Genomic DNA, 57,671 nt, shown 5'->3' on the forward strand with positions numbered 1-57,671 from the left:
GAGGAGCACCTGCCATGAGCGAGGAACTGCACAGCGCAAACCCGGGCAAGGAGCTGATCCGCACCGTCGACGGCGTGGACTATCAGCGCATTCCCGTGAAGACCCACCTGATCACCAACAAAGACGACTATGCCGACGTGGTGGTGAAATACGCCAAGGACAAGATGCAGGACGGGGACATCCTGTTCTGCTCGGAGAAATCGGTGGCCTGCACCCAGAACCGGGCCATCCCCATGGAGGACATCAAGCCCCGCAAGCTGGCCGTCACACTCAGCCGCTATGTGACCAAGACCCCCGCCGGAATCGGCCTGGGCATTCCCGAGACCATGGAGATGGCCCTGCAGGAGTGCGGCACCCCCCGCATCCTGTTCGCCGCCTTCTGCAGCGTGGTGGGCAAGATCCTGGGCAAGAAGGGCTGGTTCTACACCGTGGCCGGCCCCAAGGCCCGGGGCATCGACGGCCCCACCGAGGGGACCATCCCCCCCTATGACCACTATGTGGTCCTCACCCCCGACGACCCCATGGGCACCGCCAAGCGTCTGGCCCGTGCCCTGGGCCACCCCGTGGCCATTGTGGACATCAACGACCTGGGGGCCAACATCCTGGGCTTCTCCCAGCAGCAGCCCACCCTGGACCAGCTGGCCAAGATCCTGGGGGACAACCCCCTGGGCCAGTCCAGCGAGTGTACCCCCATGGGCATCATCCGCAAGGCGTAAATTCAAGCGCACGCCGGGCCGCCGCAGTGATATTCTGCGGCGGCCTGTTTTTGTCCCCGGCCCGCTTGCACCGGGGATAGTTTTGTGCTATGGTATAGCGAGAAAAATCCGGGAGGTCGTTTTTATGCGTCATCACAAGCATCGCGGGCAGATGTCCGAGGCCCTGCTGACGGCGGCGTTTTTGTCCCTGTCCGGCGGATTGCAGGACGCCTACACCTATATCGCCCGGGGCGAGGTGTTCGCCAACGCCCAGACGGGTAACATCGTCCTGCTCAGCCAGAATCTGTTCACCGGGAACTGGGCGAAAGTGCCCCACTATCTGGTGCCGCTGGTCTTCTTCGCCCTGGGCATCGCCGCCTCCGAGGGGATGCGCTATCGCTTTCAGCAGGCCCGGCGCATCCACTGGCGGCAGCTGGTGCTGCTGGAGGAGATCGTCACCCTGTTCGCCGTGGGCCTGATGCCCGCGTCCCTGAATATGCTGGCCAACGCCATCGTCTCCTTCTCCTGCGCCATGCAGGTGCAGGCCTTTCGAAAGGTCAACGGCTATGCCTTTGCCAGCACCATGTGCATCGGCAACCTGCGCAGCGGTATGGACTCCCTGTGCGCCTTTTTCCGCACCCGCAACCGCGAGCCCCTGCGCAAGGCAGGACACTATTTCGCCATCATCCTGTTTTTCGCCCTGGGCGCTGGCCTGGGCGGCTGGGGCATCACCCAGTTCGGTATGGGCACTATCTGGCTCTCCTGCGCCCTGCTGGTCGTTGGCTTCCTGCTCATGTTCCTGAAAGAGGACGTGGAGGAGATTGAAGAGGAGATCGAAGCGCTGGAACAGCGGAAATAATCAAAAGATGGTCGTCTGCCAGCCTGCGGGGCGTGTTTCTATGATTCAACGGTCAAACGCCCGGATACTATCGTTGGCGAATGAAGAGGAATAAAGGATGGCTCTATATTGACAGTATGACCATATCGGGATAAAACAATAGCCAAACTGTGATACCATGTGACTGTTTGCGAAGCACCGGAAAAATCATTTTGTTGGGCATGTATGCGTGAACCGTGACGGTATCAGAAAATTGATCTGGCATCATAGAAAGACACAGGACGGCGTATGGAAAAAAATAATTCGGAAAAACATCTCTTCAGCAACCATGATTTATGGATGCTTCTGGTTCCTCTTGTGGTGGAACAACTCTTGAATTCGCTGATGGGAACAGCGGATAGCATTATGGTCAGCAATGTGGGATCGGCAGCAATCTCGGCTGTATCGCTGGTGGACTCCATCAATATCTTGGTGATACAGGCATTTTATGCGTTGGCAGCAGGCGGCACCATCGTCTGCTCCCAGTATATCGGGCAGAGGGATAAGAAAAATGCAGAAGAATCGGCCAGGCAGCTGGTATTCGTAGTAGCAAGTATCTCGACGGCGGTGATGGCGGTATGCCTGCTGACGAGGGGACCGTTGCTCCGGTTGATTTTCGGCAGCGTGGAAGCGGATGTTATGGAGGCGGCACGGATTTATTTCTTTTACACGGCGCTTTCATTTCCTTTTATAGCTCTTTATGATGCCGGCTCATCGATTTATCGGGCGCAGGGGAATACACGTCTTCCGATGACCATCGCGGTTGTCTCTAACGGACTTAATATTGCCGGAAATGCGGTGTTGATCTGGGGATTTCATCTGGGAGTGGCTGGAGCGGCTATTGCCACGCTCGGTTCCAGGGTGATCTCAGCGGTGGTTGTCCTGGCTTTTTTAAGGAATCCAAAGCAGGAGATCGCTGTCTATGGATATGGGAGAATCCGTCCAGATGGACAGCGGATCAGAAGAATTCTGTCTCTTGGAATTCCCAATGGAATCGAAAATGCAATGTTCCAGTTTGGAAAATTGGCCATTCAGTCAACGGTATCAACCCTTGGAACCATCGCCATTGCGGCTCAGGCCATGACCAACATTCTGGAGAATTTAAACGGTATTGCGGCCATCGGCATCGGCATCGGCATGATGACGGTGGTGGGCCAGTGCCTGGGCGCCGGACGCCAGGATGAGGCCATCTATTACATCAAAAAGTTATCGGTAATAGCGGAAGCTGTGATTATCGGCTGCTGTGCCCTGGTGTACATTCTGACAAGACCGGTTACGATGTTAGGCGGCATGGAACCGGAGAGTGCAAAGATGTGCTTTTACATGATAGGATGGATCACAGTCGTAAAACCCATTGTATGGACACTTGCTTTTGTTCCGGCCTACGGCATGCGGGCAGCAGGAGATGTGCGCTTTTCCATGATCCTCTCCTGCATCAGCATGTGGCTGTTCCGGGTAACACTCTGTATTTACCTTTGCCGCGTCCATGGATTTGGCCCGATTGCCGTGTGGATCGGTATGTTTACAGATTGGACCGTTCGTGGAATTGTATTTACGATACGGTTTAAGAGCCGCCGATGGCTGGCCCATGAGGTAGTGTAGTAACAGATAACAGTTACTGTTCGCAGTAACGCAATTTTGCTTGCGATCTATAAATCTCGATAGTATAATCCCATTTTTTACAATTTAAGAAGAATAAAACCGCTACAATCCTTGTAGTTACAAGGATTGTAGCGGTTTTTACGTCTGTTTTTTGAGTTTACATAAACTAAAAAATCATGAACAATAACAATATGCGGAGTTTTTCCTGGAATTTCAAGGATTTTCTGTATTGTTCATGATGTTTGATTTTGAACGAATGGACAATATTATCAGAAGTCTATTTGTTCGGGTTTTGGTGTTGGGAATGTTATGGGATTGAGGGGATATTGTTCAGGGTTGATGGTGATAGCGTATTGGGGATTGGTTAACATTGGGTGGCAGCGGGACTGTGCTTTGTAGTTACTCTGATGAACACACATTATTCCAAAAAAATTTAATGTGTCTTCATCGTCGTTTCGATTGATAATCACACATTATTTGTGTATAATATAATGTGTATTTGTAAAAGCAAGGGTGAAAATCATGAGCGACAAAAAGAAAATCGAGGAACTACTGGAATCATCGGAGGACGGCACAATCACCGCAGCACAGGTGACCAAAGCCGGACTGCATCGAAGCGTTTTACAGGAGCTTGTCATGCGCGGTGAAATATACCGTTTCGGGCGCGGCTTGTATGTGCAGAGCAGCGCATGGGAGGACGATTTTTACCTCTTGCAGCGCAAGTATGGGCGCGGGATTTACTCCCACGATACCGCCCTGTATCTGCTGGGCTATTCCGACCGTACCCCGGCAAAATATACGATGACCTTTCCAAAGGGCTACAATGCCCCGTCCTTGAAGCAGGAGAACCTAATCATTAAGCGCGTTGTGCCGGAAAACTACGAGTTCGGCAGAATTGAAATTAAATCCCCCTCCGGCAATCCGATTCGTGTTTACGATTTGGAACGGACGCTGTGTGACATTCTGCGCGGCAGCGGCAGCGATATTCAAATCGTTGGTGAAGCCATGAAACGCTATGCGGCATCCAAAGATAAGAACATTCACAAACTGATGCAGTACGCGGAGCAGCTTCGTGTGAAGCCCAAGGTACTGCGCTACATGGAGGTTTTGCTATGATTACAAAAAATCCAATGCAACTGAAAGCCTTTATCAAAAACAAAGCGGCAGAGAAGCATATTTCGGCACAGCTCGTCATGCAGAACTATATGCTAGAACGGTTGCTGGAACGAATTTCGCTCTCGCCCTATAAGAACAATTTCATTCTCAAAGGCGGATTCCTGATTTCCGCCATTGTGGGACTGGATACGCGGACGACAATGGATCTGGACACGACAATCAAGGGCTTCACCCTGACGCATGAAGCAATCCTCAAAATCTTCACGGAGATTTGCGCTGTCCAGATTGCCGACGACGTGCAATTTGAGGTTGTCGGCATTTCTGACATTCGGGAAACGGATGATTACCCCGGCATCCGGGTCGCACTGAAAGCGAATTATCCGCCAATCAGCGTACCGCTGACGGTGGATGTCACCACGGGCGACATGATAACGCCCCGTGAGGTGGAATACACATTCTCGCTCTTGTTCGATGACCGCACGATCAGTATTCTTGCCTACAATCTTGAAACGGTGCTGGCGGAAAAGCTGGAAACGGTTCTGTCCCGCAACATTGCAAATACCCGTCCAAGAGATTATTACGATGTACATATTCTGTATGCACTGCGCGGCGCGGAGTGTAACAAAGCAACGCTGCGTCGGGCGCTGGAACGGACGACTCAGAAACGCGGCAGCGGCATGATCCTGACGGACCACCCGGAGATTATGAAAGAGATCCGCGAAAGCGATACGCTCCGCAAACGGTGGGAGAAATACAGCCGCGAGTATGAGTATGCAAAGGATATTTCCTTTGATGATACCTGCAATAGCATTCAGAAGATGATGAACGAAATCATGGCATGATTCCCTGCAATGACTTCGTGTAAGAAAATCATGCAACTGATTTTGAGAAATGAGTATGAACCATACTGCTAAGTGTTTATGAGAATTATCCTAGGATGCTCTCGCGTTTTATTGGAATTTTGAGGGAATCACATATTACATCCAAATGAAATCCCACAAGCACATCTTGAAAAACCTGTCACAATTTGCTATAATGTTTCGAGGATGCCTAGTAAATATATGACTATTTTGTCGTATTGTGCCTTGTGTCAAACAGGGCCAGTTAGATTGTCAGGATTGCAAGCAGTTGCTGTGGCACGCTTGTAATCCTCATTACAAGCGCACCACACCAACTGCTTTGGATGTAGGCATCTCACAGGCTCAATGAGTAGGTGATATATTTGGATAGAAACATATATTCTGATATGTGTATTGCCAGCATTCGCAAGCATCTCAATAATAATGATCACCAATATATCACCTACCCTAAATTTATCTTCTTATGCGGAAAAGGTTTCAATAGCACAGAAGAGTATAAACTATCCAACCGCGGTATCATCGACAGCTTCATCAAGAAACTTCTTCCTGATACACATATTGTTCTGTCTGAGCAAATGTGGGAAGATAGGTTTGATAATAGTATAGACTTACTAATTTTTGAGGAATTTTTGGCTGAAGTAAGCGATTCCATTATTTTATTTGTAGAAAGCCCAGGGTCCTTTTGTGAATTAGGAGCCTTTGCCTACGCCGATACATTGTTCAGTGACAAACTCATCATTATAATGGACAAAAAATATCGTGGCAGCAAGTCTTTTATTACTACTGGCCCTGCCCTGAAAGCGAAAAAAGATGGCTCAAAAATTGTCTATGCGGAAATTGAGAACAGAGCTGTACTTTCCAGTTCTGAACTTAGAACGGAAATTCTGGACATGGCACAAACATTCAAGTCCAAACGATCAGGGTTGAACAAAAGAGTCGTTAATTCAGATCAGGATCATGTGTATATAAGTTCTTTTCTAGTTGAAATTTTAGAAATTATTAGATTAGTTCAGCCAATTTCAGACCAAGATTTACTTCAGCTATACAAGGAAATAAAGCAATTCGATGGATTTACACTCGTGAAGCGCGATGGGAATAGGTTTAAACGTGAAATAGAGTTCAGTTACATATTAAAGCTACTGCAGACAGCAAAAATAATAGAGATTGATTCTTCAATTATAAAATTTCCAGACTATGAAAAGGCTCAGCACCTGATGTTTAAATACTCAGGAAGAGGAATCGAACGAGAGCGCAATAAAATTATTTGTAGAAAGTACAAGTATGGTGGATATATATGAGTTCAATCATCGACCGCATTGCTCATGATTTGTCATTAGATCAATCCTATGTATCATCAATTATACGTGGAAGCAACTTTTATTACAAGAAATTTGAAATTCCAAAGCGGAACGGGGGTACTCGGCTAATTTACCAAGCGAGTCCGGAGCTAAAGTCACTACAATATTGGGTTAGAGAAAATATATTAAGGTATCTTCCCGTTTCAGCTGCCTCTTTTGCATACAAAAGCGGTGACTCCATCAAAAAGCACGCGGCTTTTCATCAAAACGCACATTTCATCTTTCACACAGACATTGAAAGTTACTTTCCTAGTATATATTCCAAGATGCTTACAGACATATTGGTAAAGAATAGCGATGAATTAAATAGAAGAGGCGTATGGTTCGATGATAGCTGTGCTACTATTTCCAAGATATGTTTTCTAAATAATCGATTATCTATTGGAACTGTTAGTTCTCCAATAATATCCAATATAGTAGCATATGATTTTGATGAATGCATTTCCTCTTATTGTGAACAGAACGGTTACAAATATTCTCGTTACGCAGATGATATTTACATCTCAAGTAACACATACATCCCAGGAGATACAAAGAATCTCGTAAAGGACTGCTTGTTCAGTCATGGTTTTAGAATGAACGAATCCAAAACCTGGTTCAGGTCCTCAAAGAGTCGTCGTAAAATAACTGGACTCGTTATTACAGATACAGGTCGGGTTTCAGTAGGCACAGAGACCCGTAGAAAAATCAAGCACATGATATATAATCGTTTGGTCAACGGTGATGGAGAACCCGATAAAATACTTGGGTATTTGGCATATCTCAAAGATATTGAGCCCCAGGTCTACAACCGATATATTATTAAGTATTCTGCCTATTGTGATGGTGATATAATTAACGCCATCCGTCGTGGTCCGCAAAAGACACTCTTGAAAGAGGACCATTCAGGCATCGAATAAAAATAGTATTTTTCTTTTGGCCCCAACGTTCTCGGGTCCTTTTCTAATTTACGAGGAAATTCATTAAAAATCAGTGGAGGAATCGCACTTCAAATGGCTTTTCCCCATCGCGAGCTGTCAATACCAAAGCGCTTGCGCTATAATAGTGACACTCAGGATACAAAATCAACTGCGTATCTCCATCAAGATTCCACGTTTGTCCATGCAATCAGCTTCCAAATGACAGAAAAAATCCATTTATATGACCGAAATCGGTGATTGAAGTGACCCCGAAAAGTTAGACAATATTTTGAAGTAAAAATTGTTCAAGCAGCCGAAAGGGCTTGCTGTCTGTGAATTGCAGGCGGCAAGCCCTTTAGCTTTGCCTTGATCCTGCGGTTGTTGTAGTAATCCAGATATGCAACGAGTTCCGGTGCCGTCAAGATTTATGCGCAAAATTGTTTGCAGGCTCCGGCCGAGTGAAGTCAGCCGGCAATAGAGGCGTCGTCCATGACCGCCTCCAAGTGCTTCATGTTCATGTATTTTTTGCAGCCCCACTGGGTGCCCGCCACATGGCGGAGCCGGGCACAGACCAGCATCAGGGCAGAGTTGCCATCGGGGAATGTCCCCACCACCCGCGTCCGTCGGCGGATCTCCCGGTTCAGCCGCTCGATCACGTTGTTGGTACGGATGCGGGTCCAATGCTCGCTGGGAAAATCGCAGTAGGTCAGCGTCTCCTCAATGCCGTCCTCGACCTTTTTGGCGGCCTCCTTCAGCTTCATGGCGCGCAGCTCGGCGACCACAGCCTTCGCCTTCTCGCGGGACGCCTTCTTACTCTCCTGGGCGTGGATCGCCTTGAGCACTTTCGCCACAATTTTGACCTTGGATTTGGGCACAACAGAGAAAACATTGCGGTAGAAATGCACCGTGCAGCGCTGATATTTGGTGTCTGGAAACACCTCGCCCACGGCCTCCAGCATCCCCATGCACTTGTCGCCGACGATGAGCTTCACGCCGTCCAGTCCGCGTCCACGGAGCCATTGGAAGAAACTGACCCAGCTGGCCTTGTCCTCTTTCATGCCCTCGGCGGCTCCCAAAACCTCACGAAAACCGTCCTCATTCACGGCGATCGCTACCAAAATAGAAACATTTTCATACTCTCCGCCCCAGTTGCGGCGCAGGTAGATGCCGTCCACGTAGACATACGGATAGCGCCTGCCCTGCAAGGGGCGGTTGCGCCAGTCCTCGATGTGGACGTAGGCTTTCTTGTTCGGCTCGCTGATGGTGGCGGGCGAGACCTTGCTGCCCCACAGTGCCTCCGTGATGTCCTCCACCCGGCGCACGGAAACGCCTGCCAGGTACATCTCGATGAGGGCCTCCTCCACGCTGCTCTCCCGGCGGCGATACCGCTCGATGATGGCGGTTTCGAAAGATACGCCCTTAAGCCGCGGCATGTGGAGCGTGACGTCGCCGGAGGTGGTGGTGAGATTCCGGTCGTAGTGGCCGCTGCGGTAGCCCTGACGGGCCTCGCTGCGCTCGTAGCGGGCCGCCTGCGTCAGCGACTCCGCCTCCTTTTCCAGCAGTTCGTTCAGGGTTTCTTCCACGCTGCCGCGAACCAATTCCTTGATTTGGCCCTTGATAATTTCCTCATTCAGCTGTACAATTTTTTCGGACATAGTTTGCTTGCTCCTTTCGAATGTTTGTGTGGTAACTTCATTCTACCAGAGCCTGCAAGCTATGTCTTCTTTTATGCTTTTTTCAATTTGCGCAACTTATTGTACATTATCTATCGCGGTCCCGTCAAGATTTATGCGCAAAATTGTTTGCAGGCTCCGGCTGAGTGAAGTCAGCCGGCAATAGAGGCGTCATCCAGAGCCGCCTCCAGGTGCTTCATATTCATGTATTTCTTGCAGCCCCACTGGGTACCTGCCACATGGCGAAGGCGGGCACAGACCAGCATCAGGGCGGAGTTGCCGTCAGGGAACGTCCCCACCACGCGGGTTCGGCGGCGGATCTCACGGTTCAGCCGCTCGATCACGTTGTTGGTACGGATGCGCGTCCAATGCTCGCTGGGAAAGTCACAATAGGTCAGCGTTTCCTCAATGCCGTCCTCGACTTTCTTGGCGGCCTCCTTCAGCTTCATGGCGCGCAGCTCGGCGACCACGGCTTTTGCCTTCTCGCGGGAGGCCTTTTTGCTCTCCTGGGCGTGGATCGCCTTGAGCATTTTCGCTACAATTTTGACCTTGGATTTGGGCACAACAGAGAAAACATTGCGGTAGAAATGCACCGTGCAGCGTTGATATTTGGCGTCCGGGAACACCTCGCCCACGGCCTCTAACATACCCAGACACTTGTCCCCGACGATGAGCTTCACGCCGTCCAGTCCGCGTCCACGAAGCCACTGGAAGAAACTGACCCAACTGGCCTTGTCCTCTTTCATGCCCTCGGCAGCGCCTAAAACCTCACGAAAACCGTCCTCATTCACGGCGATCGCCACCAAAACAGCAACATTTTCGTACTCTCCGCCCCAGTTGCGGCGCAGGTAGATGCCGTCCACGTAGACGTATGGATAGTGGCCGCCCCGCAAGGGGCGGTTGCGCCAGTCCTCGATGTGAACGTAGGCTTTCTTGTTCAGTTCGCTGATGGTGGCGGGCGAGACCTTGCTGCCCCACAGTGCCTCCGTGATGTCCTCCACACGGCGCACGGAGACGCCTGCCAGGTACATCTCGATGAGGGCCTCCTCCACGCTGCTCTCCCGGCGGCGATACCGCTCGATGATGGCAGTCTCAAAGGATACGCCCTTGAGCCGGGGTACGTGGAGCGTGACATCGCCAGAAGTGGTGGTAAGATTACGGTCATAGTGGCCGCTGCGGTAGCCCTGACGGGCCTCGCTGCGCTCATAGCGGGCCGCCTGCGTCAGGGACTCCGCCTCCTTTTCCAGCAGCTCGTTCAGGGTTTCCTCCACGCTGCCGCGAACCAATTCCTTGATTTGGCCCTTGATTACTTCCTCGTTTAGCTGTACAATTTTCTCGGACATAGTTTGCTGTCTCCTTTCGAATGTTTGTGTGGTAACTTCATTCTACCAGAGCCTGCAAGCTATGTCTTCTTTTATGCTTTTTCCAATTTGCGCAAGTTATTGTACATTATCCATATCGCAACTGGTTCCGCGAGATTTTGAACTCTATGGATGTACCCTGGTCAAACGGCTTCATCGAAGGCTGCAACAACAAAACGAAAGTCCTGAAACGTGTATGCTTCGGCATGCGTAATTTCCATAATTTCAGAAGACGTATCCTGTTTTGCCACACATAAAAGCAGTGCCGAGAGTACTCCCGGCACCGCTTGAGACGATTTCCTTTTTCTCTACCCCAACTATTGACGTAGAACCATTATATAGGAGCTCACTTAGAAGAACTAAGCAAGTAACTTTGAAACGCTGTTAATGGGGAAAGCGATTGGATTGCTTTCCCCATTCTATTTGAGACAAGATTTGCAAACCGTCTACAACATTGTTGCCCCGATAATGTACAATAAGTTGCGCAAATTGAAAAAAGCATAAAAGAAGACATAGCTTGCAGGCTCTGGTAGAATGAAGTTACCACACAAACATTCGAAAGGAGCAAGCAAACTATGTCCGAGAAAACTATACAGCTAAACGAAGGCGTACTTTCTTTTTTAATAACCTATCATTCTGCGCCACAGCCGATACCCTGCGTAAATAGCAAGATACAGATTCCGCTTCAAGAATCCCGGCTTTGGAAATCTGCTTGCTGCTGCGAATTCTTCCGTTGTAATCGAAACTCCGCATTGAATCGCAGTATTATTTTTACGCCAGATATTTCTCCATGAAATTGCAGCTCCAAACCAGCGTCCCCATTGCTTTGTTTTCGCATTTTTCTGATATGCATATGCCATCAAAAGGTCATCTGCACGGATAAAGTCCAGCAATGTCTGCTTATTTAGCGTTGCATTTTCGTCCCAACGATACCCGCCGATTATACAGTCTGCTGTAACCACATCATAGTTTCTCATGATTTGATAGCACAGTACCGCATCCGCAGACGGCCCAAAATCGTAATTGATCCCACCCGCTTTTATGTACGCTTCCTTTAGAATCGTTGTACCGCAGGTCGGCGCACCTGCACCAGTATGGCCGCAAATCAGTACGCCGAAGCGGGTCAATACTTCCTGAGACTGTCGCGGAAACTCCGTAGAGAGTCGTAACCCAAACTTGTTCTGAAACTCTACTTTGCGCGCACTGAGATAACCCAGTTTTCGCTTCGAATTTCGTTTTGTATTCAGCAATCTTCCAATCTGCTGCAATGCATCGCGACAAAGCACATCGTCATCATGCAGAAAGCACACCCATTCGCCTCGGGCCAGTTCTACACCGCGATTCCAGTTATATCCAGAACCGAGATTTTTTCTGTTGTGGTACAGTTTGACATTCTTTGCAGCCAATTCTTTTATGACAGACAGTGCCGGTGTATTACCACTTTCATCTAAGGGGGTATTATCTACCACAATAATCTCCCAAGGATATGGAACATTCTCCTGAGACAACACACTTTGCAGCGTTTGGTAAAAAAGTTCTTTTCGATTATAGGTAGGAATTACAACGGTCATCCAAGGACTATTCTTTTCTTGATTTATGCCGTAAATCAATTCACTGGAAACATCCGCAATTTTTGCAAAATTGTCCACCTTTTCATCAATGTGAAAAAAGGCGTCTGGGCGCATAGACGCAATATCAGTTCTCTTCGTCAAGGTCCTCTATCTCCCACGAATCAACTCATGCTTACAGAGATGCCCCGCCATCTACAGGTAACACCACACCAGTCAAATATCTCGCCGCATCAGATGCAAGGAAAGCCACAACCTCCGCAACCTCCTCTGGTGGTGCAACATAGCCCAGCGGAATACGCTCCGCATAAATCTTTCGGTCTCTGTCACCCAAAATTGGTGTGTCAATAATACCGGGACAAATACAGTTGACACGGATATGTTCTTCACCATAATTCTTTGCCATCTGGTGGGAAAACTGAATCACCGCTGCCTTCGATGCACTATACGCATAGGAACGTCCCGCCGCATAGTGTTGGAGTCCTGCAATTGATGCGTTGTTGATAATCGTTCCGTGGGACTCTAACAGATATGGTTTGATACTCCGCGTTACATAGAAAATTCCGTTTATATTGATATTAAAAGTCTCCTGCCAGGTTTCTACCGGCATTCGTTCGATTTCCATAGACGGCAGCATAACGCCAGCATTGTTAAATAGGACATCTACTCGTCCAAATGATTTACCGACCTGTGCCGCCATCGTTTCGACTTGTTTGAAATCAGAAACATCACAAGCAATAAATGAGGCGTTTACACTATACTGTTTCAGTTCATTTTCAAGCTGAACTCCGCGCTGCTGATTTCGGCCTATCAATACCACATTTGCACCCAATTTTGCAAATTTTTTGGCTGTCGCCGCTCCAATGCCAGAAGTAGCGCCTGTTACAACCACAACTCTTCCGTTAAAATCTCCCATTGTTGATTCTCCCTTTTATAACAAGCTGTTCAGCTTTTTGGCAATCATCTCCGCCGTTAATCCATAGTGCTCCATCTTCTCGTCGTAGCTTCCGTAGTTTCGGAAAATCTCTCTAGGGAAGGCGACCTGCTCTATTTGTAGTGCGCGGCCTGGGAGTGCTCGCTGAACGTCATACAGCAGAGTCCCTTCATACTCCGGTTCAACGATTAGTATCTTATTGGCAGGGCAATTGTCCGCCAGGTTTTTATGATCAAAGGGTTCCAACGTCGTGTAATACAAAACCGTGACATCCTTGTCTTTGCAGACCTCCATGACCTCGTCCAACATCACGGAAACTGCAATGACTGTTGCCTTGGAACCGCGCTGGATCACATTTGCTTTTCCAAAAACAACGTCTGGGTCATAGTTCTTATTGGGATGGTCACTGACCCGGAAAAAGGTCGGGTGTCCGTTCCGATATGACTGGTCAAACAGCTGGATAAACTGCTTCGCTGTGCCCGGGGCAACAAACTCACACCCCGGAATCATTTTGATCAGCTGGGCATCCTCGGCACAATAGTGAGAATATCCATACTTAGGATAGTCCACAGCAGCACCCGTTCCGACCACATTGACACCTAATTTCTGATAGGCCAGATCCATTTTGATTTGTTCCAAGGTGCGCTCGATCAGATACGGCTGGATGCCAAAAATCGTAGGTACAAGACCTCGTCTGGACATACCGGCGGCAATGCTGAACATTGCATCCTCATAAATACCGACATTGGTGCAGCGTTCTGGGAAATCCCGCAGCACATCGCGAATGGCCCACATACCAATATCCACAGTAAAAAACGTTGTATCCGGCTCATTGCGGATCATATCTGCGACCCGGCTCAAAAAGGCACGTCTCAAAATGCATCCACCTCCCTACAAAGCAGTTCCAGTTCCTCTGCGTTGGGAGCCTTGTGGAACCAAACGTCATGATCTGTCAGCGTCTTGCTTCCGTAGCCGCGCACAGTATGGGCAACAACAGCCTTGGGGCGACCATTTTTCAGCAAACCTATTTCACGGAAGGTCTGCTCCGCTTCCGTCATATCATGTCCATTGATCTCCACAACATCAAAGCCGAAAGCAGACAGCTTGTCCTGAAAACTGCCCATGTCCACCATTGCTCCCACGGAGTCATTATCGTCGATGATGACACAGAGGTTGTCCAGCTTCTTGGCGGAGGCAAAGATACAGGACTCCCACATGGTTCCCTCGCAGAACTCTCCGTCCCCGCACAGAACGTAGACCCGGGACGGTAAATTCTTAATTTTGTTGGCATGTGCGATCCCAACTGCAAAAGGAAGACCGTGCCCCAGAGAACCGGCATTATTTTCAATACCGCCCTCCGGGAATTTCGTCAGGTCGGTCTGAATGCAGTAGCGGCTGTGAAATTGACCGATCCCAGACGCGATCGCTTCCCGGTCAAACATCCCTTTCTGGATGAGCACGGGATACAGCGCCAGTGTGGCCTGTCCCTTACTGATGATGAAGAAATCACGGTCATCTGCTGTTGCGGTTTCTGGACTCCAATTCATGATTTTGTCGTATAGTGTCCAGACGACATCCAGACAAGAAAAAACGCTTTGTAAGTTTCCATCCTGACATTTATGGGATAGGTAGAGGGCGTCTTTTCGTAAAATTTTCGAAATATCTGTCATATAGTTCCTTTCCTATTTTTACTCATGTTGCATCGTCAAAATCTTTTAAGTCCATTTTGCTTCGTCTTTGAGCAGTGTGCGAAATTTTCCTCAGAAGGCGAATAAATATTCTCCTTAACGGATTTGGTACATATACAATCAGTTCATTGCACGTATCCTTTGCTCTGACTGGGTCAAAATTAGAAAATGCTTCTTCTGAAAACTTTGTATGTTCCATCTGAAGAGATTTCTTAAGAATTTTACTCCACCAGTGCTGATTATACATATAGTCTCGCAGTTTATAGTGTCCTTCAATAATTTTATCTAATTTTTTTGCGGTTGTCCCACTTCCCCAACGGTAATCACCAAACGGTGTTAAACTCATATATGCACCGTACTTTTTTGTCACCATACAAGCTAAGTACGCATCATCTACCAATCCAAATCGTTGTTCATTATGACCGTCGAATTCTAAATATGCTTCACGCAAGTATGTACATCCACATGTCGGTACATTAAAAGAATTTTCTCCTGTTACAATATAGTTATCAAATACACGAAACACTTGATAGCGATCTGTTCTCGTTGTGTTGTAGTAACTATTCCAATAGAATTGCAGTTTTCCAACCTCATCCTCAGCAAAGTTATTATAGTAAACTATGTTTTGGTGTCCAAAAATTAAGCCTACACGTCTATCTGAAAGGCCCCTTATCAGTACACCTATTCGTTTTAAAAAATCAGGATATAGTAAATCGTCATCATGCAAAAAAGAAATCCACTTTCCTCGTGCCAGTGTAGCGCCTCGATTCATATTTCCATCTGCACTAAGGTTTCTCTGATTACGATAATAACGAATTTTAGAACAGTTTGTATGTTCTACTACTTTCTGCGAAACATTCTTTTTCCCATCATAGGGTTCGTTATCGACAACTATACACTCCCACTCAAATGGCACTTCTTCTTGCATCACAACGGAATTTAATGCATCTTCCAAATATTCTTCGCGTTGATACGTAGTAACAATTATCGAAATCAACGGTTTTTGATTTACACATTCTTCGCCGTATAATAAATAACTTTTATATTGCTGATTTTGATCAATACAACTTGGAATTCTAGAAATGTCTATCGTAAACTCTTTTTCCTCTTTTCTCACGAAAGGAGCTCTTATGCTATTAAATACTGCCTTAACAATTTTTGATACCCGCTTCAATAAATGCACCGCAGGTCGCGCCGCTCTAATTAGCAAAGAATTTCTATTATCTAAATAGTACGCCACGACATTCGCAGGAATCATCGACATACAAATGAGCATAGGAATTCTTTGCGGAGCACACCTCTTAAGCTCACTTCTGTATTTAACTATATTCTTTAGACTAACATCATGGGCAGCTCGTGCAGCCATAACTAGTGCTTTACTGAAAGGTGGAATTCCCCACCCCTCAAATTGACGAACACACTCTTTTACGTCATTATAGACTTCAGGTAATTCGTCAATCATTTCATTCCATCTTTCTGCAAATAGCCAGAGTAATGTTGAGTTTTTTATCCAAAAAGAGCCTGAATACGGAAGAAAATTAAATGTTCCATCACTAAAAAAGTAAGCTTGAAATGGCCTATATGCTATACAATGAAACAGCGCCATCGGCAACCAAAGTCCATAGTTCGTACTATCCACCGGATAATCGCTCACTAATTCTTCCAATATTTCTCTAGAGAAAATGATTGAACCCAATGACGTCATTTCTCCGCACCAATCTTTGAGCAATTTTCTACAGTCAGTATATAGAGAATTTCCATAGAACTTGGTTTCAATAAAATGCGGATATACTACAGCAAAATCATTTTTATTCTTTGCAATCGATTCAATATGATGCCAGATAGTTGATAAGTTAGGAATACTTCGGTCTCGAATCATCCAAATATATCTATATTCATCAAGTTTCAACGCCATTATTGATGCCGCGTAAATTTTGTTACATAGTACACCCTGCACTTTCTCGCTGCTGTCTACTATTCTAATGTTTGGGAGACTTTCCTTTCTTAGAAAAGTTTTAAAATCACTCTTATGTCTTTCGTCGCTCCCATCATAAAAAACTATATCGCATCCCAATCTATACGCATCTTTCCCTAATACATGGATCCAATGCTTTACCACTTCAATTCGATTGCACGTTGGTACAACAATTGCCAATCCTATTTCTTTTTTTCTAATATCATAGATTGCCTTATCCACTCGTTCAGCGGAAAAAATAACTTTATCTTCAATTGGTAAATACGCCAAGATTTCTTCTGCATAATCATCAATTCCTAGTTTCTTTATGTATCTAGCGTAATTTGGATTACAGTTATATTTTGCAGTTAAGAAAAATAGCTCGGAATATCCCCATTCTTCTTTTCTAAATATATCTTGTATATATTTGCTGTTCACCTTTTCCGCGCAAAGAAGATCATACTTCTTCCCATACTGCTCATTCAAATACTTCGCAATGATCTCCAAATTTAAATTTCCGGCGCCGCGGCCGATTCCGTACACACTGGCATCAATGATCACGTCACGGCTAAAGTTCTCTTTGAGCATCGCCTGGGACACGCCCAACGCCTGCATCATGTTATTGTGTCCGTGGTAGCCCAGTGCAATCTCAGCCGGCATGTTTTCATCAGCCAAATGCATGTAATGCAGCAAACCTTCTGCGTTTTCCGTGCCCCAACTGTCCACCACATAAATGGCCATCGGAGACAGCTTGGAGAACTGCTTTACCATCGACACAAATTCATCGTCAGAGTACTGGCTGACACGGGCCGGCTGAACGCAGAGCCGATACCCCTTTTCGACGATTCCCTTGCAGTATTCATACCCTTCCTGCAGGGCATCCACTTCGATGCCGTCCGCATTATGCTTGGTTTTCCAGACGATCACCCGAATGATGTCCGCACTATCTTCGTTTGCCGGTGCCAGCATGTCCAGAGGGAGAGGATTCACGACCTCGCACATAACTGCATACGCAATACCAGGCTTCTTCTCCGGGATCAACGCCTTTACCTGCTCCATGGAGTTGAACACCGTCCTGTCCTTCTGGTAAGGCTCATTTTTCAAAAAGCCAAGCTCTAAAATGTCGACCTTGGTCTGCTCCAGCTTTTCGATCATCTCGGGAATTTCATCTTCCCCAAAGCGCCAATCGTTGATATAGCCTCCATCCCGCAGGGTACAATCTAACAGCTTTATGTTTCCCATTGATTTACTCCATTATTGTTTAATCTTCAGTGCAGCGTGGACCTGCTCCACAATATCCTCCGCTCTCAAGTGGTACTGTTCCCGCAGAAATGCCTCGGGACCGACCTGACCAAATTGGTCACGCACTCCGATTCGCAGCACCGGCACTGGGTGCCGCTCGGCCAGCAATTCCGCCACAGCACCACCCAAGCCGCCATGGATGCTATGATTTTCCGCCGTCACGATTGCACCAGTCTCCTGGGCACATTGAATCACTAATTCCTCGTCCAGCGGTTTGACGGTGACCGGATCCACCACTCGAACATGAATGCCCTGTTCTGCAAGCTGCTGTGCAGCATCCAAGGCTGTGGCAACCATTACGCCGGAAGCAATGACCGTCACGTCATCACCCTCTGTTAATACGAAGCCCTTTCCAATGGAAAAATGCGTATCGCGTTCGTAGACATCAGGCACATTACGCCTGGCAGTGCGAAAATAGGTGACGCCGTCCCAATCTTTCGTCGTTTCCAACATATTGGTAAGCATCGTGCCATCGGTGACATCCACTATGCAGGCATTCGGGATCGTCCGCATCATCGCAATGTCTTCAAAGCACATATGTGTACCGCCATTGTCCGTTGCCATAATGCCGGCGTCTGAGCCAATTAAATGGACTCGCTTATGCCCATATCCCACGCTTAAAAATACTTGGTCGAATACGCGTCGGGTAATAAATGGGGCAAAACTATGAATATAGGGCTTATACCCGGCCAAATACAGGCCCGCGGCAACACCGACCATATTTGCTTCTTGAATACCGCAATTAAATACCCGGCTCGGATACTTCTCCCAAAGTTCTTGTGTTTTCAGGGAACCCATCAGGTCTGCATCCAGATAGACGACTTTATCATCCGACAAAAAAAGCTTCTCCATCGCCGGGCTAAACAGTTGTGTGATCTCCGCCTCGGGAGTTCCACCGCGATACCGCAATTTCATCTTGCGTCCTCCATTTCCAGCCGTTTCTCCTGCTCATCCAGCTCTTTCAGCGCTTGTTCAGCCAGTTGGTGTGGCAAACCAATACAATGGTTATTGGGAAGGGAGGAGATACAGGAAATATTAGCTCCCTTCACCGTATCCAAGACGATCATGTGGGGTTTTTCTGTGTCCTCCTTGGCCTGCTTGATCGCATGATCGATCGCAATCACATCACTTCCATCTACCACAACTGCATTCCAGCCAAAAGATGAGAACTTTGCCACTGCATCTCCCAATTTCATGACTTTGTCATTAGAACCGTCAATCTGCATCTTGTTCCAATCCAAGAAGGCAATCAAATTTCCCAACTGATAGTGGGCCGCAAATTGAGCGGCTTCCCAATTCTGCCCCTCCGCCAGCTCACCATCACCTAAAATGCAGTAAGTTCTTTGATCGCTGCCGGATAATTTTGCTCCCAGTGAAAGGCCACAGCTGATAGACAGGCCCTGACCCAGACTTCCCGTTGTTGCGTCCACTCCCGGAACTTTCGTCCGGTCACAGTGCCCCGGAAGCGTCGTCCCGCCGCGATTCAGCGTGTTCAGCCGTTCATAAGGAAAGAATCCCTTCAACGCCAGAGCCGTATAAATTGCGGGACCTGCGTGCCCTTTGGAGCACACCAGATAATCCCGTCCGTCCCAATCAGGTTCCTCGGGACGTACTCGAAGTTCTTCATTGTAAAGAACGGCCAGCAACTCTGCCAGGTCTAAAGAACCGCCGATATGCCCGCCGCCCTTGTGCTCAATGGCCTCTACAATTCCACGCCGAATGCGAAGCGCAAACTCGTTCAATTCTTTTTCTGTATGTCTCATAACGTCCCCTCGTTGACTGCGTCCTTAATAACGCTAGCCATATGGTCGATCATCTCATCTGTCATGCCCGGATACACGCCGACCCAGAAAGTATTGTTCATAATAAAATCCGTGTTCGTGAGTTCACCGCAGATGCGATATCCTTCTCCGCCTCGCATCTGGTCAAAGCACGGATGCTTGATCAAATTTCCGCTAAACAGCAATCTGGTCTGAATATTGTGTGCCTCAATGTATTTTGTGACCTGATTCCGGTCTAAGCCGCTGTCTGCCCGGACAGAGATCAAAAAACCGAACCAAGAAGGACGGCTATTCTCTGCTGCCTCCGGCAAAATAACTCGGTCAGAAATGCTTTTCAACGCTTTGTGCAGTCGATCCCAGTTATGTCGTCTCCGCTCAATAAACTGAGGGAATTTTTTCAGCTGCTCACAACCAATTGCCGCCTGCATATCGGTTACCTTCAGGTTATATCCGAAGTGACTGTATACATATTTGTGGTCGTAACCAGCAGGGAGCTGACCATACTGTCCGTCAAAACGATGGCCACAGAAATTATCCTGCCCGGAAGGGCACACGCAATCGCGCCCCCAATCACGATAGCTTTTAATCAGCCGATTTAGCAAAGGACTATTGGTGTAGACACAACCACCTTCACCCATTGTCATATGATGCGGCGGATAAAAACTGGAGGTACCAATATCGCCCCAGGTCCCAGTAAAACGAGTCTCCCCATCAATGGTGTACTGGCTTCCCAGAGCATCACAGTTGTCCTCTACCAGCCACAGTTGATACTTATCACAAAATGCTTTGACGGCAGACAAGTCAAAGGGATTCCCCAGCGTGTGTGCGATCATGACTGCCTTCGTTCTCTCGCTGCGGGCTTCCTCCAATTTAGACACATCGATGTTGTACTGAGGTACCGTTACATCTACAAATACCGGTTTCGCGCCGTACTGAATAACCGGAGCCACCGTAGTCGGAAATCCACAGGCTACCGTAATCACCTCATCGCCGGGCAAAATCTGACGTTCACCAAGTTCCGGCGCAGTCAAAGCCATAAATGCGATCAAGTTCGCGGAGGAGCCGCTATTCACCAAGTTGGCAAAACGAACACCGATCCATGCCGCAAATTCCCGCTCAAACTCGTCTGCAAACCGTCCCGTGGTCAGCCAAAAATCCAGACATGCATCTGTCAACGCACACATTTCTTTCTCGTCAAATACACGAGACGCATAGCTGATTCGATCTCCAGGCGTAAACTTATTCTTATTTTCCTTGAAATCGTGGTAGTATTCTGCAACCAGAGCCTTGATTCGCTCCCGTGCCTCTGCTTCATTCTTCCAGATAGCCATAACTATTTTTCCCTTCTCCATGGACGTAATATATCATCATAGACGGATTGAATTTTCATAAAGTCATGTGGCAGTTCATCGAACCACTGTAAATACCCGTTCTCGTCACTTGTCTTATCTCCGTTGTCGATGCAATACCCATCTGGCAAATGGCAACGGTAAAGAATCGCAACATTATGTCCCCGTTCTTTAGGGTGAGTCTGCAAGTTATTATCACCACGCAGCACATTGCGTACCGCCAGGGGTTCAACATCAAACTCAACTTCACAACCTAACTCACGTTTCGCCGTTTCTTGTACTCTCACTGTCAGTTCCTCGCCATATCGCAGACAGCCACCAGGAATATGCCAGCTTTTCTCAAAAAAGTCATCGTTGCGTCGGGACAACAGCAGTTGCCCCTTTTCGTTCATAATCAAAAGGTCCACATTTGGAATGGGCACTAAGGCTGAAATCATCCAAAATAATTCCTCCGTCATGCCGTTCCTCGCATCCAGTTCGGCGTTTCGAAGCAATTCCACCGCATCCTCTAGCTCTTTTGACAATTTCATCTGCCGCACTCCAGATAGGCCTTGATCTGGTAGGACATCTCTTCTGGGATATTGCCGTTCTCAAAATAAACCTTCGTCCACTCCACTGTCTTTTCAATTGCCTCTTGAATATGCCAATGTGGCTGCCAATTCAGTGTTTTTTTGATTTTAGAACAGTCCAGCTTCAGAAAATTTGCTTCGTGGGGACCATCGACCCATCGATTTTCCCAAGCAGCTCCATTACCCCAGATATTACAAAACAGGTCGGTCAATTTGCCGGTAGTCACACAATCACATTCATCTGGCCCAACATTATACCAATCCGCCACAGACGAATCTTCATACTGTCGCTGTGCAATCATCAGATAAGCAAATAGGGGTTCCAATACATGTTGATAGGGTCTGGTCGAATACGGATTCCGCACCACAATTGGTTTCTTCTGCTTCGCAGCTCGAACACAATCCGGGATGATCCGGTCACGCGCAAAGTCTCCGCCTCCAATGACGTTGCCAGCTCGCGCCGTAGAAATTGCTACTGAATTATCTGCGAAGAAGCTATTTTTGTAGCTGTGTGTAACTAATTCAGAGCAGGATTTAGAGTTGGAATATGGGTCAAAACCATCCAAGGGTTCATTCTCACGATAGCCCCATTCCCATTCATTATTGTGATAGACCTTATCTGTCGTAACATTTAGGAAACTCTTCACACAAGAACTCCGCCGTACACATTCAAGGATATTAACTGTACCCATCACATTTGTTTCGTAAGTATAAGCAGGTTCCTCATAACTGGTACGGACAATAGGTTGCGCCGCCAAATGAAACACGATTTCTGGTTGTGCTTGGTCAAAAGTTTTTTTCATGGTCTGAAAATCTCGTATATCTCCAATTACTGAAGTCATTGTGTTTTCTATATCTGCCAGAGAAAATAAATTAGGTGTCGTCGGCGGAGCCAGCGAATATCCGGTCACCATTGCCCCGGCATCAATCAATATCTTACACAGCCAGCTCCCTTTAAATCCTGTGTGCCCAGTTACAAAAACACGCTTGTTTTCGTAAAATTTCAAATTTTCCATCAGTCCCACACTTTCCACGGTGCCGTTCCATTAGCCCACAGTGTTTCTAACAATTCCTTTTCCCGCGCGGTATCCATGCACTGCCAAAACCCAGTATGGCGATAGCTCATGAGTTCGCCTTTCTCCACCAGTTTCTGCAGAGGTGTAGTTTCAAATACAGTTTGGTCACCTTCTAAGTAGTCAAACACTGCAGGCTGCAAGACCATAAATCCAGCATTGATTGCCGTGCCATCACTGCCCTGCTTCTCGCGGAAGCTTTTTACGCTTCCCTGTTCGGTAATGTCCAAAACGCCCTTCTGCTGTTTTTGAATAACTGCTGTCAGTGTTGCCAGCTTCCCGTGCTTTTTATGAAATTGAACCAAATCAGAAATGTTGACATCGCACACAGCGTCGCCATAAGTGAGCATAAACGGCTCATTTCCGATATACGGTTGGATTCTCTTAATTCTGCCGCCCGTCATTGTGTTGAGACCAGTGTCTACAACGGTTACCTTCCAGCGCTCTGAATTATTGCGATGAACGATCATTTCGTTCGTACCCTTGGAAAAATCAAATGTAATATCTGATGTATGCAAAAAATACTCTGCAAAATACTCCTTGATGATATGCTGCTTATACCCAGCACAAATTACAAATTCGTTGAACCCATAATGCGAATACAGCTTCATAATATGAAGCAAAATTGGGATACCTCCAATTTCAATCATAGGCTTTGGCTTAAACTGGCTCTCCTCAGAAATTCGTGTTCCAAAGCCACCGGCAAGTAACACCACTTTCATTTTGTATCCTCCTTACATCATCTCAATGCTTAAATTTTCGCGTTACTATTTCGCTATAGACTCTTGCCGGTAACATTCCAACTACAATCGGTTTCAAAACATAAGGAATACCAGCTGGCATTAACCCAAGTCTGCAATATCCTTGGAAACGAACTCTCGCTTCGTCTAGGCGATCATTCATTGGTCGATACTTTTTTCGCCAATCATTTACGACACGATATTGATATAACTCCGTTTGAAGGTTCTCGCCGCGAAAACCCTCGGCGTACATTCGCATAAAAAGATCGTAGTCCTCACACCTGCGTGTCTCGCTGGACTCTCGATACCCATTGAATCGTTTTAAGGCTTCCGTGTGCGCGACAACCGTTGGATGTGCAAATGGATTTGTCCATAAAAAGCTCCGTTTGGTCGGCTTGGCCTCGCACAAATATCTCCCCTGTGCTTGTCCCTGTGCATCAATGACTGTTGCACACGTTCCAAGGAAATCACAAGAGGGGTGTTTCTCCAAATAATCCATTTGTTTCTGAAATCTAGTCGGTTCTGAAATATCGTCATCGTCTTGTCGAGCGATAAATTCTCCCTTTGCCATCAAAAGGCATCGATTTAATGATGCCGCTAATCCGCAGTTCTGATGGTTTTCAATCAGTCGAATTCGTGGGTCGCTCTGTGCAAGCTCATCCAGCCACTTCTGTGTCTCATTGGTCGACCCATCATTGCAGATCAAGAATTCCCAATCACGAAATGTCTGTTGGCAAATGGAACGTACGCTCTGGTATAACCATTCCTTATTCGCACAGTTATACGTCCCCATGATTACGGATAATTTTGGCATCTGACTCACCGTAGTCCTTCCTGCAGTTGGAGATTGTCTCATTTTGGGTGGAACTAACAATCGTATTGTCAGCAACAATCCCATTTACCACACACCCAGCCCCAATCACACAGTGGTCTCCAATCCTTGCCCGCCGCAGAATCACTACATTGCTGCCAATCCAGCAGTGGCTTCCAATCTGCACAGGGCTTGTGACATAGCCTTGCTCCTTGATCGGCGTAGTTGCATCCGAAAAGCGGTGGTTGTGGTCATAGATTCGGACACCTTCTCCGCAAATCGTACCCGTGCCAATTTCGACTTGGTCTAAGCAGTTGATCGAGCAGTCATGGTTAAAAAAACAGTGGTCTCCGATGCGTACTTGCCCTTGCCCCTCTATCATGAGGTGAAAGCCACTGCGAAAGGTCGTTCCAGCTCCCCATGAAATTCGTTTCCCGTATAAAAGACGGTATCCAAACTGCTTTAATATGGCGATGATGTGGTATTTTAACTTTAAAATCAGCACATCCTCACCTTCCTAAATCAACTCTTTTCATACTGATCACAAATTTCTTTTGTCTCTCCCACCATCTGCACCTCCCCATGCTCCAGCCACACGACCCTGTCGCACATCTCCCGGATCTGCTGCAAGCTATGGGACACAAACAGCACCGTCGTGCCGCCGCTCATCAGTTCCAACATCCGCTTGCGGCTTTTTTCCTGAAAGTCCGCATCGCCCACAGACAAAATCTCGTCCACGATCAGAATTTCGGGATTCACCACCGTGGCGATGGAGAAGGCCAGCCGGGCCAGCATACCGGAGGAGTAGTTCCGAATGGGCACCTCGATGAACTGCCCTAGCTCGGAGAAGGCCACGATCTCGTCGTACTTGGACTGCAAAAATTCCTCGCTGTACCCCAGAATGGCACCGTTGAGGAAAATGTTCTCGTGCCCCGTCAGGTCCATATCAAAGCCGGAGCCCAGCTCCAGCATGGGGACGATGTTGCCGTGGCTGGTCACGCTGCCCTCGGTGGGCTTTAAAATGCCGGAAATTACCTTCAAAATGGTGCTTTTCCCGGCCCCGTTGTGGCCGATGATGCCCATGACCTCGCCCTTGTACACGTCAAAGCTGGCGTGCTTCAGCGCCCAGAACTCGTTGGTTTTCAGCTTGCCGCTGAGCTTGCGGGTGACGAACTCCTTTAGGGACAGAATCTTGTCGTCCGTCAGGCGGAAGCGCATGGACACGTCCCGCACCTCGATCATTTTCTTTCGCTGGCGCTCGGCATCCCGGGCCTGCCGCTCCCGCAGTTCTTTTTTCGTTTCTTTCCTCATGCTCGCCACCTGTTACAGATAGAGGACAAACTTGTCCTGGGATTTTTTGAAGACAACTGCGCCGATCACCAGCGTCACCAGCGCAATGACCGCGCACTGAGCGTACATCACCGGTTCCGGGGAGATGCCGTCGATGATGCAGCTGCGGACGAAGGTCACATAGAGGTACAGCGGGTTCAGCTTCACCACAGCCTGCACCCCCTCCGGCAGGGCACTCACAGGATAGAAGATGGGGGTCAAGTACATCCAGATGGTGGTCAGCACGCCCCACAAGAACTGAATGTCCCGGAAGAACACCATGGCCGCCGCCAGCAGCATCCCCAGTCCCAGGCAGAACAGCGCCAGCAGGAGCAACGGAATGGGCAGCAGCAGATACGCCTTGGTGGGGACCAGCCCGGAGATCAGCGCCACGGCAAACAACGGGATCAAGGAAATCAGCAGGTTTACCATGGAGGACATGATGCGGGTCAGAGGGTAAATGTACTTGGGCACATAGACCTTAGTGATCAGCCCCGCATTGCCCACGATGGAGGTCAGCGCCATGCCGCAGGACTCAGAAAAATAGCTGAACACCACGTTGCCGCACAGCAGATACACCGGGAAATTCGGGATATCGAACTTGAACATATTGGAAAACACCACATACTGCACCAGCATATTCAGCAGCGGGTTCAGGAAACTCCAAAACACGCCCAGCACCGAGCGCTTGTACTTGGCCTTAAAATCCCGGTCCACCAGCTGCTTGATGAGAAAGCGATACTTCTGCACCGCCACCAGGGCATTGGCCAGGAAACTGTGCTTGCCCTGGGTCCACTTCCGATAGACCAGCAGCAGATACAGAGCGATGACTGCGCCCAGAGCGGCGGTGAACTCCCAGTAGTGCAGGCCGGTCCAGATGTAGTCCTCGCCGGTGACGGAGAAGCACAGAACCCCCTCGGCGGGCTGGCTGTTCATGGTCAGGGAGAAGGGCGTCTGGCCCTCTTTCAGGTCCTCATTCAAGGCCGCTGCGCCGCTGACGGACATCAGGGGCGAGGCCGCTACGCCGGGGGCGGAGTCGGCGTACACCCGCAGCAGCAGGGGCGTGTTGTACAGCCCCTCAATGGGTTCGTCCGCCGTCATGGTGGTCAGGCCGCCCTCCTGGATCTGGGACACGTCGAAGGTCTTGGACAGCACCAGGGACCCGTCGTTCTGGTTGTACAGCTCCATGGTGGCCGTGCCGCTGTTGGGGCGGTAGTAGGTCCCCCACTGGACGCTGACCTCCTGCAACCGCTGGACCTCCATGGAGAAGGTCTGTTCGATCACCGCCCCCTGCACCAGCTCCACGGTGCCCGCCTCGGCGACGGGCAAAGCAATGTCCCCCCGGGACTCCCGGAAGTGGAGCTGATGGCCCATGAGGAAATACAGTAAAATCACCAGCGCCATGTAAATCACAATGCACAGGGCGCAGATGCGTTTCAGGTTAAAACTTGGCTGTTGTTCGTTTGATTTCATAAAATGCGTTTCCTAATCTGATATTTCTGATATTTTTTGTGGGCCTTATTCCCACCCCACGCTCAACTGCTCCGTCTCCAGCTGCCGCTCATAGGCCTGCCGCACCAGCAAATCAAAGTTCGCCTCAATGCCGGAAATCGTCGTCTTATACAGCTGCCGCAGGGCACGAATGTTGCCCTTCTCGGCGGGCACCTTGGCCTCCTGGGCCAGCTTTTGGATGAACAGGCTGACCTGAGTTCTGGCGATGGCGGAGCCGTCCTTCTTGGTGAAAATCATGCCGGAGGGATGGCCGTTCTCCCGGGCGTAGCGAAGTAAATCTGCCTGCAAGCTGGCCGGGAAACGGATGATCTCCAGTTTCTTGCCCGATTTCAGGACGGCGTGGCCGGTCTGGACGGCCTCCGCCGTCACCGCCGGTAAATCCAGCACGGCGATCCCTGTGGTGGCGAAAAGCTTGGTCAGAACATAGGCCCGCTCGTCCTCCAGAATTTTGGCGGTCTGGAGCATTCGGACGTACTCCTGGCGGGTCAGCGCCGGGGTGTCGAACTCCTCGGCGGGAAGCTGCTTGCTCACCTGGAACTCCCGGCAGCCCATGCTCTCCAACAGGGCGTTGATGGTGGAGACCTTGCTGTTCACGCTGCGGACGGCGTAGTGTTCCGCCAGTAGCTGGTCCCGCCAGGCTTGCAGGGTGTCCTTGCCCACCAGCTTGTCTGCCGAGAGAAAATCATAGAACTGCCTTAAAACCCGCTCGCAGCTGCGGACGCTGTCCTCCCGGCGGCCCTGGGCACGGAGCTTGGCAGCGTAATCCGCCAGAATTTCCGGCGTCAGCACCGCGCCGTCTGCCGTCCGGCGGAGCAGCGCCGAATCAATTTGAATCGTCTCAACGTGTAGCCGTCCCATTGCTCAACCCCGTTCGTTTTGGACGTAATTGTTGTTTAGCAGTCTTACAGAGCTGCACCCACAAAAAGGTGCAAAAACCCACGGTTAGGATACCACTTCCTGCGAAAAAAGGCAAGCATTCTGTAAAATTTTACAATCAAAAACAGAGCCGATTCCTAGGAATTTGAACCGGCTCAATCATTTTTTATCACTTTTCGCCCTGCAAATGTCTTGCAGGGCGTTTTTTGTGCTGTTTTCAGACAAGAATCGCCTGTTGCATTACAAAACAACAATTATGCAAATCATTGGACCAGCCCCAGCTTGTCCAGTTGCCGGAGGTACTCTTTTCCCGTAGACATGAGGTAAATTCGGGTGGTTTCAATGCTGCTGTGCCCCAGCACATCCGCCAGCCGGACCACGTCGTGGCAGGAGCCATAGAAGGACCGGGCGAACAGGCTGCGGAGGTTGTGGGGGAACGCCTTGCTCCGCTCCACGCCTGCCGCTTCGCAGAGGGCCTTCATGCGGGTCCAGATAGATTGTCTTGAAACAGGTAAACCGTCTTGGGTGAGAAATAGCTTGCCCGAGGCGATTTTTTGCTGTTTGGCGTACTTTTGCAGCTTCCGGCATAGGCGGTGGGGGAGCAGGATGGTCCGAATCTTGCCCTTTAGGGCGATTTCTGCCACGCCCGCTCGCACCGCCTCCACGGTGATGTACTTTAGTTCCCCCACCCGAATTCCGGTGGCGCAGATGGTCTCCAAAATCAGCTCCATCCGCAGGTCGCCCTTCTCATGAGCCGCCTGGACCAGGCGCTGGTACTCCTCTTTCGACAGGTCCTTCTCCGATTTGCGGAACATCTGCCGCTGGAGTTTCAGATATTTGACTTTGCAGTCCTCCCGGCCCATGCAGGTGAAGAATTTGTTCACCGCCGCCAGCATGGCGTTTACGGAGATTGGACGATAACCGGCCTCAGCCAGCGCCGTCTTCCACTCCATGGCCAGTTCCTTGGTGACCGCCCGGCCATCCGCCCACTCCGCAAACCGGGTCAGGGAACGGAGGTAGGCCTCGATGGTGCTCTCCTCCCGCTCGTCGTGGCGCAGGTAGTCCTCGAATTGGTCAAACGCTTGCTCCGTCAGCTGCAATTTCTTCTTCATATCTAAATCCTCCCAGAAAATGTGGTGAATCTATTGTAACAGCGACGGGCGGGTTGGGCTGACTCAATTCCTGGTGGCCCCCAGCAGGCGATCCTCCGGCCCCGCATCCGGGTTGGCTACTTCAAGCGCCGTCGGCTCCATGTTTCGCGCCCGCATGGCCATCACAAAAGCGGTGGAGCGCGGAACGCCGAGCATCTCGGAAATCTGTGCGTAAGACACACCTTTGCGGTGCCATTTCAGAATGGACAACAGCAACTCCGTCTGTTCGATTGCCTGGCCCTCCGTCAGCTGGCGGCCCTGGCGATTCTTGAGGCTCGTGCGGCAGACGGAGCAAATGCCGTCTACCGCCGAAGTCTTGCGCTGGCCGCAGCGGATGCAGAGCTTGCAGCCTTTTAACTTACGGCAGCAGCTGCATAGGCCGCTGGGGTGGGTGGTGCGGCGCTGGCCGCAGCGGAGACAGATGGGGGTGGTTTGGGGTAACATGGATGCTCCTCCTCTTCATAACATATTTTCTTGGAAACCGCCATGCCGTGCAGGGAAATCGCTTGCTGTTCGCGGTATGACTTTACTAAAAATTATTGGAGATACTTCTGAATGCTTAGTTTGGCACTTTCCAGCACATCAAAAATGACATGCCGTTCCGCAGTGCTGAACCCGGCGAGGATATTCTCAAACTTTGCCGGTTCGACCGTTTGAGGTCCTAACAGCTCATCGACAGTAACTCCCAACGCTTGACCGATGCGAATCAGTGTTGTCATTTTGGCGTTGGCCTTCCCGCACTCAATCCTGCTCAATTTTGCGGGAGTAATCGGAACCTGAGCCGCTAAATACTCCTGTGACCAGCCCTTTGCACACCGCTCTTTTGCAATCGCAGTTCCTATCAGCCGCAGCAATACCTCGGATTTTTCTGTAGCACTATGATTCATCCGGAAGTTCTCCCCTCTCATTCAGGCTTTTATAAAACAATTTAAAATTGTTTTTCTATAAAATAATACATTACTATTTGTTTGTCAAGTGGAAATACAATTTTGAATTGATTTTTCTCGCATTCCTTGCTATCCTCATTTTAAATCCAAAGTTCTTTTCTTCCTGGAGTGTGATATACATGGACGCAACTCAGAATACCTTCTCTCAAAATTTGAACCATTATCGAAAGGCAAAAGGATTCAAACAAAAGGAGCTGGCAGCAGTGCTTCACATTTCCGCTGCCGCTGTCTCCTCTTGGGAAACCGGAACCAGTACCCCGCACTTAGAAACGCTCTATAAAATCTGCGATGTATTGGACATCTCAATTTCTGATTTGCTTGGCATTGAAGATCACTATTCCGGCGATGAACGCGCTTTAATCAGCGCATATCAAGGGCACCCTGAAATGCAGAAAGCAGTCAAAAAATTGCTGGAGATAGATTGACCGTTTCACAAATCCACAGTCGTTACCTTAAACGATAGCGATAGAAATTTTGTCGGAACATTATCGGAACAAAAAGGAACATATTCATCATTGACTTAGAATTCAACTGTGTTATAATAGTACCATCCAATATTTTAAAAGCCACAGATTACATTATTGACAGCGATTCTGATTTCCGCATCAGAGTCGCTTTTTCATTGTGAAAAGCCATGCCGTACAGGGATTCAATTTGCCCTGTGCGGCATGGCTATATTTATTTCTGACTTCTATAATTTTTTATATTGAATGGAGGTTCTCAAATGAACAGCTTAAAATTTGGAGTATACAAATACCACATCGTATGCGCTGACGGCGCGCTCTTGCGGAAGCAGCTGATTGTCCTTCAGGACGAAGCCGGGGGCATCATCGGCTGGACTGACTTTCACCGATACGCCCGGGGCGGAAAAAGAGCCCTATCCCGAAGCATCGATGCAGGGCAGGATAATCGGTGTGTCTATGTTGCGCAGCTCTTGAACTATGTATTTTTTCAACGCTATCACATCAAACGACTTATTGATATAGAAGCTGTTATGGTCAAGGATTTCCTTCGGGACTACGGCCTGTGCAGGCTCCCGGATGATGGCGCAGATACACATCGGGCAAAGAATACGGTCAATCTCTGCATCTCGGCTGTGATTGATTTTCTTGATCTGGTGATTGCCGATCATCCGTCCTGCAAAATGAAGGTATCCGACCTTTATCGCACCGAAAAGGTGTTTGTCCGAAAATCCAGACGATATGTCGAAAAGAAGGTCCCGGTTTTCGAGATAAATTATCGCCCCAGCAGCAGAGCGATATTCCGGGATATTCCCGAAGGAGCGTTTCAGATTATCATGGACGAGATTGCGCGGAATCATCGGAATATCCTGATGCTTACCGCATGCAGCGCATTTGCTGGGCTGCGTCCGTCGGAATGCTGTAATGTCCGGCGTGCGGATTCGGTGCTGGGTCCCGGTCTCGACTTTGAAGTCATCGATGGGGAAGTCACAAATGTGACCATTGACCTTCGAACCGAGTTCAACCTGCGCTCTGATCTGGTCAGCGTCGGTGGAATCAAGAAACCGAGAAAGCAAAAAGTATATCACGCTTTCTTGAAGGCGTTTGTTGATTGCTACAACACCTATATAAAATATATCGAAGGCAAACCTTATGAATCGGCCTACGGGGCGCTGACTAATACCTCCGTGGGGAAGGCTTACACCTATCCTGCATATCGCGCAGCCTTTCAGAAGGCGGTGAAGGCCTGTATCCCGACGATGCTCGCATCCGACGACCCCCAAGTTGTCAATTATGGCCACCATTTGCAGAAAACCCACATCAGCCCGCACATTCTGAGGCATTGGTACTCTATCAAACTCGTGCTGTACGGCGAAGATGTCGCGGGACTGATGTACTGGAGAGGAGATACCTCCCCGGAGTCGGCACTGCCCTACATCACCGGCAAAAGCGAGCTGGAGAAGCAATATAAGTTGGTCAACAACGAGGCATTTGACTACTTGTTGTGGAGAGCAGGCAAGATTGAGGAGGAAAAGCATGACTGACCTAAAAGAATATATTCTGTCCATTGGCAGCAGCTACGGCATTGTCGATCCGAATTTTTTGTTCCGCGTATCTCAACTTCTGGTAAACAACCAGTGGTACGGGTGTCGTCCGGTCAGCAAAGATGGCAAACTGATGTTGGAAGATGACCAAGCGGAAAAGATAGGGCAAAACATCTCCGCATACTGCGAACGATACCATTTGTCCAGCAAGGGCAAAGCAGATTATCTGGTCGGCGAACTGGCATCCATCCTGCCGAAGACTGCCCGAATGCTGACCCGCTACGCAAAAGAGAAGCAGCTGACCGACAAATCGCTGCACTACCTCTCAGATTTCCTTCTCTCCTACCTGCCTGGGGAACTGCACGAGTCAACCGATGCGGAAGTAAGCGCCTTGATGGAGGATGGATACCAGGTCCTGTCCAAGATATACGGCGATCTGCTTGCCGATTTCGCAAATTGGATGCACAAAAAGGCAAAAACTGTATATAAAAATCTCTACTTCATGGAGAAATATTCCGACGATTCCGATGCCAGCAGCGCCTATGACCCAGATTACTACCTCTCCATCCTGTATCATCTGTATAACAGCGGATACATCGAAAAAACCGATATGTACGCCCGCGCTGCTGCGTCGAAGAACTACGCAGACACTTGGCTTTTTCTATCTCTGCACTTCCTGTGCGCGCTGCGGAACACAGACTTAGAGCGAATTCCCCATCCGAGACTTACCGACACGCCAGAAAAGATACTGGAAGAAATCGAAGATGGTACATTTTCGGATGAATCAGCCCGAGCGGTTCTCTACTCTATCCTCTGGCATCTTGATGTCCTCCGGCTGACCCCGCACAAGACGCAGGGAACATCCGGTGTCGGTACGATCAAATTCTTCGTACCGGAAAGCGTGGAAGTCCATATCGGCATTCTGTTTGCTGCGGCGGAAGCCCATTTTCAAATCGCGCACGAGGAGCAAACCAAGCCGCTGGTCCGCAGGATATCCACCTATGAGGACATTACACGGTACATGGGTGATGAGATTGGGGACCTGTTTCTGGAGGCAAATTTTCATTCACGCGCTGCGAACAAATCGTATCTCCAGATGATTTGCGTCCTGACCGATGAAATTCTGGGGGTCAATGACGATTTTCATGTCAAGGGCTATCTGCTCGCCGCCCTTGCTCGGTCCCATAAGGGCTCATACGGCGATTTCGCCAAGACGACCAGTCTGTATCTGAAAGATGCCAAAATGAGTGGGTACACGCCGGAATTTGTAGCCAGAGAACTGTTTGAGCGCGGCGTGCTGTCGATGAATGTCTCCATGCTCCTCAAAATGCTGCTGGGAGAAGATTATAATCGGCTATCCGTTGAGGGGCAGACAAAGCTTTTGAAGGAGGTCCAGTTGTCCCCCGGAGATGCCGAACGGTGCGTTGCCGTGATGCAGCAGAGTATGCGGAAATCTACAGAGCTTGTCTCCAGCATCTATACCCACTGTTCCAAGGAAGAAATCCTGGAAATCTTGCACCGGATCGGCAACGGGGATGCCACCTCCAAGTGCGGCTCCTGTCTGTGCTTCATGACGGCTTTCGGGAAAGGTTGTCCCCACCCCGAAATCACGAATTGTCCCCAGTGTGAGTATGAAATCAGCACCAAAATGACTATGTATCTGATGGTGCGGGAGGTAAAGCGTCTCAAAAACATATGCCAAACAACGCCTTACGAAATGGAGCGGCAGCGCAGCAGGGCCATTGTCCGGGACATCATCTTGCCCGGAATCGACGGAATGCTGCATAGCATGGACGAAGCCTACGGTCCGCACGCCAGAGAAGCACTGGAGAAAATTATCAAGGAGACCAAATAATGACAAATGAACATTTTTTGACCATTACTGTCATCCCGGAACTCGACGAATTAACAATCAACGATGCAAGAATGCACTTCTTCGCCTATAAAGAGAAAGGCATTGTCAGGACGGGACTGTTTGACGAAGACAAATGGATTTTGTCCGATGAGAGAGACAATCGTGGATTTGATTTTTCGTTGGACGAAGCAAAGTTTCATGATTTTGGCGCGCAGTTCCATTTGACTTCCACCGAATTCAAGCAATATCTGAAAACATTTATCGTGTGCAATCTGGGAAATCTATCTCTCACCTCTCTACAGCATATCATTCTCGCAATTAAAAGGGTGGTTTACGCAGAAAACGGAGAGATTGCATCTTCTCTATCCGAGTCAGAATTGCCGTGGCTGCATTATGTCACAGATTTCCTCTCCATGTTACCCACAGAAGGGCGCAATGAAGCGGTAGATGCTCTGCTCCAGCAATGCGATGACAGATGGGATAGATTCTGCTTCTCCAGGGCCGGAAAACAGCGCACTCTTGCAACCTTCGAGAGCTATTTTCGTTTCCACGACGTTCTAAAGCGCTTCTGGGCCGAGTCGGTGAACGAAGAAGAGAAGCTCTTTTTCTTCCCTGTCTGGCTGTGGTGGAACATTACGGGCGTTGTTCCGATGCGTCCACACGAGTTTGTGTTGACACCACGGGACTGTCTGGAGGTCGCAGACGGGAAATTCTACATCACCCTCCGCAAGAACAAAATCAAGGGGTCTGGCAAGACCAAGGGCTACCGAATCAGCGAGGACTACCAGAACGTCAGGTATCAAATCCCCGCACAGCTTGGCAAAGAAATCCAGTGGTATCTTGCTAAAACCCGTGATTGCAGCGACACGGAAATCGGGACCCTGTTCGCAACCGCCATGCACTACCGGATGTGGCAGCGGAACGCACCCTATACAAGCCGCTATTTCACCTACACGAACTTGAAAACTTGCCTGCGGTATTATTACAAAGATATTTTGCAGGGTCGCTACGGCTATCGTGTACTGATGAATTATGAAGGGACCGTTCTGCCGGAAGATGATGTGATTGAATACATCCGCCTTGGAGATACCCGCCATATCGCACTCATCAATTTGATTGCAGAGGGCGCGTCTCCTGTGACGGCTATGCTTCTCGCAGGTCACGACAATCCAGCCATGTCGGCGCATTATTACTCCAACATCTCCACCCTCGTCGAGTGCAGGGTATACAGACAGTACCGGAAAATGATGAGTGGAGAACAGGTATACGCCCTGAGTGGGCCGCAGAGCAAGCTGTGTGTCGGCCAGGCCACCCCTTGCTCCTACGGCGGGGCCTGTTATTCTTCCAAAGTAGCACATCATGATTACTCGGATTGCTACAGAGTGACCGGGCCGGAGGGCGAGATGGGGTATTGCCCGAATTGTGACTATTACAGGGATAATAACAAAGGGTTTCACGATGCCAAAGACATCTATAAGAGACGGATTGAAACCGAATGCAGCGTCCTGCACGAAATTGTAACTCAGGTCCGCCGTGGGCGCGGCAGCACCGAAGAGATCGCCAGCATCCTAAACCGGCTGAGCAGCGCTGCCTATTCCTATGAGCAATATCTTTTGGAAACGATGGAGGTCAAACATGCCAAAGCAAAAGTCGATTGAAGATAACGAGCTGATCCGGCTACTGGACGAATATCGGCTCAACAATCCAAACATCAAGGTCACGATTCCGGCGTTCGGTACATACATCCGCAGCAGGGGCTATGATGTGCAGGACCACACCATCCGTCGGCAGACCGGATTCCGCGAATATCTTGAAACCGTGAACCAAGGGTCAGAGGAAGTCATCTACTCTGACCTTGTCACCTATCAAACGCTTGACGTAGATGTGTTTCTTTCGGAGCATCGCACACGCGAGAGCCTGAAAGAGGCACTCATGGTCCGGGACAGATACTATGCGCGGATCGCTGCTCATGCAGCCGAGGCGATTTCCGCCCGAAAGAAGGCCGAAAAAAGGGCGCAGGAGCTGGAAGTACACTGTTCTGAGCTGGAAGAACACTGGAGCAAGGTTCAGAGAAAAGCTGTCAACGCCGAATTCAAGCAGAAAGAACAGGCTGTCGTCAAGATGAAAAAGCTGCTCGATGACTACATCTATCCCGATGCGGCAAACGCGATTTTACAGCGGGAGGGAATTCTCGAAGTGGTAAGCAGTGTCGTTCCGCAGAAGCAGATGGAAAAGCATATGATAGGGGCTGACACTGGGATAGGTCCGTTTGAATACGATTCCGTGAACAGTCTGCTGGGTGATTTTGATAACTGATATGGATAAGAACGCAAAAAAGAAGCTAAAAAATGCAAAGCGCAGCAGCATCTCGGCTGTCGATGCCTGCCCCGAGATTCTTGACTGGGTGGACAACGAACAGAACGACGACATTGACATTCATTCCCTCACCACCGGTTCCAATGTCAAAATACATTTCCGATGTCCAAAATGCGGAGCCAAACTATATCGGGAAATGTATCGTTTTCTGATCAAACAGGCAGACGGGAGCTACCGTGTTCCCGTCTGCCAAACCTGCTCACCAACCGTCCCTAAAAGCAGAGTATGGCTCACCGACGCAGTCCCGGATATTGACACATACTGGAACAATGAATTAAACGGCGGGCACAAGCCCTCGGAATACTCCGCCTCGTCCAGCGAAAAGGTGTGGACAAACTGTCCCATCTGCAGAACGCCTGTCAAACGGAATGTGCGGTTTACCTGGGCTCCGGACGAGAATGGAGTTGGTCGCGTTATACACTGCCGCACTTGCGGCAAACGGAAACCGGACAACACTCTGACGGAAGTGTTCCCAAGCATCGTGGATTACTGGGTCTATGACAAAAACCGCCACAAACCCGAGTACTATACCATATCGTCCGGGAAAAAAGAGTACATTCTTTGCCCAGACTGCGGCAAGGAGCGATATATTGCTATCTGTGACGCACTGACGCAGGACAGCGATGGCACATATCGTGTTACTTCCTGCGTGGAATGTGCCCGAAAAAAGCAGCTTGATTTGCGCCGCCAAAAGGACAGTAATATTGTAAAGGCGTGCCCAGAGGTCGATCTGTACTGGGACGAGAAAAATGAGTACGCGCCCAACGAACTGACATTGTATAGCCTGACAAAGGTATACACACATTGTCCCACCTGCGGAAAATTACTGCATCGCAAGGCGGCCAACACATTCCGTGAGATTGACGGTGTCTGGCATGTATTGCGCTGCCAGAGGTGTGCCGCGTCAGAGGCAGACAAGCGCCGCGCCATGCTAAATAATGGTCCTGTCATTTTGGAATGTCCCGAACTCGGGGAGTGGTGGGACAGCAGAAATGAGATTGGACCGGACAAGGTCACCAGAGGCTCCCACTATGAGGCTTACCTCACCTGTCCCGCCTGCCACCTGCACTTACGGAGGGATATTCATACATTCGTCAGCACGCACAGAGATGGCCGTCTCCTCCCCGTTGCCTGCCCTGTGTGCGGATATTCTTCCAAGGGTGACCCGGAAGATAATCTGCTGAAGGTCTGCCCCGAAATTGCAGACTGGTGGGACTACGAAGCCAATGCGCCCTTCCGCCCGGAGCAGTTTACGAAAGGTTCGCAGTTCATGGCTCACTTGAATTGCCCGGACTGCGGCATGGATTTGTACACCGGTATCCATTCCTTGCTGCATACAGATGAAAACGGCAATATTGTCATCTCTCACAAAGGCCGATGCCGGAAATATCGGGCAATGGAAAGTGAGAACAACCTTGTAGCCTGCTACCCGCAGGTGAAAACATGGTGGGATTACGAAGAAAACAACCCCCATCTTCCCGAGGAATATACTCTTTTTTCCGCCAAGCCGGCGCATTTTCAATGCCCATCCTGCGGAACCAAAACACATCGTCGCATTGTGGACGCATTCGTTCTGGATGAGCATGGTGTCCCGGTGTTATTCAAGTGTCCCTATTGTTCCGGCGCAAAGGCAACCCCCGGTGTCAACTCTCTGGCAGCTCTATATCCAGAGCTTGCAGCGGAATGTCTCTCTGCCGATGAACCGGAACGAATCTTGGCATCTTCTTCCTCCCGAATGAAATGGAAGTGCCCGGATTGCGGAGGGCAATGGTTTGACCTTGTGTCCAATCGGGTCAACGGAGCAGGGTGCCCGTATTGTGAGGATCGAAGAGCGCTAACCGGATATAACGATTTATCAACCGTAGACCCAGAGTTATCCCTGGAATGGTCTCCTAACAATGAGTTGGGCCCGGAAGAGGTTCGCAGAAGCAGTCCCGCTCCTGCTCTTTGGAACTGCCCCACATGTCATGGTGAGTATAGCTATATTATCGCCGCTCGTAAGGTTGGGGATGACGCTTGCCCGTATTGCAGGGGCAAGAAAATTCTGACAGGCTACAACGATCTAGTCACCGTGGACCCAGAGTTATCCCTGGAATGGTCCCCCAACAATGAGTTGAGCCCGGAGGAGGTTCGCAGAAGCAGTCCCGCTTCGGCTCTTTGGAACTGCCCCACATGCCATGGTGAGTATAGCTATATTATCGCCGCTCGTAAGGTTGGGGATGACGCTTGCCCGTATTGCAGGGGCAAGAAAATTCTGACAGGCTACAACGATCTAGTCACCGTGGACCCAGAAGTTATCCCTGGAATGGTCTCCTAACAATGAGTTGGGCCCGGAAGAGGTCCGCAGAAACAGTCCCGCTTCGGCTCTTTGGAACTGCCCCACATGCCATGGCGAATATAGTTCTATTATTGCCGTTCGCAAAGTTGGAGACGATTCCTGCCCCTATTGCAGTGAAAGAAAGCCATCCCAAGGCTATAACACACTACAGGCAAAGCATCCTGACCTGATTGCCAAAGAGTGGGCGGTCAACGAAAACACACTGATTGGTCTGGACCCTGACCGTATTCTTGATTCCAGTACCGAGCCAGCGTGGTGGAACTGTCCGCAGTGTCATCATCCCTATATCATGTCCCCAAAGAACCGGCTGCTGAAACTGAAGCGAGGTCACAATCCATGCACTTTCTGTAATGGAAGGCGCATCCCCAGTCCCCGCTTCATTCTATAGTAAAATGACACTTCCAGAACGCAGCAAAACAGACACCAGTTCAAATCTGGTGTCTGTTTTGTTCATTCCTTCGCAAGCTGGATTTTTCAGTTTACTCGGGAATAATGTTCATTTTTTGGTCAAATCCGAAAGAAAAAATTTTTCGGTTATAGTTGTTCGCGATCAAGTTGTCTCTTTACAGTTATAATTTAAACTTACAGATGCAGCACCCGCGCTTTGATCTCCTTGGTCTTGCCCACGTTCCAATAGTTTTCGCCCAGATAGCCGCAGGTGCGGCGGGTGACGTTCATCTTGGCCCGGTCCTTGTTGTGGCAGACGGGGCACTCCCACTGGTTGTCATCGTTGATGATGATCTCCCCGTCGAAGCCGCACACCTGGCAATAGTCGCTCTTGGTGTTGAACTCGGCGTACTGGATGTTGTCATAGATGAAGCGCACCACTTCTTTCAGCGCCTCCAGGTTGTGGCGCATGTTGGGGATCTCCACATAGGAGATGCACCCGCCGGTGGAGATCTTCTGGAACTGGGACTCGAAGGTGAACTTGTGGAAGGCGTCGATGTGCTCCCGCACGTCCACGTGATAACTGTTGGTATAATAACCCTTGTCGGTTACGTCGGGGATCGTGCCGAAGCGCTCCTTGTCGATGCGGGCGAAGCGGTAGCACAGGCTCTCCGCCGGGGTGCCGTACAGGGCAAAGCCGATGTTGGTCTTGGCCTTCCAGTCGTCGCAGGCCTTGCGCAGGCGGTTCATCACCTTCAGGGCAAATTCGGTCCCGCCGGGCTGGGTGTGGCTCACGCCGGTCATCAGCTTGGTCACCTCGTACAGACCGATATAGCCCAGGGAGATGGAGGAGTAGCCGCCGTAGAGCAGGGGCTTGATGGGCGCGCCCTTGGGCAGGCGGGCGATGGCACCATACTGCCAGTGGATGGGGGAGGAGTCGGACCGCACCTGCTTCAGGGCATTGTGGCGGCACATGAGGGCCTGATAGCACAGGTCCAGGCGCTCCTCCAGCAGGGACCAGAACTTGTCCATGTCCCCCCGGGCCAGGATGCCGATCTGGGGCAGGTTCAGGGAGACCACGCCCTGGTTGAAGCGGCCCTCGAACTTATAGTTGCCATTCTCATCCTTCCAGGGGGACAGGAAGGAGCGGCAGCCCATGGGGGAGAACACGTTGCCCTCGTAGTTCTCCCGCATCTTCTTGGCGGAGATATAGTCGGGGTACATCCGCTTGGCGGAGCACTTTACGGCAAGCTCGGTGATGTAGTCATACTTGCCGCCCTTCAGGCAGTTGTGCTCGTCCAGCACATACACCAGCTTGGGGAAGGCGGGGGTGATATAGGCCCCGGCCTCGTTCTTGATGCCCTCCAGGCGTTGGCGCAGCACCTCCTCCACGATCATGGCGTTCTCCTCCAGATAGGGGTCGTCCTCCTGAAGGTTCAGGAATAGGGTGACGAAGGGGGACTGGCCATTGGTGGTCATCAGGGTGTTGATCTGATACTGAATGGTCTGTACGCCGGACTTCAGCTCGTCCCGCACCCGGTCCTCCACCAGCCGCTCCAGCGTCTCCGCATCGGCATGACCGGCGCAGTCGGCCTCGATGTGGCGGCGGAACTTCTCCCGGCTGCGGCGGAGGTATTTGCCCAGGTGGCGCAGGTCCACCGACTGGCCGCCGTACTGGTTGGAGGCCACGCAGGCGATGATCTGGGTCATCACGGTGCAGGCCACCTGAAAGCTTTTGGGGGACTCGATCAGCTTGCCGTTCATCACGGTGCCGTTGTCCAGCATGTCCCCGATGTTGATGAGACAGCAGTTGAAGATGGGCTGGACGAAATAGTCCGCGTCGTGGAAGTGGATGGCTCCCTCGTCGTGGGCCTTGGAGATGAACTCGGGCAGCAGCAGGCGGCGGGTCAGGTCTCGGCTCACCTCACCGGCGATGTAGTCCCGCTGGGTGGCGGCGATCATGGTGTTCTTGTTGGAGTTCTCCTCGGCCAGCTCCTGGTTCTCGTTGCGCAGCAGAGACAGGATGGACTCGTCGGTGGTGTTGGCCTTGCGCACCAGGGCCCGGTTATAGCGATAGATGATATAGGTCTTGGCCAGGTGGAACTTGTTCTCCTCCACCAGCCCCTGCTCCACCTGGTCCTGGATGTCCTCCACCAGCATCCGGGGGCGCTTCAGGGCCTCGATGCGGTCGATCACCGCGTCGATGCGGTCACGGGGCAGCCGCTCCTCGGGGGCTACCTCTGCATTGGCCTTCTCTATGGCACGGACGATCTTGCTCCGGTCGTAATCGACGATCTTTCCATCTCGCTTGATGACTTTCACGGTGCGCACTCCTCTCAAATTCTCTCCTTGGTACAAAAAACACGCGCAAAGTACATGGAAAACGGCGGCAAGGCTGCCGCCGGGAAAATCTGTTGGGACCCACTTGGGGTACCGGAACTGAAGTATACCACGCTTTGCCTCGTTTGTAAATTGTGCGGGTCTACAATATCTTGTGTCCGTCCGCTGTATAAAAACCAAGCAATACAATATGTATTCGGAAAGGCTGTTTTCCTGCAAACGGTTGGGCCTGTGGGGTTTGGCGTGATTTTCCCGGTGGTTGCCGACGGAAAAAAAGTGTGATATACTGCAAAAAGTATTCTCAAGCGGTTGGGCAAAATGACCGTTATCCATTTTGATTTTCCTGATACTGGGCGTTATGTAACCCAGTGCTCCAGAGAGGGGGACGCAGCATGTGCGCAAAGGTGGCCGTTGCCATGAGCGGCGGCGTGGACAGCTCCACGGCGGCCTGGATCTTGAAACAGGCGGGCCACGACCTCATCGGCGTGACCATGAAGCTGTTTGACAACGGAGATGTGGGCGTGGAGGGGGAGAGCAGCTGCTGCTCCCTGGACGATGTGGAGGACGCCCGGGCGGTGGCCCGGCAGCTGGGCTTTCCTTTTTATGTGTTCAACTTCTCCCGCCAGTTCCATCACCAGGTGATGGACCGCTTCGCCTGCGCCTATGAGCGGGGAGAGACCCCCAACCCCTGCATCGACTGCAACCGATATCTCAAATTCGGTGCCCTGCTCCAGCGGGCGAAGGAGCTGGACCGGGACTATGTGGCCACGGGGCACTATGTCCGCCTAAGCTATGATCGAGGCAGCGGCCGGTGGCTGCTGCACAAGGCCCTCCACCCGGAGAAGGACCAGAGCTATGTGCTGTATAACCTGACCCAGGACCAGCTCAGCCACAGCCTGTTCCCCCTGGGCGGGCTGTCCAAGGACGAGATCCGGGCCATCGCCGCCCAGCAGGGACTCATCAACGCGAAAAAGCACGAGAGCCAGGACATCTGCTTCGTCCCCGACGGGGACTATGCCGCCTTTATCCGCCGCCACACGGGAAAGACCTATCCCCACGGGCCGTTTCTGGACCAGGAGGGCCACGTCCTGGGGGAGCACACGGGCATCGTGGGCTATACCGTGGGCCAGCGCCGGGGGCTGGGGGTGTCCTCTAACCACGGGCGGCTGTATGTCAAGCAGGTGCGGCCAGAGGACAACGCCGTGGTCCTGTCGGACAACGCGTCCCTGTTCTCTGATACCCTCACCGCCAGCGACGTGAACTGGATACCTTTTGACCAATTAAACGCCCCCCTGCGTCTCCGGGCCAAGATCCGCTACCGCATGGCCGAGCAGCCCTGCACCGTGGAGCAGATATCCCCGGACCGGGTGCAGGTGGTCTTTGACCAGCCCCAGCGGGCCGTTACCCCCGGCCAGGCCGTGGTCTTTTACGACGGCGACCTGGTGGTGGGCGGCGGCGTCATTGAACGAGAAGGAGCATCACTATGAGCAAATCGAAAAAGCGCCACAACAACTCCAGCGCCGCCGTCCGGGCCCGGGCCCGTGACAGCGCCCTGGCGGACAAACAGGTGCGGGACCGCGCCCGCATGGACCCGGTGGCCCGCAGCCTGCTGCTGGTGGACCTGGTCTTCCTGGCCGCCGGACAGATGCTGTATACCCACGGGATGCTGCCCGACTGGGCCTCCGGCGTGGTCAACATTCTTGGCATCATCATGCTCGTTGTCGCCGTGGCCCGCCAGTTCGGCGGCAAGAAGCACGAGGACAAGCTGCGCCACAAATAATAGCCCCCGAAAAAGCCGGGAAAATATCCGGGAAATGGGTTGGAAACCGGCCCGCCGCCTTGATTTTTTGCCCCGGGGGGTATATCATAAAAACAGCGTCTTAAAATCTGTACCAAAGAAAAAGGAGCGTTCACCGTTCATGGGAAAGAACGTATATCTGCCCGGGCTGGCCTTGCTTAGCGGCATCCTGGGGCTGGGACTGCGCCTGTGGCAGCGGCGGGTCAGCTTTGACCCGGAGACCCTGCTGTTCCCCGCCGGCGGCCCCGCCCCCGTCCTGCTGCTGGCCCTGACGGCGGTGGTGGCGGCGGTGCTGCTGCTGGCCCTGCGGCGGGAGGGTCCGCCGAACACGGCGGAGGAGGCCCTCCCCTGCCCCTCTGCCCTGTATATGACCCTGATGGCCGCCGGGGCCCTGCTCATGCTGGCCGGGGGCGCCCTCACCGCACAGGAGGGCTTTTACCAGCTGACGGTCTGGCGGGCCAACCTCGCGGCAGGGTCTGCCACCTATCCTGTCACCTATCCCATCGCCCTGCTGCTGTGCGCCCTGCTCAGCTTTCTGTCCGGCCCTGCCCTGCTGGTGCTGGGGCGGGAGGGCTATCGGGGGCCCATCACCACAAAGGCCGGTCCCTGGTCCCTGGTCCAGCCGGCGGCGGGCCTGGCCTGGCTGTTCGCCTTCCACTTAAACCACGGCACCGACCCGGTGCTCATGGACTATGGTCCCGCCCTGGCGGCGGTGGCTTTCCTGATGCTGGGCAGCTATGAGCTGGCCGCCCTGCGCTATGCCCACCCCCATCCCCGCCGGGGGCTGTTCTTCTGCCTGTTCGGCGTCTATCTGGGGCTGCTCAGCCTGGGGGACAGTCTGGACCTCTTCCGGCTGGCCCTGGCGGCGGCGTTTATCCTCAGCGATCTGGCCGGGGCCATGGCCCTGCTGAGCCATATGGGTCCGGTGCGCTCCGGAGGAGCGCGGCTGGCCCCCACGAAGGAAATTAACAACGAGGGAGATCACAACAATGGAGAATAAAAAGCGGTTTTATATCACCACCCCCATCTACTACCCCAGCGACAAGCTGCACATCGGCCACACCTACTGCACCGTGGCCACCGACGCCCTGGCCCGGTATAAGCGCCTGGCCGGTTACGACGTGATGTTCCTCACCGGCACCGACGAGCACGGCCAGAAGATCGAGAACAAGGCCAAGGAGGCGGGCATCACCCCCAAGGAGTTTGTGGACCGCATCGTGGAGGGCCCCCGGGGCGTGAAGGACCTGTGGAAGCTGATGAACATCAGCAACGACCGGTTCATCCGCACCACCGACGACTATCACGTCCAGTCCATCCAGCGCATCTTCAAAAAGATGTACGACAAGGGGGACATCTACAAGGGGACCTATAAGGGCAAATACTGCACCCCCTGCGAGTCCTTCTGGACGGAGAGCCAGTTGAAGGACGGCTGCTGTCCCGACTGTGGCCGCCCCGTCACCGACGCGGAGGAGGAGGCCTATTTCTTCCGCCTGTCCAAGTACGCCGATAAGGTCCAGGATCTGCTGGAGAACACCGACTTTCTGGAGCCCCGCAGCCGGGTGAACGAGATGGTAAACAACTTCATCAAGCCCGGCCTGGAGGACCTGTGCGTCTCCCGCACCAGCTTCACCTGGGGCATCCCCGTGGACTTTGACCCCAAGCACGTGGTCTATGTGTGGCTGGACGCCCTGTTCAACTACATCACCGCCCTGGGCTATCAGAACGACCGCTATCATGACTACCAGGCTTACTGGCCCGGCGTGAACATCGTGGGCAAGGAGATCGTCCGTTTCCACTCCATCATCTGGCCCGCCTTCTGCATGAGCCTGGACATCCCCCTGCCCAAGAAAGTTTTCGGCCACGGCTGGCTGCTGCTGGACGGCGGCAAGATGTCCAAGTCCAAGGGCAACGTGGTGGACCCCTATCTGCTGGCGGAGAAGTTCGGCGTGGACGCCCTGCGCTTCTTCCTGCTGCGCACCTTCCCCTTCGGCTCCGACGGCAACTTCTCCAACGAGCTGCTGATCCAGACCATCAACACCGACCTGGCCAACGACCTGGGCAACCTGCTCAGCCGCACCACCGCCATGGTGGGCAAATACTTCGGCGGCCAGCTCCCCGCCGGATGTAAGAGCTGGGAGAACCCCGAGAGCTTTGACACGGAGCTCATCTCCATGGCCTCCGCCCTGCGGGGCGTGTACGAGGGCCACATGGAGGCCTATGCCCCCCACAAGGCTCTGGACGAGGTGTTTAAGGTCATTGCCCGGGCCAATAAGTATATCGACGAGACCATGCCCTGGGCCCTGGCCAAGGATATGGAGGCCAACGGCGCTCGCCTGGCCCACGTGATGTATAACCTGCTGGAGACCACCCGCATCTGCGGCATCCTGCTGACCCCCTTCATGCCCGACAGCATGGCCAAGCTCTTCGCCCAGATCGGCGCGGAGCCTGCCGCCCAGACCTGGGACAGCGCCGCCGCCTGGGGCGGTCTGTCCGAGACCGCCACCGTCACCAAGGGCGAGAATCTGTTCCCCCGCGTGGACACGGAGAAGGCCCTGGCTGAACTGGAGGAGCTGGAGGCCCAGGCCCGCAAGGCCGCCCTGCCTCCCCTGGAGCTGGAGCCCCAGACTGAAGAGAAGGTGGACTTCGACACCTTCTGCAAGTCCGATTTCCGGGCCGTGAAAGTCAAGGACTGCCAGGCGGTCAAGAAGTCCAACAAGCTGCTGCGCTTCACCCTGGACGACGGCACCGGCACGGACCGCCAGATCCTGTCCGGCATCGCCCAGTTCTACAAGCCCGAGGAGCTCATCGGCAAGACCCTGATGGCCATTGTCAACCTGCCCCCCCGGAAGATGATGGGCCTGGAGTCCAACGGCATGCTCATCTCCGCCGTCCACACCGAGCGGGGCGAGGAGCGGCTGAACCTGCTCATGCTGGATGACAAGATCCCCGCCGGCGCCAAGATGTGCTGACACGCGCTGATCCTCCGGCCCCCGAGGTTTCCTCGGGGGCCGGTTTTGTCCCCTCCTGCCCCGTTGTTTTTTAACAAAAGGGTTGACATTTTCAAAGAGCCGTGGTATTATTTATCTCGCGTTGAGCGTATCGCTTCAGCGTGAACCGAATATGGATGCGCGAGTGGTGGAATTGGTAGACTCGCTGGCTTCAGGTGCCAGTGCTCGCAAGGGCGTGCGGGTTCGACTCCCGCCTCGCGCACCAAAATCATAACCACCGGCCGTGCCGGTGGTTTGCACAAGCCCCCCTGGGGCATGTTCCGGGCGGAGCCTATAGGCTCGTCGAACGGTCTGCCAATCGCGCAGATTTCCCGGGCATGCCCCTAAAGGGGCTTTTTTACTTGCCTCCGTTTACCGGCTTACCCGTAAACGGGTCTACGTACTCTGTAATACTCATCTGGTCTGCCGCAATATCTTCCTGCAACTGATTTCGGATGTACTGCTCTACTGCTCGCCGATTTCGTCCAACCGTGCTCACATAATAGCCCCTGCACCAAAAATGCCGGTTCCCATATTTGTACTTTAGATTGGCGTATTTTTCATAGATCTTCAGGCTGCTTTTCCCTTTCAAATATCCCATGATCTGTGCTACACTGTACTTTGGCGGGATACTAATCAACATGTGGATATGGTCCTTACATGCTTCCGCCTCTATGATTTCCACTCCCTTGTATTCACACAGCTTCCGCAACATTTGGCCTATATCCTGCTTGATTTTCCCGTATATAATTTGTCTCCTATACTTGGGGGCAAATACAATATGGTATTTACATTCCCACTTCGTGTGTGCTAAACTCGATACATCAAGTTTCATCTGACTCGATTCCTCCTTTGGTTTTAGCTGGCGGTTGGCAGACCTCCACCATTATACCAAAGGAGGATATTTTTTATCTGTATAGCTAAAGCTTTTTGGAACCACCGGCAGTGCCGGTGGTTTTCTTTCTATAATAAAAAAGGTTCTACGTCAATAGTTGGGGTAGAGAAAAAGGAAATCGTCTCAAGCGGTGCCGGGAGTACTCTCGGCACTGCTTTTATGTGTGGCAAAACAGGATACGTCTTCTGAAATTATGGAAATTACGCATGCCGAAGCATACACGTTTCAGGACTTTCGTTTTGTTGTTGCAGCCTTCGATGAAGCCGTTTGACCAGGGTACATCCATAGAGTTCAAAATCTCGCGGAACCAGTTGCGATATGCTTTGATACAATCAGAAAATTCTGGTAGGCCCATTGTCTCAGCAGACCGCAGCCAATCGATCAGTTTCGGTTTTCCTGCCGCAGATGATTTGGCGCGTATCACGTCAAGAAACTCATTTTTTAGTCGATATGCGTCCGCAAGTCTGGGCGCGATCTCAAACATAAGAGCCAGCCGCTCCATTTCTTCGTTCGAGAGTTTTGCCATTGGTTTCATCAGAAGACATCTGGATCTCTTGAAGTATTTTCGGAATCTGGCGGAGGGTTTCTTCTGCTCCTTCTTTCTGACACGTTCCATCGCCCAATAGACCTGGCGGATCACATGATACCTGTCCGCGACAATGGCAGCGCCGGGAAAACAGGTTTTGGATACCGCTCGAAAATGAGGACTCATGTCACAGACAAAGTATTTTACACCGGTTTTGGATGGGAATTGTGAGAAATATTTGATAAGATCGTTCTCAAAGCGATTTGGTAAAATATCGACCACTTTGTGCTTTTCAGCATCCACGATAATGCTGTTGTACTTTTCTCCCCCGGAGTTGCCCTTGAATTCGTCGATGGAGAGCACTTCCGGCAATTGGGTCGGCTTAAAGGCGACGTATTTGAAATATCGCGCTGCGGTCGCCCCAGAGACGTTGTAGCGTGCGCCAATTTCTGAAGCGGGTACCAATTCATGAAACGCACCGATGATCGCAGCGACCAGCCGGCTGGTGACTCGGTGGTATCTTGGGAGAAAGAAATTTTTCTCAAAGAAGCGCTTGCCGCACATGCAGCGATAACGCCGCTTACGCAGGTGCAGCAGCGTTTTTCTGCCAAAGGGAACATCCTTGACCGTCTGCATTCGGTAGTCGTGTACACGGTCAGTGAGCGCGCCGCAGGCTGGGCACGGGTGCTTTGTTCTGGGTAATTCGAGGAAAATGTGTACCTCTCCAGAAATGTTTTCAACATTTGTAATAATCGCGTCTTCCAAGTTCAGCAGTTTTGCGGTATAATCTTTGTTGAGCATAGAGATCTTTCCTTTGTTGTGATTGGTGGTACTTTTATGATAAGGGATTTTTCCTCTATGCTCAACTTTTTTCATAATTAAGGGGTCAGGTTCTTCACCTGACCCCAACATTTATTATAGAACCATAAAAAAAGGCCGAGGCTTTCGCCGCGACCTTTGAGAAGGAATGTTGGGAGGGTGTGCCCTCAAAAAGTTAGAAAAGCAGCCGCTTTCTTATCGAAAACGGCTGCTTTTATGGTTGCGGGAGCAGGACTCGAACCTGCGACCTCCGGGTTATGAGCCCGACGAGCTACCAACTGCTCTACCCCGCGATATGGTGCCGGAGACCGGGGTCGAACCGGCACGGGATCGCTCCCACGGGATTTTAAGTCCCGGGCGTCTGCCAATTCCGCCACTCCGGCAAACTGTGTACTCCAGTCTCAACCTTTAAGGCTAGGATAGTTTAACACATATCTTTGCCTTTGTCAACAGGAATTTTTCAAATTGTGTTCGTCGGCTTTCCCCAGCGAAAAACACAGAAAATTTTTCCAAAATTTTCTGCCTCGGTGTACAAAAATCGGCACTTCTCTCCCTGTGCCCGCCATATACTGATATGTACCGGCTTTTGCCGGGCGACTACCAATGGAACAGAGACAGGAGGAACCGATTTATGAGACGTTTGAGCGAGACCATTTCCACCCCTATTTTGCAGCCGCCGCCCCAGCCCGCCCCCCGGGACGACCTGGACGATCTGATCTTCCGGGGCGAGGGCTGGTGGGTCAGTGACCGCTGAGGGGGCCGTCTTATCGGTAAGACGGCCCTTTCGTCCGCCCTTTGTGGTCGGCGGCCCAGGTTTTTCTTTACTTTTCCCGGCCCTTCATATATAATAGTTTGGCTTAAATCAACACGTTCCCCGGACTTCCGGGAGTTTTACAAGAGAGAGTGAGGACCCTTATGCTCCAATTCGACGAGTATAAAGTCAAGCTGAACAACCTGGCCCCCGCCCTGGAGGAGCTGGGCCAGGCCCTGGACCTGGAGAGCGCCGAGCGCGAGCTGGATATGCTCCAGGCCGAGTCCGCCGCCGACGGCTTTTGGGATAACCTGGCCAAGGCCCAAAAGGTCCAGCAGCGCATCAAGAACCTGCAGGACAAGGTGGACGGCCAGAAGAAGCGCCAGAGCCAGTGGGACGACATGATGGCCATGTGCGAGATGGGCAACGAGTTCGAGGACGAGTCCCTCCTGCCCGAGCTGGAGGAAAGCTTCCAGACCCTGGAGCACGAGATGGAGGAGGCCCGGCTCCAGACCCTGCTCACCGGGGAGTACGACTCCTCCAACGTCATCCTGACCATCCACCCCGGTGCCGGCGGCACCGAGGCCCAGGACTGGGCCCAGATGCTCTATCGCATGTACACCCGCTGGACCGAACGCCACGGCTTTACCTATCAGATCATGGACTATCAGGAGGGCGACGAGGCGGGCATCAAGTCGGCCACCATTATGATCGAGGGCGAGAACGCCTATGGCTATCTCCGTGGGGAGCACGGCGTCCACCGTCTGGTGCGGGTGTCCCCCTTCGACGCCAACGCCCGGCGGCAGACCTCCTTCGCCTCGGTAGAGGTCATGCCCGACCTGCCTGAGGACGTGGAGATCGAGATCCGGCCCGAGGACATCGAGATGCAGGTCTATCGCGCCAGCGGCGCAGGCGGCCAGCACGTGAACAAGACCTCCTCCGCCGTCCGTCTGATCCACAAGCCCACCGGCGTGGTGGTGGCCTCTCAGCAGGAGCGCAGCCAGTTCCAGAACAAGGACAACTGTATGAAGATGCTGCGGGCCAAGCTGGTGGAGCTGCAAATGCAGGAGAAGGCGGAGAAGATCTCCGACCTGAAGGGCGTGCAGCTGAAGATCGAGTGGGGCAGCCAGATCCGCTCCTATGTCTTCATGCCCTATCAGCTGGTGAAGGACAACCGCACTGCCTATGAGACCAGCAACATCAACGCCGTGATGGACGGCGACCTGGACGGCTTCATCAACGCCTACCTCACCTGCGAGGCCACAGGCACCTGGGCCACCAAGTAAACAAAACCAAAAAAGCATTTGAGATCCGCCGCAGAGCTTTGACCGTTCTGGGGCGGATCTTTTATGCCGCTTTTCTATCTTGGGCTGACACTCCAGGGCGCAAAGTGTAAAAAAATTGTGAACTCCCTTGCATTTTTGCCGGGAACGCGCTATCATATCGTTAGCACTCATATAAACAGAGTGCTAGGTTTGTTTTCAAAACAGCTTTGTTTGATATAGGAGGCATTTACCATGGCAAAGAAGCAATTCAAGGCCGAGTCCAAGCGGCTACTGGACCTGATGATCAACTCGATCTATACCCACAAGGAGATCTTCCTGCGGGAGCTCATCTCCAACGCCAGCGACGCGGAGGACAAGCTGGCCTATAAGTCCCTCACCGACGACTCCATGGGGATCAGCCGGGCGGACCTGAAGATCACCATCGTCCCCGACAAGGAAAAGCGCACCCTCACCGTGTCTGACAACGGCATCGGCATGAGCCGGGAGGATCTGGAGGCCAACCTGGGCACCATCGCCCACAGCGGCTCCGGCCAGTTCAAGGCCGACCTGTCCGCCGACGACAAGGCCGCCGAGGACATCGACGTCATCGGCCAGTTCGGCGTGGGCTTCTACTCCGCCTTTATGGTGGCCGACGCCGTCACCGTCATCACCAAGGCCTGGGGCAGCGACGAGGCCTGGATGTGGCAGTCCGACGGGGCCGACGGCTACACCATCACCGCCTGCGAGAAGGAGCAGCCCGGCACCGACATCATCATGCACCTGAAGGCCAACGCCGACGAGGAGAACTATGACCAGTATCTGGAGACCGCTAAGCTCCAGCAGCTCATCAAGAAATACTCCGACTATATCCGCTACCCCATCACCATGGAGGTGGAGGACTACCGCCAGAAGCCCAAGCCCGCCGACGCCGGGGACGACTATAAGCCCGAGTGGGAGACGGTGAAGGAGTGGAAGACCATCAACTCCCAAATTCCTCTGTGGCAGCGGCAGAAGTCCAAGGTCACCCCTGAGGAATATAACGCCTTCTACAAGGAGAAGTTCAACGACTGGCAGGACCCCCTGGCCGTCATCCACACCAGCGCCGAGGGCGCCGTGACCTATAAGGCCATGCTGTATATCCCCGCCCAGACCCCCTATGACTTCTACACCCGGGAGTATCAGAAGGGCCTGCAGCTCTATTCCTCCGGCGTGATGATCATGGACAAGTGCGCCGATCTGCTGCCCGACTGCTTCCGCTTTGTGAAGGGCGTTGTCGATTCCCCCGACTTCTCCCTGAACATCAGCCGTGAAATCTTGCAGCATGACCGCCAGCTGAAGGTCATCGCCACCGCCCTGGAAAAGAAGATCAAGTCTGAGCTGCTGAAGATGCAGAAGGACGACAAAGAGAAGTATGAGAAGTTCTGGCACGCCTTCGGCACCCAGCTGAAGTATGGCGTGGTGGCCGACTTCGGGGCCAAGAAGGACCTGCTCCAGGACCTGCTGCTGTTCTGGTCCTCCAAGGAGAACACTTACACCACCCTGGCCGCCTATAAGGACCGGATGCCTGAAGACCAGAAGTTCGTCTATTACGCCTGCGGCGAGGCCCCGGAGAAGATCGCCAAGCTGCCCCAGGTGGAGCGCATCCTGGACAAGGGCTATGAGATCCTGTACTGCACCGAGGACGTGGATGACTTTGTGATGAAGGCCATGGCCGAGCTGGACGGCAAGCAGTTCAAGTCTGTGGCCGACGAGGACGCCCTGCCCCAGACCGAGGAGGAGAAGAAGGCCGCCGAGGAGAAGGCCGAGGCCGGAAAGCCCGTGCTGGAGGCCGTGAAGGAGGCTCTGGGCGACAAGGTGAAGGAGGTCCGCATCTCCGCCATCCTCAAGTCCGGCGCCTGCTGCCTCACCGCCGACGGCCCCGTCTCCCTGGAGATGGAGAAGTATATGAACAAGGTGGAGGGCGGCCAGCACATGAAGGCCGACCGGGTGCTGGAGCTCAACGCCGACGCCGCCCCCTTCGCCGCCCTGAAGAAGGCCCTGGACGCCGGGGATAAGGACACTGTGAGCAAGTATTCCACCCTGCTCTATGACCAGGCCCTGCTGCTGGCCGGTCTGCCCCTGGAGGACCCCGCCGGCTTCGCCCAGATGGTCTCGTCGCTGATGGTGTAATGGAACGCGAGATCAAATAGCCTTCCCCCACAAAAAACTGACCCCCGCCTGTCCGAATCGCGCCGGACGGGCGGGGGTCTTGCTGTTTCTGTGCGGATTTACACGCCCTCCCGGGCCTTCAGCTGTTCCAGCTGGGCGCGCCATAGGGTGTTGCAGGCGTCGCTGGGCATTCTCCAGTCCCCACGGGGGGAGAGGGTGACGGAGCCCACCTTGGGGCCGTCGGGCAGGCAGGAGCGCTTGAACTGCTGGGCGAAGAAGCGGCGGTAGAAGTTGTCCAGCCAGCGCAGCAGGGTGGCGTTGTCATAGGTATCCCCCAGGGCGTATTGGGCCAAGCGATAGATCTTCCCGGGGGTAAAGCCCCAGCGCACGGCGTAGTACAGGAAGAAGTCGTGGAGCTCGTAGGGCCCCACCAGCTCCTCGGTGCGCTGGGCGATCTCCCCGTCCTTGGGGGGCAGCAGCTCGGGGGAGACGGGGGTGTCCAGAATGTCCCGCAGGACGGCGGACAGCTTGGGGTCCCGGCTCTCGGCCTCGTCGGCCACATAGGCCACCAGGTGGCGCACCAGGGTCTTGGGGATGCCGGCGTTCACGGCGTACATGGACATGTGGTCCCCGTTATAGGTGGCCCAGCCCAGGGCCAGCTCGCTCAGGTCGCCGGTGCCAATGACCATGCCGCCGGTGCGGTTGGCAAGGTCCATCAAAACCTGGGTCCGCTCCCGGGCCTGGCCGTTTTCAAAGGTGACGGACAGGTCATCCATGGACTGGCCGATGTCCCGGAAGTGGATCTTCACCGCGTCGCCGATGTCCACGGTGTCGAACGTCGTGCCGATGCGCTCGGCCAGGACCTGGGCGTTGGACTTGGTCCGGCTGGTGGTGCCGAAGCAGGGCATGGTCACGGCCAGGATATCCGTCATGGGCCGGTCCAGCATGGCCATGGCCCGGGCGGTGATGAGCAGGGCCAGGGTGGAGTCCAGTCCGCCGGACAGGCCCACCACCGCCGTCTTGGCGTTGGTGTGGGCCAGGCGCTTTTTCAGGCCCAGGGCGGCCAGGGTGAGAATTTCCTGACACCGGGCGGCCCGGTCCCCGTGGTCGGCGGGGACGAAGGGATTTTTGGCCACGGGCCGGGTGAGCGTTGTCTCCTCCACATTCAGTCGGAAATACTGGGGGAACACGTCGGGGGCATCTGCCGGGAAGGTGGACATGCGCTGGCGCTCATGGCAGAGCTTCTCCAGGTCGAGCTCGGTGACGGTGAGCCCCGTCTCAAACCGGCGCTGGGCCAAAATCGTCCCGTTCTCTGCGATGAGACTGTGCCCGGCGTAGATGAGGTCGGTGGAGGACTCCCCCCAGCCCGCGTCGGCATAGATATAACCGCATACTAAACGCCCGGAGGTGGCGGAGAGGAGGGTGCGGCGATAGTCGTCCTTGCACACCGTCTCGTCGCTGGCGGAGGGGTTCAGAATCAAAGTCGCGCCCCCCTGGGCCAGGCGGGTGGAGGGGGTGTCCGCCACCCACAGGTCCTCGCAGATCTCCACGCCGATGCACAGCTGGGGCAGGTCCGCGCAGCGGAAGAGCAGCCCGGGGGAGAACTCCACGTTCTCCTGCCCGGCGAAGGGGACGCAGAAGTCGCTGCCCATCAGTGCCCGGCCGGAGGTGAACCAGCGCCCCTCATAGAACTCGGTGTAGTTGGGCAGGTTCAGCTTGGGCACCAGGCCCAGCAACTCCCCCCGGCACAGGACGGCGGCGCAGTTGAACAGCTTGCCGTGGTAGCGCATGGGCACGCCCACCGCCGCCACCAGGTCCAGGTCCTTGGTTTCGCTGAGAATATGGGCCAGGGCGTCCTCCGCCCCCCGCAGCAGGCTCTCCTGCAAAAACAGGTCGCCGCAGGTATAGCCCGTCAGGCACAGCTCGGGCAGGCACAGGACCTTTACCCCCTGCTCCGCCGCCTGGCGCATCAGCGTCAGGCACTGCTGTGCGTTATGGGTGCAGTCGGCCACCCGGATCTCCGGGGTACCGGCGGCCACCTTGATAAATCCGTCCCGCATGGTCGTTCTCTCTCCTTTGCTGTATGCGGACGCTTACACGTCCAGCTTCTCAGCCACGTCGGCCAGGTAGTTGGTTTCCAGACTCTCCATCTTCCCCGCGTCGAAGGCGGCGGCCACGGTGGGGTCCATGGGCAGGCGGGCCAGAATGGGCACCTCCAGCTGCTGGGCCACCTCGTCCAGGTGACTCTCGCCGAAGATGGCGTGGCGCTTGCCGCAGTCGGGGCACTGGAAATAGCTGTAGTTCTCCACCAGGCCCAGCACGGGCACGCTCATCATCTTGGCCATGTTCACGGCCTTGGCCACGATCATAGACACCAGGTCCTGGGGGGAGGTGACCACCACCGCCCCGTCCACAGGCAGGGACTGGAACACGGTGAGGGGCACGTCGCCGGTGCCCGGGGGCATGTCCACGAACATATAGTCCACGTCGCCCCACACCACGTCCTGCCAGAACTGGGTGACCACCCCGGCGATCACCGGGCCCCGCCAGATGACGGGGGCGGTCTCCTCGGCGGAGAGCAGGTTCAGGGACATGAGCTTGATGCCGCTGGGGGTGACGGCGGGGTCGATGCCCTCGTCGGTGCCGGTGGCCCGCTGGTGGATGCCGAAGGCGGTGGGGATGGAGGGGCCGGTGATGTCCGCATCCAGCACGGCCACCTTTTTGCCCCGGCGGGCCATGGCCACGGCCAGAGAGGCGGTGACGGTGCTCTTGCCCACGCCGCCCTTGCCGCTGACCACGGCGATGACGTGCTTGATGCTGGACTTGGCGTTGGCCGGGACTCTCAGGTCCCGGGAGGAACAGTCGCTTTTGCAGGTGGAACAATCATGGGTACATTCAGACATAGTTAGGCATCTCCTTGAATTTGGAATTTTAACGGTCGTTGCGGGAAGGGCGAAGCCCGACGCAGCAATCCGTTCTTACGTCCATCAGCCTCCCTTGTCAAAGGGAGGTGGCACGGCGCAGCCGTGACGGAAGGATTCCGACCACAGGAAAGCTGTCCTGAAAACGGAATCCCTCAGTCAGCTTCGCTGACAGCCCCCTTTAACAAGGGGGCCAAGGGACGGGGGTTACGGATTCCCACGTCGCTTACGCTCCTCGGAATGACAAGTATGATAGCATGTTATCAACGGGTCAAAGTATTCTCGGTGGGCACCTCGTCCTGGGTCTGCTTGGCGGAGAAGTAATAGGACAGGATATCGGCGGCCATGGCACCCAGTTCCGAGCCGCTGCCGCCGTGCTCCACCACGATGGCCATGGCGATCTCCGGCTTGTCATAGGGGGCAAAGCAGACGAACACGGCGTTGGACTCGGTCTGGGCGCTGATCTGGGCCGAGCCTGTCTTTGCGCCCACCTTTACGCCGAGGTTCTGGAAATAGCGGCTCACCGAGCCGTCGGAGGTCAGGGCCAGCATACCGGCCTTCACCGCCTCCAGATTTTTGGGCTGGATGTCGATGGTGCTGAGCACCTTGGGCTCATAACTGTACTCTACGTTGGTAAAGTCGCTGGCTTTCACCTCTTTCAGCAGGTGGGTGGAGTAGCGGGTGCCCCCGTTGACCAGGGTGGCGATATAGTCGGCCAGCTGGATGGGGGTGAAGGCGCTGTTCTCCTGGCCGATGGCCACGGATAGGGTGTTGCCGTCGTACCACTTCTGGCCCAGGGATTCGGTATACTCCCGGCTGGCCATGACGCCGGAGCGCTCGGTCAGCTCGATGCCTGTCTTCTCTCCCAGGCCGAAGCGGGTGGCGTAGTCCACCAGCCGGTCGATGCCCAGGCGGCGGCCCACGTCGAAGAAGAAGTAGTTGCAGGAGACCTTGATGGCCTCGCTCACATTCACCAGACCGTGGGTGGTGCCGTGCTGGCGGTAGATCCAACATTTGGGGGGCGTGCCGGGGTAATAGGTGTAGGCGCCCTTGTCGAGGATCTTGGTGGAGGGGGTGATGATGCCCTCCTCCAGTCCGGCGATGGCCGTGACCATCTTGAAGGTAGAGCCGGGGGGATAGGTGCCCAGAAGGGCCCGGTTAAACAGGGGGCGCAAAGGGTCAGAACCATTTTTGGCGATGTCCTGGCCGTAAGCGGCCAGGCTGAAGGTGGGGTAGGAGGCGGAGGCCAGCACATCCCCGTTGTTCACGTCCAAGATCACGCAGGCCGCGCCCTGGACCTCTTTACTGGCCAGCTTGGGGATGGAATTGGCCAGCACGTTCTCTACCGTCCCCTGCAGGTCCAGGTCGATGGTGAGGACCACGTTGTTTCCCGGTTTGGGGTCGGTGAGCCAGGTCTCGGACACCACCTTTCCGCTGGTGTTCCGCTCCAGGGCCCGCACGCCGGAGGAGCCCCGGAGATAGTTCTCAAAGGCCCGCTCCGCCCCCTCCTTGCCCACGGTGTCGTTCATCTGATAGTCCGGCTCCCCGTCCCCGTCGATGTCCGCCGTCTTATAGTAGGACGTCCACTCGTCCGGGTCGATGGCGGCCACCCGGCCCAGGAGGTGGGCGGCGTAGGTGGTGTGATACTGGCGGGTGGTGGTGGCCTCGATGGACACGCCGGGGATGGACAGCTCCTTCACCCGGGAGATGAAGTCGATGTTCACATCGGCGGCAAAGCGATAGGCCGTCTGGTTCACGCCCTTGGTGCGCAGCAGCTGCTCATACAGCACCCCAGCCGCGTCCCGCACATGGTCCTGCCCCAGGCCGCCCAGGTCCAGCTGGGACAGAGCGGTGGTCTGGTTGGCGCTCTGGCCTTCCTCCGGCTGCTCGGCCAGGTCGAAGTACAGGCACAGGCGGCCCAGCAGCTGCTCCGCCGTGGGCAGAGAGGTGTCCTCCTCTTTTTCCTGGGGGGCGGACTGATCGGATGCGCTGTTCCCGCCGGAGAAGATCGACTTGAGCTTGTCAAAAAAGCCCGGTTCTTTTTGGACGGTCTCCTCGTCAGAGACGGGCTCCGGGTCTTTCGTCGGGTCCTGAATCCACTTCATCTTCACGCACAGTTTGCCCAGGCGGGTGAGCGTGCGGGACTGGGTGCCGTCCTCATTGTCGGTGAGAGCGTAATAGGGGTTGTCGGTGGTGAAGATGAAGGGGGCCTCATGGGTGATGGGCAGGGTGTCC

General features: G+C 52.7%; 49 protein-coding genes, 3 tRNA genes and 1 pseudogene (1 of these 53 only partly in view). 23 read left to right on the plus strand and 30 right to left on the minus strand.

Annotated features, from left to right (window positions below; genetic code table 11):
* Nucleotides 1-14: 14 nt before the first annotated feature.
* The 7 genes from ACSAMP_RS03190 to ACSAMP_RS03220 all read left to right on the plus strand — a co-directional run bounded on the left by ACSAMP_RS03190 (nucleotide 15) and on the right by ACSAMP_RS03220 (nucleotide 7,407).
* Nucleotides 15-716, plus strand: a complete 702-nt coding sequence (locus tag ACSAMP_RS03190; RefSeq protein ID WP_186877683.1) for a coenzyme F420-0:L-glutamate ligase — start codon at nucleotides 15-17, stop codon at nucleotides 714-716.
* 124 nt (nucleotides 717-840) lie between these two features.
* Complete coding sequence (locus ACSAMP_RS03195; protein WP_457799480.1) at nucleotides 841-1,554, plus strand: YoaK family protein; 714 nt, start codon at nucleotides 841-843, stop codon at nucleotides 1,552-1,554.
* 267 nt (nucleotides 1,555-1,821) lie between these two features.
* Nucleotides 1,822-3,174: an MATE family efflux transporter gene (locus tag ACSAMP_RS03200; protein WP_147563143.1), complete on the plus strand. Its 1,353-nt coding sequence runs from the start codon at nucleotides 1,822-1,824 to the stop codon at nucleotides 3,172-3,174.
* 522 nt (nucleotides 3,175-3,696) lie between these two features.
* Entirely contained in the window at nucleotides 3,697-4,290 is a 594-nt protein-coding gene (locus ACSAMP_RS03205) for a type IV toxin-antitoxin system AbiEi family antitoxin domain-containing protein (RefSeq protein WP_457799481.1), read from the plus strand.
* Complete coding sequence (locus ACSAMP_RS03210; protein WP_457799482.1) at nucleotides 4,287-5,132, plus strand: nucleotidyl transferase AbiEii/AbiGii toxin family protein; 846 nt, start codon at nucleotides 4,287-4,289, stop codon at nucleotides 5,130-5,132. The genes ACSAMP_RS03205 and ACSAMP_RS03210 overlap by 4 nt, the downstream gene beginning before the upstream one ends.
* 380 nt (nucleotides 5,133-5,512) lie before the next feature.
* A complete protein-coding gene (locus ACSAMP_RS03215) occupies nucleotides 5,513-6,448 on the plus strand; it encodes a retron St85 family effector protein (protein WP_457799483.1) in 936 nt (311 codons plus the stop codon).
* Entirely contained in the window at nucleotides 6,445-7,407 is a 963-nt protein-coding gene (locus tag ACSAMP_RS03220; protein WP_457799484.1) for a retron St85 family RNA-directed DNA polymerase, read from the plus strand. The genes ACSAMP_RS03215 and ACSAMP_RS03220 overlap by 4 nt, the downstream gene beginning before the upstream one ends.
* A gap of 305 nt (nucleotides 7,408-7,712) precedes the next feature.
* Here ACSAMP_RS03220 and ACSAMP_RS03225 read toward each other — a convergent pair.
* From ACSAMP_RS03225 to ACSAMP_RS03235, 3 genes and pseudogenes are all read right to left on the minus strand, one after another.
* A pseudogene (locus ACSAMP_RS03225) lies at nucleotides 7,713-7,817 on the minus strand (IS3 family transposase); the annotation flags it as partial.
* Nucleotides 7,818-7,871: 54 nt separating this feature from the next.
* Complete coding sequence (locus ACSAMP_RS03230) at nucleotides 7,872-9,062, minus strand: IS256 family transposase (RefSeq protein WP_457799485.1); 1,191 nt, start codon at nucleotides 9,060-9,062, stop codon at nucleotides 7,872-7,874.
* Between the two features lie 170 nt (nucleotides 9,063-9,232).
* Entirely contained in the window at nucleotides 9,233-10,423 is a 1,191-nt protein-coding gene (locus tag ACSAMP_RS03235; RefSeq protein WP_457799236.1) for an IS256 family transposase, read from the minus strand.
* Nucleotides 10,424-10,521: 98 nt separating this feature from the next.
* On the opposite strand from ACSAMP_RS03235, the gene ACSAMP_RS03240 reads away from it, so the two are divergent.
* A complete protein-coding gene (locus ACSAMP_RS03240; protein ID WP_457799601.1) occupies nucleotides 10,522-10,698 on the plus strand; it encodes a transposase in 177 nt (58 codons plus the stop codon).
* Nucleotides 10,699-11,061: 363 nt separating this feature from the next.
* Here the strand turns inward: ACSAMP_RS03240 and ACSAMP_RS03245 are convergent, their stop codons facing one another.
* From ACSAMP_RS03245 to ACSAMP_RS03335, 19 genes are all read right to left on the minus strand, one after another.
* Nucleotides 11,062-12,153, minus strand: a complete 1,092-nt coding sequence (locus ACSAMP_RS03245) for a glycosyltransferase family 2 protein (protein ID WP_457799486.1) — start codon at nucleotides 12,151-12,153, stop codon at nucleotides 11,062-11,064.
* A 31-nt stretch (nucleotides 12,154-12,184) separates the two neighbouring features.
* Entirely contained in the window at nucleotides 12,185-12,925 is a 741-nt protein-coding gene (locus ACSAMP_RS03250) for an SDR family NAD(P)-dependent oxidoreductase (protein ID WP_457799487.1), read from the minus strand.
* A 15-nt stretch (nucleotides 12,926-12,940) separates the two neighbouring features.
* The gene (locus ACSAMP_RS03255) at nucleotides 12,941-13,819 is read right to left on the minus strand and encodes a transketolase family protein (RefSeq protein WP_457799488.1); all 879 of its coding nucleotides are present in this window, start codon (nucleotides 13,817-13,819) and stop codon (nucleotides 12,941-12,943) included.
* A complete protein-coding gene (locus ACSAMP_RS03260) occupies nucleotides 13,816-14,613 on the minus strand; it encodes a thiamine pyrophosphate-binding protein (RefSeq protein WP_457799489.1) in 798 nt (265 codons plus the stop codon). Before ACSAMP_RS03260 ends, ACSAMP_RS03255 begins: the two co-directional genes overlap by 4 nt.
* 22 nt (nucleotides 14,614-14,635) lie before the next feature.
* The gene (locus ACSAMP_RS03265) at nucleotides 14,636-17,827 is read right to left on the minus strand and encodes a glycosyltransferase (protein ID WP_457799490.1); all 3,192 of its coding nucleotides are present in this window, start codon (nucleotides 17,825-17,827) and stop codon (nucleotides 14,636-14,638) included.
* 12 nt (nucleotides 17,828-17,839) lie between these two features.
* The gene (locus ACSAMP_RS03270; protein WP_457799491.1) at nucleotides 17,840-18,802 is read right to left on the minus strand and encodes a transketolase family protein; all 963 of its coding nucleotides are present in this window, start codon (nucleotides 18,800-18,802) and stop codon (nucleotides 17,840-17,842) included.
* Nucleotides 18,799-19,650, minus strand: a complete 852-nt coding sequence (locus ACSAMP_RS03275) for a transketolase (RefSeq protein WP_457799492.1) — start codon at nucleotides 19,648-19,650, stop codon at nucleotides 18,799-18,801. Before ACSAMP_RS03275 ends, ACSAMP_RS03270 begins: the two co-directional genes overlap by 4 nt.
* Nucleotides 19,647-20,999 (minus strand): lipopolysaccharide biosynthesis protein RfbH, encoded by a 1,353-nt coding sequence (rfbH, locus tag ACSAMP_RS03280; RefSeq protein WP_457799493.1) that lies wholly within the window; start codon nucleotides 20,997-20,999, stop codon nucleotides 19,647-19,649. Before rfbH ends, ACSAMP_RS03275 begins: the two co-directional genes overlap by 4 nt.
* Before the next feature lie 2 nt (nucleotides 21,000-21,001).
* Nucleotides 21,002-21,547, minus strand: coding sequence for an NUDIX domain-containing protein (locus ACSAMP_RS03285; protein WP_457799494.1), 546 nt, complete (start codon nucleotides 21,545-21,547; stop codon nucleotides 21,002-21,004).
* Entirely contained in the window at nucleotides 21,544-22,602 is a 1,059-nt protein-coding gene (gene rfbG, locus ACSAMP_RS03290) for a CDP-glucose 4,6-dehydratase (RefSeq protein WP_457799495.1), read from the minus strand. Before rfbG ends, ACSAMP_RS03285 begins: the two co-directional genes overlap by 4 nt.
* Nucleotides 22,602-23,381, minus strand: coding sequence for a glucose-1-phosphate cytidylyltransferase (gene rfbF, locus ACSAMP_RS03295; RefSeq protein WP_457799496.1), 780 nt, complete (start codon nucleotides 23,379-23,381; stop codon nucleotides 22,602-22,604). Before rfbF ends, rfbG begins: the two co-directional genes overlap by 1 nt.
* A 22-nt stretch (nucleotides 23,382-23,403) precedes the next feature.
* Nucleotides 23,404-24,213: a glycosyltransferase family 2 protein gene (locus ACSAMP_RS03300; RefSeq protein ID WP_457799602.1), complete on the minus strand. Its 810-nt coding sequence runs from the start codon at nucleotides 24,211-24,213 to the stop codon at nucleotides 23,404-23,406.
* Complete coding sequence (locus ACSAMP_RS03305) at nucleotides 24,179-24,715, minus strand: acyltransferase (RefSeq protein ID WP_457799497.1); 537 nt, start codon at nucleotides 24,713-24,715, stop codon at nucleotides 24,179-24,181. Before ACSAMP_RS03305 ends, ACSAMP_RS03300 begins: the two co-directional genes overlap by 35 nt.
* Before the next feature lie 17 nt (nucleotides 24,716-24,732).
* The gene (locus tag ACSAMP_RS03310; RefSeq protein ID WP_457799498.1) at nucleotides 24,733-25,521 is read right to left on the minus strand and encodes an ABC transporter ATP-binding protein; all 789 of its coding nucleotides are present in this window, start codon (nucleotides 25,519-25,521) and stop codon (nucleotides 24,733-24,735) included.
* Between the two features lie 12 nt (nucleotides 25,522-25,533).
* Nucleotides 25,534-27,012, minus strand: a complete 1,479-nt coding sequence (locus tag ACSAMP_RS03315; RefSeq protein ID WP_457799499.1) for an ABC transporter permease — start codon at nucleotides 27,010-27,012, stop codon at nucleotides 25,534-25,536.
* Nucleotides 27,013-27,057: 45 nt separating this feature from the next.
* Complete coding sequence (locus ACSAMP_RS03320; protein WP_457799500.1) at nucleotides 27,058-27,909, minus strand: site-specific integrase; 852 nt, start codon at nucleotides 27,907-27,909, stop codon at nucleotides 27,058-27,060.
* A 281-nt stretch (nucleotides 27,910-28,190) separates the two neighbouring features.
* Nucleotides 28,191-29,039, minus strand: a complete 849-nt coding sequence (locus tag ACSAMP_RS03325) for a tyrosine-type recombinase/integrase (RefSeq protein WP_457799501.1) — start codon at nucleotides 29,037-29,039, stop codon at nucleotides 28,191-28,193.
* 63 nt (nucleotides 29,040-29,102) lie between these two features.
* On the minus strand, nucleotides 29,103-29,522 hold the full coding sequence (locus ACSAMP_RS03330) for a hypothetical protein (RefSeq protein ID WP_457799502.1): 420 nt from the start codon (nucleotides 29,520-29,522) through the stop codon (nucleotides 29,103-29,105).
* A 92-nt stretch (nucleotides 29,523-29,614) separates the two neighbouring features.
* Complete coding sequence (locus ACSAMP_RS03335) at nucleotides 29,615-29,965, minus strand: helix-turn-helix domain-containing protein (RefSeq protein WP_457799503.1); 351 nt, start codon at nucleotides 29,963-29,965, stop codon at nucleotides 29,615-29,617.
* A 179-nt stretch (nucleotides 29,966-30,144) separates the two neighbouring features.
* Between ACSAMP_RS03335 and ACSAMP_RS03340 the strand changes: the two genes are divergently transcribed.
* The 7 genes from ACSAMP_RS03340 to ACSAMP_RS03370 all read left to right on the plus strand — a co-directional run bounded on the left by ACSAMP_RS03340 (nucleotide 30,145) and on the right by ACSAMP_RS03370 (nucleotide 38,987).
* Nucleotides 30,145-30,450: a helix-turn-helix domain-containing protein gene (locus tag ACSAMP_RS03340; RefSeq protein ID WP_457799504.1), complete on the plus strand. Its 306-nt coding sequence runs from the start codon at nucleotides 30,145-30,147 to the stop codon at nucleotides 30,448-30,450.
* A 299-nt stretch (nucleotides 30,451-30,749) separates the two neighbouring features.
* The gene (locus ACSAMP_RS03345) at nucleotides 30,750-32,030 is read left to right on the plus strand and encodes a site-specific integrase (RefSeq protein WP_457799505.1); all 1,281 of its coding nucleotides are present in this window, start codon (nucleotides 30,750-30,752) and stop codon (nucleotides 32,028-32,030) included.
* Nucleotides 32,023-33,885, plus strand: a complete 1,863-nt coding sequence (locus tag ACSAMP_RS03350) for a hypothetical protein (protein WP_457799506.1) — start codon at nucleotides 32,023-32,025, stop codon at nucleotides 33,883-33,885. The genes ACSAMP_RS03345 and ACSAMP_RS03350 overlap by 8 nt, the downstream gene beginning before the upstream one ends.
* Nucleotides 33,885-35,543 (plus strand): hypothetical protein, encoded by a 1,659-nt coding sequence (locus tag ACSAMP_RS03355; RefSeq protein WP_457799507.1) that lies wholly within the window; start codon nucleotides 33,885-33,887, stop codon nucleotides 35,541-35,543. Before ACSAMP_RS03350 ends, ACSAMP_RS03355 begins: the two co-directional genes overlap by 1 nt.
* A complete protein-coding gene (locus tag ACSAMP_RS03360) occupies nucleotides 35,521-36,201 on the plus strand; it encodes a hypothetical protein (protein WP_457799508.1) in 681 nt (226 codons plus the stop codon). The genes ACSAMP_RS03355 and ACSAMP_RS03360 overlap by 23 nt, the downstream gene beginning before the upstream one ends.
* 1 nt (nucleotide 36,202) lies before the next feature.
* On the plus strand, nucleotides 36,203-38,578 hold the full coding sequence (locus ACSAMP_RS03365; RefSeq protein ID WP_457799509.1) for a zinc-ribbon domain-containing protein: 2,376 nt from the start codon (nucleotides 36,203-36,205) through the stop codon (nucleotides 38,576-38,578).
* A gap of 7 nt (nucleotides 38,579-38,585) precedes the next feature.
* A complete protein-coding gene (locus tag ACSAMP_RS03370) occupies nucleotides 38,586-38,987 on the plus strand; it encodes a zinc-ribbon domain-containing protein (protein WP_457799510.1) in 402 nt (133 codons plus the stop codon).
* 194 nt (nucleotides 38,988-39,181) lie between these two features.
* Here ACSAMP_RS03370 and nrdD read toward each other — a convergent pair whose 3' ends face one another.
* The gene (nrdD, locus tag ACSAMP_RS03375) at nucleotides 39,182-41,308 is read right to left on the minus strand and encodes an anaerobic ribonucleoside-triphosphate reductase (protein ID WP_457799511.1); all 2,127 of its coding nucleotides are present in this window, start codon (nucleotides 41,306-41,308) and stop codon (nucleotides 39,182-39,184) included.
* A 410-nt stretch (nucleotides 41,309-41,718) separates the two neighbouring features.
* Here nrdD and mnmA point away from each other — a divergent pair, with 410 nt between their 5' ends.
* From mnmA to ACSAMP_RS03400, 5 genes are all read left to right on the plus strand, one after another.
* Nucleotides 41,719-42,813, plus strand: a complete 1,095-nt coding sequence (mnmA, locus tag ACSAMP_RS03380) for a tRNA 2-thiouridine(34) synthase MnmA (protein ID WP_457799512.1) — start codon at nucleotides 41,719-41,721, stop codon at nucleotides 42,811-42,813.
* Entirely contained in the window at nucleotides 42,810-43,106 is a 297-nt protein-coding gene (locus ACSAMP_RS03385) for a hypothetical protein (protein ID WP_441794982.1), read from the plus strand. The genes mnmA and ACSAMP_RS03385 overlap by 4 nt, the downstream gene beginning before the upstream one ends.
* Before the next feature lie 139 nt (nucleotides 43,107-43,245).
* Nucleotides 43,246-44,124, plus strand: a complete 879-nt coding sequence (locus ACSAMP_RS03390; protein ID WP_457799513.1) for a hypothetical protein — start codon at nucleotides 43,246-43,248, stop codon at nucleotides 44,122-44,124.
* Nucleotides 44,114-46,093, plus strand: a complete 1,980-nt coding sequence (gene metG, locus ACSAMP_RS03395) for a methionine--tRNA ligase (RefSeq protein WP_441794980.1) — start codon at nucleotides 44,114-44,116, stop codon at nucleotides 46,091-46,093. Before ACSAMP_RS03390 ends, metG begins: the two co-directional genes overlap by 11 nt.
* Before the next feature lie 157 nt (nucleotides 46,094-46,250).
* Nucleotides 46,251-46,337: transfer RNA gene (locus ACSAMP_RS03400), tRNA-Leu, on the plus strand.
* Nucleotides 46,338-46,469: 132 nt separating this feature from the next.
* Here ACSAMP_RS03400 and tnpA read toward each other — a convergent pair.
* From tnpA to ACSAMP_RS03420, 4 genes are all read right to left on the minus strand, one after another.
* A complete protein-coding gene (tnpA, locus tag ACSAMP_RS03405; protein ID WP_457799514.1) occupies nucleotides 46,470-46,946 on the minus strand; it encodes an IS200/IS605 family transposase in 477 nt (158 codons plus the stop codon).
* Nucleotides 46,947-47,163: 217 nt separating this feature from the next.
* Entirely contained in the window at nucleotides 47,164-48,333 is a 1,170-nt protein-coding gene (locus tag ACSAMP_RS03410; protein WP_457799313.1) for an ISL3 family transposase, read from the minus strand.
* A 235-nt stretch (nucleotides 48,334-48,568) separates the two neighbouring features.
* Nucleotides 48,569-48,644: transfer RNA gene (locus tag ACSAMP_RS03415), tRNA-Met, on the minus strand.
* A gap of 3 nt (nucleotides 48,645-48,647) precedes the next feature.
* Nucleotides 48,648-48,734 (minus strand) — tRNA-Leu (locus tag ACSAMP_RS03420).
* 248 nt (nucleotides 48,735-48,982) lie between these two features.
* Here ACSAMP_RS03420 and ACSAMP_RS03425 point away from each other — a divergent pair.
* From ACSAMP_RS03425 to htpG, 3 genes are all read left to right on the plus strand, one after another.
* A complete protein-coding gene (locus tag ACSAMP_RS03425) occupies nucleotides 48,983-49,105 on the plus strand; it encodes a hypothetical protein (RefSeq protein ID WP_457799515.1) in 123 nt (40 codons plus the stop codon).
* Nucleotides 49,106-49,266: 161 nt separating this feature from the next.
* On the plus strand, nucleotides 49,267-50,388 hold the full coding sequence (gene prfB, locus ACSAMP_RS03430) for a peptide chain release factor 2 (protein ID WP_441796995.1): 1,122 nt from the start codon (nucleotides 49,267-49,269) through the stop codon (nucleotides 50,386-50,388).
* Between the two features lie 231 nt (nucleotides 50,389-50,619).
* A complete protein-coding gene (htpG, locus tag ACSAMP_RS03435) occupies nucleotides 50,620-52,536 on the plus strand; it encodes a molecular chaperone HtpG (RefSeq protein WP_457799516.1) in 1,917 nt (638 codons plus the stop codon).
* Between the two features lie 98 nt (nucleotides 52,537-52,634).
* Here htpG and ACSAMP_RS03440 read toward each other — a convergent pair whose 3' ends face one another.
* The 3 genes from ACSAMP_RS03440 to ACSAMP_RS03450 all read right to left on the minus strand — a co-directional run.
* Complete coding sequence (locus ACSAMP_RS03440; protein ID WP_457799517.1) at nucleotides 52,635-54,575, minus strand: NAD(+) synthase; 1,941 nt, start codon at nucleotides 54,573-54,575, stop codon at nucleotides 52,635-52,637.
* 33 nt (nucleotides 54,576-54,608) lie between these two features.
* Entirely contained in the window at nucleotides 54,609-55,418 is an 810-nt protein-coding gene (locus ACSAMP_RS03445; protein ID WP_457799518.1) for a P-loop NTPase, read from the minus strand.
* 281 nt (nucleotides 55,419-55,699) lie between these two features.
* A protein-coding gene (locus tag ACSAMP_RS03450) for a penicillin-binding transpeptidase domain-containing protein (protein ID WP_457799519.1) crosses the window boundary here: on the minus strand, nucleotides 55,700-57,671 show its 3' portion. The gene runs 290 nt beyond the window's last position; only the last 1,972 of its 2,262 coding nucleotides appear in the window; its start codon lies beyond the right edge, outside the window; the stop codon is at nucleotides 55,700-55,702.

The sequence above is a fragment of the Flintibacter sp. SJQ-8 genome, assembly GCF_054108085.1.

Excerpts from the sequence above, each read along its gene's own strand:
- ACSAMP_RS03340 (WP_457799504.1), top strand. The coding sequence starts at position 30,145 with ATGGACGCAACTCAGAATACCTTCTCTCAAAATTTGAACCATTATCGA.
- ACSAMP_RS03350 (WP_457799506.1), top strand. The coding sequence starts at position 32,023 with ATGACTGACCTAAAAGAATATATTCTGTCCATTGGCAGCAGCTACGGC.
- ACSAMP_RS03270 (WP_457799491.1), bottom strand. The coding sequence starts at position 18,802 with ATGAAATTGCGGTATCGCGGTGGAACTCCCGAGGCGGAGATCACACAA.
- ACSAMP_RS03235 (WP_457799236.1), bottom strand. The coding sequence starts at position 10,423 with ATGTCCGAGAAAATTGTACAGCTAAACGAGGAAGTAATCAAGGGCCAA.
- ACSAMP_RS03335 (WP_457799503.1), bottom strand. The coding sequence starts at position 29,965 with ATGAATCATAGTGCTACAGAAAAATCCGAGGTATTGCTGCGGCTGATA.
- ACSAMP_RS03425 (WP_457799515.1), top strand. The coding sequence starts at position 48,983 with ATGAGACGTTTGAGCGAGACCATTTCCACCCCTATTTTGCAGCCGCCG.
- ACSAMP_RS03345 (WP_457799505.1), top strand. The coding sequence starts at position 30,750 with ATGAACAGCTTAAAATTTGGAGTATACAAATACCACATCGTATGCGCT.
- ACSAMP_RS03210 (WP_457799482.1), top strand. The coding sequence starts at position 4,287 with ATGATTACAAAAAATCCAATGCAACTGAAAGCCTTTATCAAAAACAAA.
- rfbH (WP_457799493.1), bottom strand. The coding sequence starts at position 20,999 with ATGGCTATCTGGAAGAATGAAGCAGAGGCACGGGAGCGAATCAAGGCT.
- ACSAMP_RS03285 (WP_457799494.1), bottom strand. The coding sequence starts at position 21,547 with ATGAAATTGTCAAAAGAGCTAGAGGATGCGGTGGAATTGCTTCGAAAC.
- ACSAMP_RS03390 (WP_457799513.1), top strand. The coding sequence starts at position 43,246 with ATGGGAAAGAACGTATATCTGCCCGGGCTGGCCTTGCTTAGCGGCATC.
- ACSAMP_RS03265 (WP_457799490.1), bottom strand. The coding sequence starts at position 17,827 with ATGGGAAACATAAAGCTGTTAGATTGTACCCTGCGGGATGGAGGCTAT.
- ACSAMP_RS03250 (WP_457799487.1), bottom strand. The coding sequence starts at position 12,925 with ATGGGAGATTTTAACGGAAGAGTTGTGGTTGTAACAGGCGCTACTTCT.
- ACSAMP_RS03325 (WP_457799501.1), bottom strand. The coding sequence starts at position 29,039 with ATGAAGAAGAAATTGCAGCTGACGGAGCAAGCGTTTGACCAATTCGAG.
- ACSAMP_RS03315 (WP_457799499.1), bottom strand. The coding sequence starts at position 27,012 with ATGAAATCAAACGAACAACAGCCAAGTTTTAACCTGAAACGCATCTGC.
- ACSAMP_RS03310 (WP_457799498.1), bottom strand. The coding sequence starts at position 25,521 with ATGAGGAAAGAAACGAAAAAAGAACTGCGGGAGCGGCAGGCCCGGGAT.
- ACSAMP_RS03190 (WP_186877683.1), top strand. The coding sequence starts at position 15 with ATGAGCGAGGAACTGCACAGCGCAAACCCGGGCAAGGAGCTGATCCGC.
- prfB (WP_441796995.1), top strand. The coding sequence starts at position 49,267 with ATGCTCCAATTCGACGAGTATAAAGTCAAGCTGAACAACCTGGCCCCC.
- ACSAMP_RS03220 (WP_457799484.1), top strand. The coding sequence starts at position 6,445 with ATGAGTTCAATCATCGACCGCATTGCTCATGATTTGTCATTAGATCAA.
- ACSAMP_RS03385 (WP_441794982.1), top strand. The coding sequence starts at position 42,810 with ATGAGCAAATCGAAAAAGCGCCACAACAACTCCAGCGCCGCCGTCCGG.
- ACSAMP_RS03320 (WP_457799500.1), bottom strand. The coding sequence starts at position 27,909 with ATGGGACGGCTACACGTTGAGACGATTCAAATTGATTCGGCGCTGCTC.
- ACSAMP_RS03330 (WP_457799502.1), bottom strand. The coding sequence starts at position 29,522 with ATGTTACCCCAAACCACCCCCATCTGTCTCCGCTGCGGCCAGCGCCGC.
- rfbG (WP_457799495.1), bottom strand. The coding sequence starts at position 22,602 with ATGGAAAATTTGAAATTTTACGAAAACAAGCGTGTTTTTGTAACTGGG.
- ACSAMP_RS03410 (WP_457799313.1), bottom strand. The coding sequence starts at position 48,333 with ATGCTCAACAAAGATTATACCGCAAAACTGCTGAACTTGGAAGACGCG.
- ACSAMP_RS03200 (WP_147563143.1), top strand. The coding sequence starts at position 1,822 with ATGGAAAAAAATAATTCGGAAAAACATCTCTTCAGCAACCATGATTTA.
- ACSAMP_RS03360 (WP_457799508.1), top strand. The coding sequence starts at position 35,521 with ATGCCAAAGCAAAAGTCGATTGAAGATAACGAGCTGATCCGGCTACTG.
- ACSAMP_RS03355 (WP_457799507.1), top strand. The coding sequence starts at position 33,885 with ATGACAAATGAACATTTTTTGACCATTACTGTCATCCCGGAACTCGAC.
- ACSAMP_RS03440 (WP_457799517.1), bottom strand. The coding sequence starts at position 54,575 with ATGCGGGACGGATTTATCAAGGTGGCCGCCGGTACCCCGGAGATCCGG.
- ACSAMP_RS03300 (WP_457799602.1), bottom strand. The coding sequence starts at position 24,213 with ATGCCAAAATTATCCGTAATCATGGGGACGTATAACTGTGCGAATAAG.
- ACSAMP_RS03195 (WP_457799480.1), top strand. The coding sequence starts at position 841 with ATGCGTCATCACAAGCATCGCGGGCAGATGTCCGAGGCCCTGCTGACG.
- ACSAMP_RS03275 (WP_457799492.1), bottom strand. The coding sequence starts at position 19,650 with ATGAGACATACAGAAAAAGAATTGAACGAGTTTGCGCTTCGCATTCGG.
- rfbF (WP_457799496.1), bottom strand. The coding sequence starts at position 23,381 with ATGAAAGTGGTGTTACTTGCCGGTGGCTTTGGAACACGAATTTCTGAG.
- mnmA (WP_457799512.1), top strand. The coding sequence starts at position 41,719 with ATGTGCGCAAAGGTGGCCGTTGCCATGAGCGGCGGCGTGGACAGCTCC.
- ACSAMP_RS03205 (WP_457799481.1), top strand. The coding sequence starts at position 3,697 with ATGAGCGACAAAAAGAAAATCGAGGAACTACTGGAATCATCGGAGGAC.
- ACSAMP_RS03365 (WP_457799509.1), top strand. The coding sequence starts at position 36,203 with ATGGATAAGAACGCAAAAAAGAAGCTAAAAAATGCAAAGCGCAGCAGC.
- htpG (WP_457799516.1), top strand. The coding sequence starts at position 50,620 with ATGGCAAAGAAGCAATTCAAGGCCGAGTCCAAGCGGCTACTGGACCTG.
- ACSAMP_RS03230 (WP_457799485.1), bottom strand. The coding sequence starts at position 9,062 with ATGTCCGAAAAAATTGTACAGCTGAATGAGGAAATTATCAAGGGCCAA.
- ACSAMP_RS03445 (WP_457799518.1), bottom strand. The coding sequence starts at position 55,418 with ATGTCTGAATGTACCCATGATTGTTCCACCTGCAAAAGCGACTGTTCC.
- tnpA (WP_457799514.1), bottom strand. The coding sequence starts at position 46,946 with ATGAAACTTGATGTATCGAGTTTAGCACACACGAAGTGGGAATGTAAA.
- ACSAMP_RS03260 (WP_457799489.1), bottom strand. The coding sequence starts at position 14,613 with ATGACAGATATTTCGAAAATTTTACGAAAAGACGCCCTCTACCTATCC.
- metG (WP_441794980.1), top strand. The coding sequence starts at position 44,114 with ATGGAGAATAAAAAGCGGTTTTATATCACCACCCCCATCTACTACCCC.